The following is a 57,671-nucleotide window of genomic DNA, read 5'->3' as shown; positions in this document are numbered from 1 at the left end:
TCAATTCGCTCAGATCATTTTTCCCCCGTACATATTGCAATATTTTTTTTGCTTCTTCAAGATCCCTGATCAATTCCACGAACAACAGATCGTTTGATTCCTCATGGTTCTTTTTTATTATTATATGCAGGTCCGGAGGCAATTTTTTCTTAATATAGTCTTCGTCGATATCATACAGGTGCGCTCTTTCCATTCCACGGTACTCTTTAGCCCCTACTCTGAATAATCTTTTATATGGTTCTACCGTATCCATAGTACCAGACTTCCTAAGCACCAGGAATCCATTCACCTTTTCCGACATAGGCATGATCTCTTTACCTAAAGTTAGGGAATAAAGGGAATATGGTCACTTTTTCCGACACCCGGCATATGAAAATGAGGGCTCCGATCCAGTGATTATTTATCGGTGCCATGTCGCGAACGCTGACGCGGAATCACGGATAATCAACTTCAGTCGCTAAGCCTATTATACCTGTAATTGCTCGGACCGTTACCACGGGCGCTAAATCTGGATTGCACATACAAAGATGCTAATGGGCAGAAACAAACTATAACATGTGATACCTGGACGTCAGTACTTTTAAACGACTAATCTAGAAAATGACAGAGGTAAACGCCCGAGTAAGTGCGTATGGAAGTAATCGCTAAGCATATACTTACTGCCATACCTACATTCCCAACAAGCCGGATCAAAAAATTACTTCCGCAGAATTGGCCCCAGGTGCTTGTTGAAAAGGAGCTCGTCAATGAACCATAATTATCAATATTTAACTGCAGAGCTGTTGGGCAGCCCCATAACCCTGTAGTTTTGATTATCTCGATTAAAAATAAATTTTAATCAAAAATAGCCGGCCAGTATACCTTAATACCTTTAGTTGGCCGGGTGATTACAAGAATTGCTTCGCTCTTTGGTATTTTTCTTAATTCGGTCCTTTCGTATCCCTTTGCACAACCAGAATTTATCATTTCTAAAATAGGTAATGAATCCCCAAAGATGGCAAAACCATTTTATCTATCGTTCCTTACACGAAATATCCCAAAGCTAGAAGTACCAAACATACCCTTTATTACTAGCGTAACGTTGGCAAAGCGAGGTGTTTGAAGCGCAATGCTACCGAGCAAGGTATTATCCGCAGCATTACGAACTTGAAAGACATAAGAGGTATTAGCTGCCTTTGCCGGATAAAGTTTGAAATCGGTATGTTGTAGATAAGTTAGATTACTTACTTCATTTACCATTGGTGATGTAGATAAGGTAATATTTAATGGCTGACTATTCGGACTACAATTGATAATTCGGACGCCACAGGTACTATCCGTATGATAGGGAATATTGTCCTGCAACACGATTCCTGTAACATTGTTGGGAGCTTGCCCAGCCAGGAAAACGGAATAAACGCCCCTGTTTTCCGCATAAAACTTTGGTTGTTGAAAGTAAGGATGAGCAGAATCCCCAGCAGGCCACACATAAAGATCAGATTCCCCTGCTATTATACTTAACTGCGCATAATCATAAATAAAGATAGGCAATACAATATTTCCCACTCTAAATGAAACTGAACCTACTATAGCATTAGTAACTGTTAATGAGGCAACCGGCCGAACTGGAATTGCATCTTTTTTGCAGGAGAAAAAAAAGGTTGCAAGTGTAATGAATATACATCCAGATATAATCGAATGAATAAAATTTCTCATAACAAAATATTTTTATAACCGATTTTCTAATTGAAATCATATAAAAGCAGGCTATCCATGCTTCATTTTTTCCAAAGTCGCCCTAAACATATCTGCGCTTCTATCACCTAATAGTATGGCTTTTTCTTCCCAGATCATTGCTTCTTTTTTTCTTCCCACCTTGTACAATAAATTAGCATAAGTATCCAACCAAGATCCTCTTGGAGGGCAGCAGTTAATAACTGCTTTCATCCATTTTATATACCCATTCAACATGGCTTTGTCATTTACATGTAAAAATGCACTCCAAGCAGCATTATTAATAAGATATCCTTCTTTATCTAGTTCAGGCGGATATTTTTTTAACCTAGCCAAGTAAGATTCGCAATAAGCCTGGAAGTTCCAATGACGCATGTACCATTCAATCTTTGCAGTCAAAACATTTCTTTGCGCAATATCGGTGTTAAATTTATCACGGATAGCATTGTATAAACTTGTCCAGTCTGCCTCACTGCTATCTGTTTTAAAGCTACTACCGCTCAAATACATGCCTGCCATTGGAATAATGGGATTGGTATTTTGCTCAACTAAAAATGGTACTACCATTTCATAATTAATTGTTTTGTCTACGACAGTCTTTGCATACCCCTTTTGCTGCATTACACGATCTATCTGCTTACCATTTTTTAAAAAAAACTTAAATTCCCGCGAATTGCTTTTTAAGATTTTCCCGCTCCAGAATTGGATAATGTTTTTTGAATATAGTTGTGAAGCATCCAGCTTGCTTATATACTCACTAAAGAGTTGGGTCAAGGGCCGAACCAAAGCTGTATCAAATTCCCGTGCAACCTGTATCATATAAGCCATTCGGTCATAATGTACAATTCCCTTTCTGTATTGGGCCACCAAGCGGTCATACTCCGCATAAGGATTTTCATATACCCTGCCAGGTTGAATGACAGTCTTGGCGATTGACAAAAACTCAATCGCTATTTTGTACCCCATATCTTGTTGTAATAAGGTGCCCTTGGGTGACAAAAAAATAAAAGATGGGAAACCGCCTACTTTATATTGTTTACCAATATTAGCCGCGTCCTGATACCAGCGTTTTATCTGTTCATTGTCATTCTCCGTTTTATCCATCTGCACTTTTACGCTGATAAAATATCGGTTAAAAAATTCGCCAACAGAATCATTTACAAATACATTTTTATCCATATCCTTACAAGGCCCACACCAGGTGGCATAGCAATCAAGGAAAATATATTTGTTTTCTCTTTTTGCTTTTTCTTGCACATCCTGAAAACTCAACTCGTTGGCCCATTGTATTCCTTCTATCCTGGGTAAAGTCGAAAAATTGGGAACTTTTTCTGAATTAGAACTCACAGAGACAATATCTGGAAATCTATCTTGTTCCTGTGTCTTTCCCCAGAACGGTATAAGGGCTATTAAGCATAATATTCGATTCATACTTATCCTATTCTTATAATTGTTGATTAAATTATTAATGTCCCAATTTAATAACCTTCATTTTGCACTAGGTTAGGCGCCCGTTGCAAATCAATCGTTAATGGTAAAGGATACCATTGCTGGTACGATTGCCAAGGCGCCCCATTTGCCTTAAAGGGGGTAATGCCTTTCATCACCTCATCCACTTTACCTGTTCTTTTCAAATCAAGCCAGCGATGCCCATGTTCAGTAAACAACTCAACCTGCCGTTCGTGTAAAATAGCCGCCAGTAGCCCGTCTTTATCATTCACAGTAACCGGTTTTTCCGGCGAAAATGCACGTTTGCGTATGGAATTCAGGTCCTCTTTTGCCCCCATAAGATTTCCCTGCTGCGCCCTGGCTTCAGCCCTTATCAAATACTGTTCACCTAAACGAAGCATCATAAAATACTCTTTCATATTTGCCGGTCCGGTTGTTGCTGTAATGGAAGCATCCGGCAAATTGAGTTTATATTTATATGCATAAGCCACAGTATCATTCAAAGTAGGCGTCAATTTATAAATAGTCGTATTAATCCAGTTCCCATTTTTAGCCCGTAGGTCATCCGGCTCGAAACTATTTATTAGGGTATCACTTAAAAAAACCGGGTTAAAGAAAACGCTAGGCCCGGTTTGTGGGATAATAAAGAGTTGTGCATCTACTGTATTAAAATTAATTGCTGTAGGTTGCAACTGCCAGATGGCTTCGCGGCTGTTTTTCAGGAAAACACTATTTAAAGGAAGAAGCTCAAAAAAGGATTTATTATTGATCACACTCGTTGCCTTTTCCTCTGCTTTTCCCCATGCCTTGGTGTATAAATAAACTCTTGCGAGCAAAGCCGTAGCCGCCCATTTGGTAGGCCGAGTCCTTTCTTGGGAAGTACCCAATAGAGTTTCATTTAAATAGTCGGCACTTAACTTTTCTTCAGCCTGTTGCAGATCGGCAATGATCTGCTCATATACCTTTTCCCGTGAAGATCTGGCCAACTTTGTATTTATTTCGGGGTCGGTTGTTATAGGGAGGGGCACATCCCCAAAAAGGTTTACCAGGTAAAAATAATTGAGGGCGCGAAAAAACTGAGCCTCACCTAACAATTGCTGTTTTACCGCAGGTGTAAGGTGTTCACTACCGTATAATCCCTCAATAGCGGCATTGCATTTAAAAATGAAACTATAGAGAAATGGCCAATTTTCTGCTCCTGAAAAGGGCTTGTTAACTATTTGTGATAACTGATTTCTGTAATGGCCCAACTTCGTATAATCAGAAGTTACTCCATTGTATAAAGTTAACTCATCTGCATCCAAACCGGCTAAAACGTTAATACTTCCTGCCCCTTGAAATGTGAAGTTATTAGCTGTTGAGTATATACCGTTGAGCACTGAAATAGCCGTAGCATCTGATGAATATACAGTCACATCTGTTACGGAATCAGATGGAGGGTCCGATTCTACCAATTTTTTACAACCCATCATTAAACAGGTTGAAAAAAGCACAATCATCCAAGCCGTAATAAAGACAAGTCCTTCATTTTTCGAATTTATAGTAAGTAGCATAATAACAGGGATTTATTCAAAATGCTTACAAAAAATAGATGTTCAATAAAGGCATTACAATTCAATAGTAGCTCCTGCCGTTATTAATTGTAAAGGCGGCAAACCGGTTGCTCCCGATTCGGGATCAATGCCCTTATAACGTGTGATTACTCCTAAGTTTTGGGCGCGTAGATAGATTAATAAATTCTGTATATGCAATTTCCGCAACAAAGGATCAGGTAATTGCCATGACATTGATAGGTTTTTTAACCGTACGTAAGAAGCATCAAGTGTATACCAGGCATCACTGGCCGTGACAGAATTTGCAAGAATGCCGGTTGTAAAACCGGGAACCATAGCATCATCTCCGGGTTTCCGCCACCGGTTTAATACGGCTACCGGTTGATTGCCAGTTCCGTTACCAAATCTCCCGGGAGTTGTTACTCCGTTAGACCATTCAAAATCGCGGGTGCTCCGTTTGCGCACAACCTGAACTATAACCTCGAGTTGAAATTTTTTAAACGTAAAACTATTAACCAAACCGCCATACCAATTTGAAATAGCAGCAATAAAAATATTTCGATTAGGAATATCAATATTTGGATTGCCATTGGCATCCAACCCCAAATAATTGCCATTGGCTGGATTGATACCAGCATAATGATATACTTTTTTAACACCCAGTGGCTGACCTACGACAACGCCTTGTGTACCATCGGCATAGCTGGTGAATTCTATACCAGGAAATTTGATCAGTCTATTTCGTGGGATCGTAAGGTTGGCGCTGGTTACCCAGTTAAAATTCCTGGACCTTATATTAATTGTGTTTAAAGTAAATTCCCAACTGGTATTTTGAACAGTAGCTGGCAAATTTTTCACGATCGTTTGAAAGCCTGAATAAGACGGAATATTATAATCAATTAACTGATTGGAAGACCGATTCCTGGCATAGGTTATACCAATCAATATCCTGTCATGGAATACACCCAAGTCTACCCCACTTTGCCATTTCGCGGTGCGCTCCCATTGAAGGTACGGGTTGGGAATATTCCTGGCTTCAAGACTGATCCGGTTTTGATATAAAACAGTAGGATTATTTATACCGTAAATGCTTAAATAACTAAAATCGGGAATTTGATCATTTCCGGTGATTCCATAACTGGAACGCAATTTGGCAAAACTCAAGAAATTCAATTGTTTGCGGAGCCATTCTTCCTCACTTAAAATCCATCCCATTCCTAAACTGCCAAAGTTGTTAAACTTATTTTTATCACCAAATTTATTACTACCGTCACGACGAACGGTAAGGTTTAATAAGTATTTATCCTTCAAATTATAACTCAGCCGACCAAATAGGGCGTTGTAACGACTGATACCGGTTATAGATGAAACAATCGTATTAGAACGGGCAGCACTCATAGTCTTCATCAATATGTCTGCATCAAAACCAGTACTCAATATACCTAAAAAAGTAAAACTAGTCTTCTGAATGGTACTCCCCAACAGGGCATCGATTTTTCCCTTACCTATGTGGCCATTATACTGTAACATCGGCTCTGCGATCCAGGAACTCATATTTCTGTTGCCCATAGCGGTCGATCTTTGCGCAGTTGGCCTTACCTCTGGCGCAAAAGATTCCAATCTTTGTAACTGGTATATTAGGGATTGTAAGTTGGTATACCCTATGCTTGAGCGAAATTCGAGTCCATTTAGCAATCTATAACTTAGAATGAGATTGCTGACCAGATTTTTAGATACATTGCTGAATTCTGCAGATACGGTAGCAGCCAATGGATTAGTCCAAGTACTTTTACCGGAAGCGTCCGGCGCCCAGTTCAGCGTTCCATCTTGATTGTACAAAGCAGGGGCATTAGGTTCAAGTAACAAAGCCTTTTGCGTAAGATCAATCCCAGGCATTCGATTTTGGTCATACCGATAATTGCCTGATAATTGTATTTTTAACCGTTGATTAGCTGTTCCGCTTGTAAGATTAAAATTCATACTTCCAGCTTTATCATCAAAGTCACCAGGAAACACTGTGGTTTGTCTGTTATACGTAGCCCCCACAAGATATTGTACAGCTGTTGTACCACCGGAAATAGTAGCGTTTACATTGGTATACTTTGCTGTCCTTCCTATCAGTTCCTTTTGCCAGTCAGTAAAGCGTGTTGTATCCCAAACTTTCAAATCATTGGCTGTAAACGTAGGAGCTGTCCAAATGATTCCGTCATTGCGGTACGCTTCATAACGCATATCGAGGTACTGTCGGGTATTGAGCATGTCTACTTTTCGCATTACCTTTCCCCAACCTTGTTGTAGGTTCAGGTTTAATTTATTACGGCCTGCCTTTCCTTTCTTGGTAGTGATCAAAATGGCCCCGTTGGCAGCCCGGCTCCCATAAATAGCTGTAGCATCTGCATCCTTTAAGACATCAATAGATTCAATATCGGCCGGATTGATATAATTTAGTGGACTACCGCCTTGAAGAGCAGCTTCAAGAAGGCCGGCCCCCACCAGTTGAGTTGGATAGGGCACACCATCTACCACAACCAATGGATCCAATCCACTTTTAATACTGTTAATCCCCTGAATTCTTACACGTACACCACCACCATTCAAACCAGTTAACTGGGTTACCTCAATACCAGTCACTCTTCCCTGTAAGGCCAGCAAGGGATTTTGTACTGGCTGTTTTTCAATATCAGCCGCTTTTAATGTAGCGATATTACCTGTGGTAAAACGACGGGAAGTTTTACCATATGCAATGATAACAGCCTCGTCTAATTCCGTCTGTTTCTGACTGAGAGCAATCGTAAAAAACGTCTTTCCCTTTATGTGAAACGTCTGTGGGTCATGATCCACATATGAAATCTCCAATATCGCCTCTGGATCAATGTTAGATAAAGAAAATCTTCCCAAATTATCAGTAGTTGTTCCTACATTACTTCCCTTCACTTTTACATTGGCCCCAACCAATGGATTTCCTTGCGGATCAGTCACCTTTCCATTAACAGTAACCGGGTCACCCGTTTCAGGCTTGAAAGAAACTTCTACAATTTGCTCCTTCTTGCGAACCGATATGGCATTATTAACTATCTTATAAGTAAATGGCTGGCTCGCAAAACACATGTCCAACACCTGTATTATGGAAGCTTTAACCACTACAATATCAACCGGTTTGGATTTTTTTAATAAGCCATCTTCGTAGAAAAAAGAATAGCCTGTTTGCTTTTGTATTTCAGCAAAAACTTTTTCAAGCGAGGCGTTTTTAAGCGTTAATGTGAGGGTTTGCGACACTCCCCTGGCACTTAGTTGTAAGCAGGCAGCTAAAAGAATGATGGCAGTCAGTTTCATAACCATCGCTATTTTTTTGGTTAGCACCTGATGGGGTTTCATTGCTGCGAAAACGGCCAACCGGTGACAATAAGCAGTTATTTCCATAACTTTGGAGTAGTTTGGGTTTAACAATAAAGCAGTTTCTAAGCAGAGAAATTTGTTGATAGCCCGCCCGGATAAATTTCCGTTCGGGCGAGGGTTAACCCAAATGTCCGCCGTTCCAGGTCGCATCTGGAACGGTTTTTATTTTAGTTAACCGCCTAAAGTTTAATGGTCCACCGGATAAGTAATTATGTAGCTTGTAGATGTGCGTGATGGTTGTTACAGGAGTTGGCTTAATGGCAGGAAAAGGCGAATTCTTTTAGGAATATCTTTGGTAAGAAATGAAAGCCCTCTCTTCTTCACAAGGGCTTTCTAAGCCAACGCATTTGTGAAGTAAATGCCTTGTTTAAGGGTTCTTCATAAGTGCAACCTCTGCTCCCCAGTCCCCTAAAGGGGGAGCAACGCAATATTATTTTAGAGCCTATTATTAAGGCAAAACCATTATTTTCTTTCCCTCTATTTTAAAATGAACGCCTGCAAATTCAATCACACTCAACACCTCCGAGGCATTCAACCGGCGGGAGATCTCCCCGCTAAACGACTTTTCTGGCACATTTTTATCATATTCAATCTGAACATCGTACCACCGGGCTAAATTACGCATCACTGCTTTCAGATCGGCATGCACGAATTTAAACTTGCCATCTTTCCATGCCACCGCTTCGGCTACATCTGGATCTGTTTTTACCTTCAGGCCGCCACTTGTTAACAGTGACTGTTCGCCTGGTTGTAAAGTCACCGCTTGCTGCTGTTCATTTTCCACCCTCACCTTACCCTGCAGCAATGTTGTCTTCACCGCTGCCTCCTCTTCATATGCCATTATATTAAAGTGGGTCCCTAGCACCTGCACTTTCATTGCATTATTTACAACCACTTGAAAGGGAAGATCCTTATGCACTACTTCAAAATAGGCTTCGCCGGTTAATTGTACCACCCGTTCTTTGCCTGAAAACTCCACAGGGAACTTCAGGGAACTGGCTGCATTTAACCAAACCTTACTGCCATCTGGTAAAGTGAGTTGGTACTGCCCACCCCGGGGCGTACTGATGGTATTATAACGGGCGGCGCCTTCGGTTGCAGCTAACCCTTGGGCTTTATATTCTAATTGCCCGTCTTCTTTTTTGTTGATTGTTGTTTTGCCTTCCTCGGCAATTACGCCATTACTTTTATTATCTAATACTATAGTTGAGCCATCTGCCAGCGTTAGCACAGCCTTATTACCGCCAGGTGCAAGATCCTGGAATGTTTTCTTTGTAACTGTTTTTGTAACAGCAACGGGGTTGTTTTTTCGGCTATTGATAGCGAACATCCACACCATAGATACCACAGCTATTATCGCTGCTGCTGCCAGAATATATTTAAACCAGTATGTTTTACCCTGATACAATTCTACAACAGCCGGTTCATTTGTATGATGTTGCCGCTTAAAAGCGTACATCTCACGCACTGCCAGTTGCACCCCATTTTCACTGGTCAACTCATTGAACACCCGCCGGTTCTCGTCTGATTCATTCACCCAATCTATCAGGGTATTGCGTTCATTGTCAGTTAATTCACCCTGATTGTGTCTTTTGATCAATTTAGCTATATCATCTTCCCTATCGGTCATGAGTTGTTAATTTGTTATGTGTTGTTATAAGTAAAACCCGGAGTATTCACCAATCTAACCGAAAAATAAAAAAAATAATATAAGATTATCTAAGGTTACTTAATTCAAATCAACGGGTTTCTATCAAATCAAAAAATAAAATAGGTTAATTTTTTTGGAAAAAAAGAAGCCGGTAATTACCATCAAATACAAACCTTTAATTACAAATCAAATCAATGAGAAGTTTAGTCTCCTACCTCTTTCTGTTTGTGTGCACACTATCTATGTATGCTCAAACAAATATACAACCCATCAGCAAATCCCTGCCTACAACTCAAAGCAACCGATGGGATATCAATAAATACATGTGGACTTATGCCCATAACAATGTAAGTCAAAACAATAAAAACCTAATAGACTTTAAAATAATTGATTCCTGGCAACAAATGAGTCCCTATTTAGCAGTTAGTAATAATGGACGCTATTTTGCGTATGGCATTGAATGTGTTGCAGGAAGTCCCATGGGGCAAAAAAAACTTGACAGCCTCATTATACAAGCCACGAATGGCACCAAGTGGCGATACGCTTTTGTGAACTGGCAACCCGGCTTTTTTGCCGCCAATAACAATCAATATATTATGCAACGTAAAGATTCCCTGTGTCTCTTACAGTTAGGCACTAATAAATTTAAAACTATAATCAATGTCAAATCTCATATAGTAACCGGTCAACTGAATCAATGGATGGCCTATCAAACAGCCATAGACAATATGGTTGTATTGGTTAACCTGTTAACAGGAAAAACCAGGCAATTTCAGGACGTAAAATTGTATACTTTTGACAAAGCAAAAAAATGGCTTGTTTGCGAGACTTATGATTCTTCCAAACAATTGATCATATATAACTTGCAAACTGACAGAGAACAAAGATTTCTTGGTGTGAAATCTTATTTTTTTTCTCCCGGTGGTGACAAGCTCATTATAAATACCGGAACTGAGTTACAATATAATAATTTCACCGATCAAACTAGTAAAAATATTTACACCTTCCACGACCCTTCGGATGTAGTATCAAATCTCCAATTTGATCTAGCAGAAAAACAGGTGATCTTTATAGTAAATGAAATTTCAAATGGCAATATGTCAAAGTACATCTGGCACTACAAAGAGGGTAATTCGAAAGCTAGTATTAAAATTAATCAACAAAAAACCAGCCTGATACCAGGTACAACAATAGTTTCAGCTAGTTTTTCAGACAATGGCCTATATCTCAATCTCATACTCCAGCAACAACCGTTGATACTTCAACAACCAGCGCCAGACGCCGTTAATTTGGAAGTATGGGATCATAAAGACCTGCAACTACAGACGGCGCAGGAAAATGTATTAAAACAAAACAAAACTGTTAATGCCATTATTGACATAGAAGATGGTCAGGTAAAATGGCAAGGAAGTGAAGGTGAACAATTGTCACTGTTGCAAGGGGATTATGCCATTATTAAAAGAAACAATCTCCGAAATGTAGGTGATCGTTTCTGGGAAAACAGCAATGGAGATAACACAGGTACTACATGGCTGATTACATTAAAAGATGGAAAGCAGGTATTATTACCAGTTTATTTTAATTTTTATTGGTTTTCACCGGATGGCAATTACCTTATTTATTTTGATCCCAAACAAGAATATAATTATTTTAGTTATGAACTGAGCACCGGAAAAACCACCAATATTTCCGCTGGTATACCGGCAAAACTAAATGGACTACTTTTTAGGCTTTTACTTACAGATAAAGAAGACGAACGACCTTATGGGCCGGCTGCCTGGCTTGAAAACGATAAAGGACTGCTAGTGTATGACAACCGCGACATCTGGCAACTGGACATTACCGGGCAAAAAAAAGCGATCAATTTAACCAATGGCTATGGTCTTAAAAATGACATCATACTCAGAGTTTTCAATAGTGAAAGGAATGGTAATCCAGTTCCTGTTATAAATAGAAACAAATCTTTGTTATTGTTAGCATATCATGCCAATAATAAAACATATGGTCTCTACCGAACAAAAACGGGCTCGGCCAGCGAACCAAAATTACAATCAATGGGTGCATGGTTTATGAATATGAATGGATTCCGACAATTAAGTATACCTAATAACGGCCAGCCACCTGTAAAATCGTTGCAGGGTGACATCTGGATCGTACAACGGCAATCTATTACTGATGCCCCTAATTATTATGCAACGAAGGATTTTAAAATATTCAAAAAACTTACCAATTTGCAACCCCATCAGGGATACCGGTGGATATCACAAGAGCTGCATACGTTTCCTCATTTGAATGGGCAAACCGGTCATGGCATTCTATACAAACCGTCTGATTTTAATCCTTCAAAAAAATATCCAGTGCTGATCGTTTTTTATGGAGGTTTTTCAAATAACATGCATCTTTTTCCAATTCCAAACTATAATGTTTGTGCTATAACGCCGGGCACCTCCCCTGTCTGGTTTATAAACAATGATTATTTAGTTTTTACCCCTGACATGTATACCACGCCTTATAAAATTGGCCCTGAAGCTTACAATGTGATTGAAGGTGCAGCCAACTATCTAAAAAGTTTGCCGTATGTAGATGCCAGTGGATTGGGCTGCGCTTCCCATAGCTGGTCTGCCAAACTAGGCGCCTATATTTTTACCCATTCCAAATCTTTTGGTGCCATGGCCATTAGTGAAGGTTTTTTGTATGCCAACATTATCAACGTAGCCCTGTCTATTGGTGAAACAGGTAATAGCAAACTAGATGAGGTTGAGAATGGATTTCTCTTTGGCAATCTATGGAAAAATAAGGAAGAATGGCTGGAACAAACCACCGTACTTAATGTTAATAAGGCCAGTAGCCCCCTATTACTATTTTGCAACAAGAAAAGCTCTCAAGAATATCAGGACCAAACACAACAGCTTTTTACCGCCTTATGGCGGCTGGAAAAAAAAGTCTGGTGGCTTAAATACGACAAAGGAGGGCATGTCTTATATGACCAGGATGAGCAAAAAGATTATACCGTTCGCTATACCCAGTTTTTTGATCATTACTTAAAAAAGGCTCCCGCCCCGAGGTGGATGACGCAGGGCATTCCTGCCACTTTAAAAGGCATTGAAGCCAGGTATGAATTAGACCCCGAAGGCAGTTGCGGTAATGATTGTAAAATTTGTCAACAATGGAATGCGCAATACAAAAGAAATCCTGCAATGTTTCAGCTGCCGATTAGTGAATGGAGCCTGGACAATAAATGAATAAAACAAGTTCGCACTCTATCTTCCTTGGACCAGCAAAGAATCTGCTGGTCCAAGGAAGTACAATAAAGTTCTTGAATTATTTTATTATCCACTTCGTTCTTCTCTCTCCTACCCCAGCATAAAAGTCCCCCGATTCTGATACAAAGAAATACTACACCTCTTTAGCGGTTAGATTTCCCCTTTTTACGGGTTATATATTTAACTACGGCTTACTGTGATCCATCTTAATCTATTTGTACCTCATGATTACCTGATTTGTGCTCGAAACCCCGGTACTGTTTCCTGCATAGACTTTACGATTGCTTAAAAAAAGTTGGGATCATTGAAATCTTATCGACGATGTTTTTACACACCGGCAGGTACTTTATTTAATTGTAAGTAATCAGAAAAGTCATGCTCAATTTTTTGAAAAAAATATTCACCGAAATACTGCTTAATGACAGCTTCACAAAATATATTGTAGCCTTTCAGATCCCTACAGTTCTCTGCTTATGTTTTCAAAGCATTCAGGCTTATAAAATTGGGCTTCCTGAATTTAAGCGCATATCCATAGCCTGGCTGGCGAACATCCTTTACCTGACAGTAAACATCCTTTTCGTTTCTCCCCAAAGCAATAATTATTTTCTCTTTGTATTTGTTACAGTTCTTGACCTGTACAATATGTACCTGTTCCTTACGGCTACCTTACCGGCAGTATTAATTAATCTCTCAAAATCAGAGAAACCGTTCATTGATCTAAAATGGTTAAAGCGGTTCCCCTTCTCTGTGAAATTGATCAAGCGGTTGGCAACCCCAAAACAGATCATCTTCGCATTCATTATAGCTGGTATTGCACGCTGTATACCAGGCTCAGGGCACATAATTCCCAACATTCACCTAAGATACCTCCCGGCTGCCACCTTAAACTTTTTATCCCTTGCTGTATTAGCCATCTATTTCAAAAATGTAGCAGCTAATAAGTACCAGGGAACAGCGTTGATGACTGCAACTTTGTTTTACGGTGCCATTCAATTCCTTGGGATCGCCCAAAGAGATATGCTGACTGCTGAAAATAAAATATACCTCGACAATATTGGCTTTGCGTTTGGCCTCCTTGCTAAAATTGCCATTCTTATTTTCTTAGGCCTTTTTATTGTTAGTGGCATTCAAAGGATTGAACGGGACGAAAAGGATAAACTTTTGCAAAAAATGACCTTTGCAGCCAAGATCCTAAAGATCAAAGACACTTATATTTCTTCAAAGACCATCATTGAAGAAGAAGGTGACATCCTGAGGTCTGTGCTTAAGGAATGCCTGAAACTATTAAATGAACGGCTTGGTTACTATGCCGAATACAATGAGAAAAGCGATGAATTAACAGTTGTATATACTTCTCCCTTATATATAAATCTAAGAAAATTTAAATTCCCTGCCACGCAGGGTTTAACCGGCCTGGCTGTTAAAACAAAAGAGCCGCAGTTGGTTAACAGCAAGATTGAAAGGTCGTCCTACACCAGTTTTGGAAATATGGGACTTAATTCTAAAATAGATAAAGGGGTAAAATCGGCACTGGCCATCCCGGTCATCTTAGCTGACCATGTGGCTGGCGTATTCTTCGTAGAAAGCAAGAAAGAGAATTATTTTACTGAAATAGATGAAAATATCCTAAAGGCCCTGGTTTCCCAGGCCGAAATTGCCATTACTAATATCAGGCTTGTTAAAGAGCTGGAACTGGGGAAAATAGCGCTGGAATCATTACAGGAAATCGACCTCAATATAACCACACAAGGCAATGAGCTTGACCTATCCGACATTCTCGATTTTATAATAAAAAGATCCCTTAAAATGACAAGGGGCGAATCTGCCAACATCTGCCTTATTAACAACAATGACCAATTGGATGTTATCGTATCAACAAAACCGGAAAACATAGGCAGAACGGTAGACATTCACGATAGCCTGGTTGGTAAGGCATACATTAATAAAGAATGCGTGTACATGGCAAACCTTCACCAGGCAGACGAGGAAACTAAAAAACTGTTCAAGCCCTACCTCGATAAAGAAACCGTCTCTGAATTAGCGGTTCCCCTTATTGTTCAGAATACTGCCATTGGTGTTTTAAACCTGGAAAGCAGAATGGTTGATTGCTTTGCAAATGATATAGAAAATATAAAACGCTTTGGGGGACAGACAGCCATTGCTATACATATTTTCCGCCTGCTGCAAGACGTACGGCGGGCAAGAATGCATTTACAGGAACTGATCACTATTGAAGCCGATACCATCAATATGCACAAGGGCCTATCAGCCACCCTTGACAATATCCTTGAAGCCACAAAAAGATTGAACAAACAATACGCTGAAATTCTGCTTTTTAACAAGGACGGTCAGCTATTCGTAGAAAAAAGCACAACGGAAAAAGATCAAAATCAGCTCATCTCCCGCGACTCTATCTGCGGTTTGGCCATCGAACAAAGAAAAACCGTATACCTGCCTTTTATCGACAAAGACGATACCCTCAACGAGCCAATTGAGCCTTCTGTTTATCTATCTACCACTTCAGCCGAACGGCTAAAATATAACCGGCTCGGCAGAAAGGACACCAGGAGCGAATTGTGCATTCCATTAGTTGCAAAAAACAAAGTGATCGGTGTCTTTAACGTGGAAAGCACTAAATATAGAGATTTTCCAAAAGAAGAACGCTTTGTACTGGAAAACCTTGCGCTTGCTGCCTCTATAGCTATAGATAATACCAGGATGCTTGACGAAATAACCGTAAAGAACCAGGCGCTTGAAAAGAAGATCGACTATGACCGCATAGAGATCACCAAGGAGTTTGCCCGGCTGGTAAATCATCGTATTGGCAACTCAATAGGAACCATTCGGGTAACCCTTGAAGATTTCATGGACGGAGAATATGGAGACTTTAGCGAAGAAGCCAGAGCTGAGTTTTTGAAAATGCTACGTGCCGCTGAAACAGCCTTAGGCTCCGGATCCGAGATCCGTGCCAAGATCCCTTTAATGTTTGACACGCCAACTTCAGCAATCAGCTTTGCCCAACTGCAGCAAAACATTGAACAGGAAAGACAATTCAAAATATATTCCGACATTTCGATCGACATAAAGGGATTGAAAACTTTACCTCCTGTGCACGCCCACGCCCCGATCATTGACGAGATCGTTTTCGAACTCATCAATAACGCTATAAAAGCAATGAATGAACATGGCACTGTTATCATTCGCGGTTTTTTTGATGACACCTATGTCTCTATCTCGGTTACAGATAGCGGATGCGGCATTCAGCCTGATAATTCAGAAAAAATATTCAACCCCCTTTATTCTTTCTGGAAAAATGGACAAACAGGCGGCGGGTTTGGGCTTTTCGAGATCAGGCAACTTATTATTATCTATGGCGGTGACCTCAAAGTGGTCTCAAGCCCAAGCAGCGGTTCTACATTCACTTTAACATTACCCATCAAACGGCATAATACAAATTTGTAAATTATGGAAAACAATTTAACAAAAGTAAACACTCATGAAAACAAAAAGAAAGGCAAGGTCCTGGTTATTGAAGACAATCCTGACTGGATAGACTACCTTAAAAAACATCTAGAAAAAGCAGGTTTTTTTGTTTTAACTGCTTCTAATTTAACCATGGCCAAACAAATGATCACAAGCGACCGGTTTCATTTTATAACAATAGATATGCAGTTGGTAAAAGACACTGAGCGAAATAAATTCGAGGGGTGGGACATACTCGCAATAGTAAAATATTTGAACCTGGAAGATACCACTACACCCTGCATGGTAGTCACCGCACATCCCGAAGATTACATTGAACTGTCGCCGGTAAAGCAACTAAAAAGTATGTTTTTTATGTCTAAAAAGGCATTTGACAAGCGACAATTTGTAGAAACAATTGAGCGGGTAATCGCCACAAAAAACATCCAATTCAAAGACGATCAAAGAGGAGATTAATATGCCCCAAAAAATAACGATCTTAGTCATAGAAGATGATAAGGACTGGCTTGAAATACTTTGCAAGATACTCCACAAGCATCTTACAGTTAAAATTGAAGACTACAAATCATTTAGCGCAGCCGAGGAAAGGATCTGGCAGAAATCCGAAGATATAGATCTACTGGTAACGGACATCTTTCCCAGCAACGTTAGCAGGGAAAAGGTTGGAGAAAACCTCGCAAAATTCGTTGGGGATGCCAACATACCTGTCATCATTATTACTGGTGATTCAGAATATCCCCTGACTGCCTGGAAAGAGTTAAATGACCCCAAAATATTTCTAAAACATAATTTCAGCAAGGTAGCTTTCATAAATACGGTAAAGAGTATTTTAGGCAATAAATTGAAGCATTCCATGGATCACAATTCAACAGACCAGCCAAACAATCTTCAAAACGATAACGATTTTATTGGTTAGCTTATGAGTACAGACAAAACAGAATCGGCCATCACCCTTCATGGAAAAATAGTTGAGACAGGTCTATTGATTGGCTTGTGGGTTTCGGCATTCATCATGTTTATCACCCTCGGCATAGGATTATATAAAATAATTCATGGGCTGGTTGTAGAATTCATGCCATTGGAAACAAAAAAAGTTCTGATCAATGAATTGCTGGAAGGACTGGAGCTTATATTCGTTTCCCCACTGGCGTATTTGCTTGTATTATCATTGCTAAAATACAACAGTGCTGTAAAACCCCGTCTCAATCCTGACCTTAAAACAAAGTCGAAATACATTGGCAATGCCAAACTGGAAATAACAACAGTAAAATCTCTTAGCGTATCTCTCTTTATTTCCATTATCATCTTGCATACCATGGAAGATATTTTCACTGGCAAACTAACTTTAACCCTGATTACAATAATTGGCTTCCTTTTAGCCATTTTGATTTGTTGGTACTATTTATTAGACCGCCTTTCCGACGAGCTGGAAAAGAAAATTATTGAATTATAGCGCAATTACGGCCATGTAAAGGCACACTTCCTCATTAATAACAAGCATCCCCACTTGACCACCATCAACTTTTCAGCCTAAAATCCAATAAAAATATCGATCACATACCCCGTGACTACTTATGCCTTTTTCCTGGCTCCTTACGAGACACCACTCAACCATTATAAGACATTCCTTACTCATAATGTCGTATTGGTAATTCCTTATGGTTCGTACGTAACTAGCCTTTACCTCTAACAATTCCACACCTGCCTTATTATAAAAAGACCGCCTATCAAAGGCAGCAACTTTTTATCGAACAACACATTCCGCAATTGTTTCAGCGCTTTTAATTTGTTATTGTATACCGCGGCCGGGGTCATGCGAAGCAATCGGGCTATCTCCTGGGAATCGAGCCCGTCTATATAGAATAGCTTGAAGACTTTTTTTCGCACCGGGGGCAGCTCTTCAATTTCACGGTACACTTCCATCAAAAATTCACTGCGAACCATTTGGGCCAGCACATAATCATCTTTCTCATCGCTGAGAATACCCAACTCCTGTTCCGATGCCCGGTGCCGTTTTGAGGCATCCAAAAATTTTAAACATTTATTTCTAACAGTAATAAAAACGAATGCTTTGATATTCGGCATGGTCACAAAATCGGTATGGCGTCGCAACAAAATTTCCAGCGTTACCACGGCAATGTCTTCAGCCTCGGCCCTATTTTGCGTAAGGCGATACGCAAAATAGAACAGATGGGTGAAATACATGTCGTAGATCGTCTGAAGCGCTTTTTTATCCCCTTCATTGAATCGCTTAACCAACAACTCATCAGAAGTTTGCCCTGCTTTCAATATGTCAATGATTTATTTAAACAAAACAATTATTTTGTTTAAACATGCTACTAATGCTTAGCGTCCATGTATACACATGACTACAATATTGTTACAATCAGTTTCTTAATGAATAGATAAGGTGATTAGCACGGAGCATCGTTTAAAAGGAAAAACGGTTTGGCAGGATAGGTACCAGCAAGTTGGGAAAATTAATGTTGACCGCAAAGAGGTATTGATTAAATTGATATTGATCAAGCCATTCGTACGACTCAAAATTATGACGAGGGTCAGCTTTCGGTTTCTAAAACATTTACAATCCTGACCGCATATAAAAATGGCAGCCCCGTCAGGAACTGCCATTTTCAGGATCTTTATAATGTTATCTGCGTAGTGATGCCTCCACAATACTTATATATTCATCCATATCAATACCCAGGTCGCCAAAATAGCCTGCCACTGCCGCCACTTCTTCCTGGTTGATCTCGCCATCGCTTCCGATAAGGTTATTCGACACCAGTACCAGGAACTTTTTTTGTTCCCTGTTTAGCTTGTTGAGGTCGCTGATCATGGTTTCATAACCGGTTTCCTCCATATAGGAAATCGATGCTTCGGCCCGTACACCTAATTGGTTACTGTATTTACTCAGCAAGGCCGTCTCTGAACGCGAGCCTTCATCATCACCATAAGCGATCAGGGCCAACAGGTTGATCACTGACATCCGTTGATTTTGGGTAAGGTCGCTGAAAAGTCCGGCTGATGATTGTGGTTGGGGTTCTTCTTTTTTCTTGAATAAATTGAACATAGGGGTTTTTGTTTAACGTGTGATAAAAACGCACCCCTTTTCTCATTATTGTTGCAAACGGGAAAATTCTACCTTGTCAGTCTCGACTTCACATAATTAAACCCGTTATTATAGAACAGATCCTCCGTAAACTTATCTACATCTAACCGGGAGGCCCAGCTTTTTGAATCTTCCAGGTTTTTAAGGAAGAATCCGAAATTCCTGCGGATGTATGTTTTGAGCTCATCCATATCCTTCACCGTTGGCATATTGATGAAGGGGTTGATAAGTCCGTCGAAATCGGAGCCCATACAAATATGCTGTTGCGCTGTTTCCAAAGCAATACCCGCATCGATGCATACCTGCAGATAATGTTTGAGCTGTAACAGTACATGATCAAAGAAAAATTCATCGCGGGCAGGAATGGACCCATCGGCGCTTTCTTCCAGTTCGGCCATGGTCATACAGTCATCTTCATTCACTGCTTTACCAATGGCTACATCGGGAATTTCGAGGGCTGTCCATTCAGCGGCGGAAATAAATTCCTTGTCGACAATGAAGGTAGAATTTGGGTCACGGCCCGTGGGGTCGTCATCGTGTTTGCCCACATAGCCAATAATGCGGCGGTCGAGCGAGAGGCCGATCATGCCGCCATGTTGAACGATCCAGGCTATCTCTTCATCGAACAGGTTGATGCTGCTCATATTAAAGGCAGGCGCGCCCGGCCGGCTGGGCATATTTTTCACCTGCATTGATTTGGCCAGTTCTACATAAACCGCCTGTTTGTCGGGCATTTTGCGGGTAATGAAGTTGGCCCATTGGCGGAAAGGGATACCCGTAAAACCGGTATGCGTGCAAACGAGGGGTTGCACATTGTGGAAGCCGTTGGCATCGATGGCGGTGCGCAGATGGAGTCGCGATTGGTAGCTCATGTGTTTGGTATCAACACAAATGCCGCGATCGAATAGCCCCTGTATCACCGTACGCCCGTCATTGGTAAGCCCATTTCCGCGCGGAATAAAATGCTGGATGTTGGCCAACTGAATGGCAAACGCATGGTTAGCCAGGTTCGATGACTGCATATGAACGGGGTTCACCGAGATCACCGGCGCTTTGGCTAGCAGGACATCGAGGTTAGCCAGGATCTCAGCAGGCGAAAAGGGCTGGTTGGCAATATCAATGCCATTACTGGTATCAACCAGCGAATGACAGCCTTCAATCACAAAGAAGACATTCACTTTATTTTTAGGCAGGGGTTGAGCAAAACTTTCGCGCCGCAGGATATTAAAAGATTGCGGCGCATTGAGGTAATTATTGAGCGTTCTTCCCATTATAAAATCGGTAAAAGGCAGCAGTTTTCTATCGACCACGTTTTGCAACACGGTAGCCGAGAGTTTATGCTGACTGCCGCTGCGCAGCAACGTGCGCAACTTCAGTACCTCCTGCGCCAGGAAGCTTTCCATGGCATATAGTACACAGCCAACCACTACTTCTTCGGCAAACTCTGCCAGCTGGGTTTGGTGCATCTGCGACTCAATGATATTGGGCAGGTCGGTACATTGTTTGGGAATGCCGGCCACATCATTTCGGCTAACAGTAGTATCTATATTGGGATTATCGCTAAAAAGCTGCTTGAGGATGATATGGGCATGAAAGTCGAAGTATTTCATGCGCGGGGGTTTAGGGTATTGAAGCTACAGGAAGTGGAGAGGATAAAAAACGGGGAAAATACCGGTAATTACTGCTGAGTAAAAAAACGGGAAAAACACCGGTAGTTTGATTTTAGCGGGGTTTGTTGATTGTGGGCAGGATCTAACTGTACACCAGTTCCCGAAAATTTTCATCCTGCGCTTTATCTATTTCTGCGGCCATTTCGTTGACGAAATCCCGAACGCCATTGTGACTGAGATCAAAATCGAGCCGGCGGCCTTTGACGCCCTCGGCTGTAGTCATTAGCCTGAACCATTCTCTTATATGGGGGCGTGCTCTTACCGGCTCAACGAGGTTCGGTACAGAGAACACCTGGTATCTTTGTTTGGGATGGGTATCGGCATAGCGTTTGAATTCTTCAAAACACCAGTTTTTATCGTTACCCATATCCCGAAAGGTTTCCTGCTGGGCTATCAGTAAAAGTACGGTAGTACGTTCACAGTAATCATATACGGTCTCCATGATCTTTTCGCCATTAACGATGGAATCGGAGTCAAAAAAATAGTTGTTAAACCCAAGGTCATTCAAATATTTAACGATAACAACAGCGAGGTAATTATTCTCGCGCCATTCCCGCGGATGCGATTCCGGCGTTATGCCGAATGCCTCTTTGATCATGACCTTATAACTTGAATTGATGCCTGGCAAACCTCTTTTGGTATAAGAACAGAAATAATCGATCCGCTTTTCCAGCAATTGGATCCCTTTGTTCATTTTAGTTTGTAATGGCGTTGGCAACGACAAATGGTCCGATGCATAATACAATTCTTTGAATATATTATACCCATCATCATCGCGGTTCAGCTTAAATTCCTGCAAATGGTTCAATGCCAGCTTAACAAAATCATACTCATTATCATCGCTTTGAGCTTTAAGCTCCCGGTATTGCAAATGCACTTCTTTTAGCCTGGCATTAAAGCACAACAGTGCACCATCTGCATCGGGCACAGTTGGAGCAGGCGCATCTAACTTTATTGAGGTAATAAATTTTTTCAGGAATATTTCATTATTGATGTCCACGCCAATGCATTTATAATTGTTTACTTTTGATCAATTCCAATTCTTTCTTCCAGTGCTCCGCCTCCTGCTTCCATGTTTTGTCGAGCGTTCGCAAAGTACTTACCTCCGCTTCCTTTTGCTGCACCCTGTTCACGACCTTTATGTAATTAAGATCTTTTTGCAGCTCATCCAGTTCCTGCTGTTGTGCAGGTGTAAGTGCGCCCTTTTCTTTTTTCTCTTGTAATAGGTTGAGGCGCGACCGAAATTCTGCTTCCCGTGATGATAAAGCTGCATAATACAGATAGTGGGGATCGCGATCCTCGATCTCGAAGATCGCTTTGAAAAGTTCGGGGGTTGAATACCCGATAAAATTTTTTGTCGGCTGTTCCAGATAAAAGCCGGTATTGGTATGCCTGATAATATTGACTTCTTTTTCAAGGCAGCCGGCCACTATGAGCGGACTATGAGCCGTTATAATAAACTGTACATTGGGAAATTCGCGCCGCAGCAAGCCGATGATCTTTTGCTCCCAGCTGGGGTGCAGGTGTGCATCAATTTCATCAATAAGCACGATGGCCTTTTCATAAAGGGGATCACTGCTTTGGGGTCTTAACTCGCTCAGGAACCGGTATATCACCAGGCAAATAGAAAGAATGGATAATGTACCCTGGGAAATGCTCTGCAGGGGCACTTCCTGTTTATTTTCTTCTGATTGTACAAAGAACCTGAAATCGCCCGTGGCCGGCACCGTCTCTATGCGGCTGAACCTGAAAAAAGTATTGGCAGTTTCACCGCCTGTGTTTTTGCGTTGTGGCGTTCCGGCGGCAATGGACTTCAGGGGCCCGGGTTCAGCCAATTCAGAAATAACGCGTTGTATTAACGGGTATGGTTCTTTGCTAAAATCGCTGCGGTTGTTCTGGGCTACAATGAAGAGGCTTTTATTTATAATTGGTTCCAGTGAGCCGCCATACAGAAATTCAGTGGCGCCATCTTTTCGGAGGTCTTCAGAAGTCGTATTGGTATTGGCGATCACAGTGCCCGACCGTGTAATGAACCGGGAATCTGAAATAGCCAGTACCGGCACCCTTCCTATTCTGCTGGTTATATTGTCTTTGTTTGCCACAATGCGGCGTTGTTCCTGGTCAATGCTTTCAATACATTCATCGACCTGCTTATCGATGAACAGTGTGGTGCTTTCTGAATTCGCCGGATCAGCTCTCCTTTCGAACAACTCATCTAATTTCCTATTCAGTTCCCGAACCACCTCCGTTTGAACCGGATGATCGCTCAGCACATAGGCTTTCGCCAGGGTATCGGCCGGGGCGTTGGCGGGTATCCAATCCCGCATCTTATCCCTGTCGCCATATAACAATGCGATGATCAGCCGCAACAGGTGTGTTTTGCCATAACCGTTCTTTCCCAGCAAGATATTGACGCCCGGGGTCAGGTTCCACTCAAAGCTGCCAAAAAAAGGCAGGTTCTGAAATTTTACCCGGTCGAGCAGGATCTCTTTGGTAAGGTTTACCCGGTATTTATTGTCTTTGTCGAGCTCAACAAAACGATCGAGCGCAGCTTTTGATCCTGTTGGGTTGCCGCTGGCCTGCAGGATCTTTGCTTTGAGTTCATGATACTCGGGATGCGGAAAATAACCGGGGTCGGTAGCCTGTTTGCGGTCATCGAGTTCAATGGCCTTGTTGATATATTCCAGCGCCTTGGTAAAATCCTGGAATTTGAATTTATCATTCGCATGAATGAACAGATCGTGCGGTGAAAGATCAATGGGTAATAAAGAAGATCCGGTGTTAGTAGCCTTTATTGCAGCAGCGTCTTTTCCACGCAATTCCTCCAATGCAACCTGCCGGTTGATGAGCTCTGACTGAAGGCGGAACTCATCCTGAATGCGTTGCCGTTCAGCCTGCAGGCCTTCCGATTCCTGTTTCTCCATTTCGGCCAGAAGCGTATGATAAAAGTCGGATTGAAGTTGCCGGACTTTCCGGATAATGATATAAAAAAGTGTGATCATTACAATATAAACAGCAAAAGCCAGGATGAACGCCGGAGCCGTTGGGTGTAATAAAACGTAAACGGGCAACTCAGATATAGGCATGTTATGCCAATAAGAATCATTATTCGCCACCCTGTCTTTGACAGTATTATTCAGATAAAGGACAAATGTCGTACCACCACTTATCAGTAATGCCATAAACCAGTAGTGAAGGGAAGGCGCATGGCTGGTTTTGTTAACCCAATGCCGGTTAGCCCTCATGAGAACAGCTACTACGGCCAGGACTATCAAATAACTGAAACACAAAAAAACAAAGGGAACGTAATAGGGCTTATATAAAATCGCCCATTGACTGGCACCTGTAAAGACAATTAAAATAAGGAGCTGGTACAAGCCGATTGACAAATAGGGTGCTTTGTCTTTTTCAGGCAATCGCTCAATGATCTGCAGTTTGGCGCCTGACAGATAAAACAGGAAGTTCCTAAATTTCCGAACTAAAAAAGAATGCTTCATATTTATGGTCAACCGTTTTCGAAAAAATAAGATCGATCATTATTGCCAATAAAAAAAGGTATTTTCAACCTGATGGAATAAAATAGGTGTTTTAACGGTGGGTACTTAATAAGTAAACAAAAACAGCGGACGCCTACACTTTTTTATACGTCTCCATAAATTCCTTTTGCGCGATGCGGTATACCTCATCTTTGGCAAGCGGTATAACCAGGTAATCATTTAAACGCAGGGTTTGACTTTCGTGCCAGGGCGCTTCAATATATATTGGTTCGCCCGGCTTATCCAGCAAACGCTGTAAACCTTCCAGGCGAAACGCTCTTATACTTTCTTCAGTTATCTGAATTGCATATACCCTCGCTTTCTCATTAGGAATATAATAATCACCTGCCTGGTGAACATATCTGTCAAGAAATTTAGCAGCATTTACCACATATTCTTCCTTAACCCCGGTATCATTTGTTACCACGTAGTCGCCTTTGGAGGTAATACACTGCGTTTCTACCCCATCGCTTGTTCGCGAAACAATCCGTTCTCCCCCGTTTGAGATCCGGGCTTTTACACCCTTGATTTTTTGATGTAAAATGCCATATTCCTTTATTTGCTGAAGAAAAAAGAGTAACAGTTCCTGCTGCTTCAGGATCTGCGGATTGAATGTTTCTGTTAGATAGGCGCTCGTTTTGTTGAATAAGGCGTTTGCAATTTTCCGCTTAATGGAACCGGAAAAGAAGCACAATAAAAATCCTACTATTTTATTGATACTACTTCCTGCCTCCTGTATTTTCGGATAGCTTTCTTTAACTATCTTCTCTATGCGGGCCCTGATGAGGTTATTAGCTACATCCAGTTCGTTCGTAGTAAGTCCATCATATTTAGGTGTTTCAATTTTTTGGTCTTTGTCAACGCTGTTAAGCAATAACATATCCGGGATCAGCGGCATCTTCCATATTTCGGTTGTGCCCGCCTTTCCAAAATTTACATTATACCGCCACTTCTCGTATTGTTCGGTTGTTAAGCCGTTATTGGTGATCTGTTTAAACTTCACCAGGTCTTCCCCAAAGTAAAACCGCAAAAAAGCCTGGCAATTCTTTCTTCCTAGCTGATAGTCATGCTCCCTGAATTCCTTTTTAAAAAAGCCTGAGAATCCGCCTATGAGGCCACAGGCCAGAAAATAAAATTTTCGCTTGGTAGGATAGATCAGATACCGTTTGCTCTCCATTTCCAACCCACTAAGCAGGTCCTCCTGCCTGAACATGGACTGATTCCTGATGGCCTGAAAGATCTTTTTCGCCTGGTCGAGTAAGGTATATTCTCCGGGCTCTTCGTATGTAGCGCGTTTGGTGGCGTTTGTAACGGTTGGGAAGGGATCTATCAGGATCAGGTAATTTTCATCGTCCGACCGATCCTTATTTTTTTTGCATGCCAGCAATCGCATGGTAGTGCCAATAGGCTCATTATTGATGGTTCCGCCATCTACGGAATTAAAAATATAATTGTCTTTTTGCTGCAGATCGAGGTTAACATCAATATTGGAATTCTTCTTAAGCCTGGTTTTAAAGTCTTCAAAAAACTTTCGTTTCACCGTTATCTTTCTGTTCGCAAGTCCAAAAGGGAATGCGCCGGTGGCCTTTGCCGCTGCCGCTAAATGCGCTTTCGTCTCTTCTGTCAGTACTTCGGCCGGATAATCAATATCCAGATCCTGTGGATTGAATTGATAGTGGAGAAAGCCGCTGTGCATTTTCAGCACATTGCAGGTAGGATCATCCCCGTCGATGTTCGAAAAGCGAATATCAACGGGTACGCCTTCCAGGTTGGTCACCGAAAGAAGCATACTTACGTTCTGACTTACGTATTTCGGGGGTGCAAATTGTAATTTGGCAGGAACCGCGCCTTCCGAAATTTTATCAATAGGATCTGAATTCAATAACGACTTCATATTATTCAGGGAGGTCACCACATCGCCATTATTCATCAATTTTTGAAATGTTGATCCTTTATGGTCGTCAGCCATATTGATCCATACCTTATACAACTTGGTGGGCGAATCATCGGGCCCTGGCCTGTCATAATTTCCGGGAATTATGTCGTTATTTCTTTTAGTGTAATAAGAACCGTCATTGAACGAATAACCGAGGACAGCTGCGGTCATGCCGCCTGCGGAGGCGCCGCTTAGTACTTCAATGACCACATCGTGTAGAGGAACCAGTTTTTCTTCTTCGGTGAGCGGTTCGTTGCCGGCCTGCTTTTCCCTGATGGCGTCTTTCTTTTTCTGCCAACGCTTCAATGTTTCGATGAGGTAGTCAATTACGCCGGCAGTGTAGGCACCGGCAGAGACGGCACCCGCCATACAAATACCGAGTCTGATTGTCTTTGGGTTATTGGCAGACATCTGTTGTAGTTTTGGGTTAAACTACGACAGTTCCAGCCAATCAAAAACGGGAAAAACACCTGATTTGGTAATACAAGATTCCTTACGGCTTCCCGGGCGCACCCTTTGCATCAACCTCATGCCCGAACCAGATAACTGCATAATTTTTATAAATTCCTATACCCATGGCATTCCACGTTCTGGCGTACGCTCCTTTATTTAATAACGCTTCATTATGGAATTTACTTTCTTTCCATAAGGCCAGTGCTTTGGAGGCATCTATAAGTTCGGAATAGGTAGCAGCGATCTCAAACCCATTTCCCGTATATGAAGTAAGCTCCTTTGGCTTATTCCACATGCATAGTTTCTGCGCATGATCGGGTGTGTAGCAACAGGACGTCCATTTACCATTGGCCGACCAGCTGTGCATACTGCACCCTTCCTGGTCGGGGCGATTTGTTTCAAGGTCCTTTGCATGTATTTGCGCAACCGCTGTGAGGGAAACCGAAAGCGGGATAGCTGGCAAGCCGTTCTGTGCGCGGTAGGTAGTGATCAAATTGTACAGTTTCAGTTCTTCGGGGGTCAACTGAATTGCATCAGCGTTTTTCAACGGTTTACTTCCCATTAAAAAAGTTGCACTTAAAAGTAATAGGCAATAAAGCCAGGTTGTTTTCATTAGATTTAAACGGAAAAACAGAGGAATTATTGACTAAGGATCAAATAGATATTTATTTAGGATCATATACACTCTGCCTAAAATAAAGCTCAACAATCTTGTCCTCTAAATTTGGTCTATATACGGTAACAATATTTTTCAGATTAGATACTAATCCGGCCAAATTAGTTGAAGTATCTTGAGAGTAAAATAATATTGGAATTTGCTCCAAATGTTCCTCTGCCCTAATTTCCTGAATGTACTTGTCACCATTAAATGGTTGCATATGATAATCCATAATTACCGCATCCAAGTCATAATTTAACTGTTGAAAAATATTATCCCCATTCCTTGAAGTGATAATTTTCAAATCAATGCCATATTTTCTGGCAATTATTCTAACATTATCCTGAGCAGAATGCGCCCAGGTTTCCATATCATCAATCCAAAACAATTTGACAACTTTATTCATATTATTTAAGTTCAATTATAATAGTCACACCGCTTTCCTGTGAATTATTTATTACCGATATTTTACCCTTTATAGCATGAAGGATTTCTTTAACGTGATATAACCCTATCCCTGAACCGTCAGTTGTGGTAAACCCTAAATCAAATATTTTATTGAGATTATTTTCTTCGATACCATTTCCATTATCAATAAATTTTACCAACAAAGTATTTTTCTCAGACTCGCTTAACTCAATTTTTAAATTATTAGCTCTAGACTTTTTGGCATTATTGACAATGTTGTCAATTACGATATTTATTTCTATTGGTTTAACGACGCGAATAAATGGCATACTCGTATAATCCTCAAATGATATTTTTAATGTATTATCTGCAACGGTTGGTATTATATTTTGTATATACTCTCTGATATAGTCTATTAAATTAATTTCCAGGTCCTCAGTTTTTAATTTAAAATTTGCTTTAGTAGCAAATGCTGCAACATTTAATATTTTCTTTGTTTCAAATGATATGTTCTTTATTATTTCATTTAAATCTTCTTTACTAAGTGGGATGTCATTTTGGATCCTAAGAGAAATACCTTTTAAATAATTATTAATCGTCCCTGCATATATCCCGATATGATGAATTAGCGCAATCACCTCTTCATATTCCGCAGTATTAATAGACTTCAAAAAAAGATTTTCGCTTATTTTCTCCTTTAGCTTAGCCGTTGCTTCATTTGCTTTTTGATATTCAATTGCAGCTATTTTTTCCGCCTCTTCCTTTGCCAGTTTTAAATCTCTTACCCTAACAGTTGCATTTTGTACCTCCCTAATCAATCGATCATCTCCCTTTTCAGCAGCAAGATTGTTCAATTTGTCTATAATAGCATCAGCACTATTGATTTGACTAATTTCTATTAATTCAAAAAAATTTGAGGGAATCTCAAATTCTATCAAATCTTCTTTGCCAGTAAGCTTAGCTAGCAGATCAACAACTCTCCCATTAATATCATTAGAATTACCATCTTCAATGCTAACCCCCCATTGTTGAACATCAACAACGTATTTTTCGAGACGACGCAAAATCTCCCAAAAGAAATCAACTAATTGATAATATGTAGGTGTTTTAATGAGCCCATCCCCTCTTGTTGAAGTCTCCTTTAACTCTTCTGTGTTTGAAAATATTTCAATTTGCCCCATCAAATCTGTGGTCCCAAGATATCGCCTAAATCCTTGAGTTTTCCTGTAATCTATTTTCAACGGATCTTCCCCAGGTTCACCATAAGGATAAATTCTGAATCCATTTTTATATAAAAAAACGTGGCCATAATGATTTGAGGATATACCCATCCTTCGGGCAAAAACTTGCTTTGCGGAAAGATTTAAATAATAAAGTTTAATTTCGATATTAAGGAGAAAAGGGAAACTGTTCTTTTCTTTTATCTTATAAATAATAGTACCACCATCTGTTAGCTCTGTCCATAAATAATTTCCATCTTCAGAAATAGTAGCACTTATTTTTGTAGTTTTTAGACCAAGAGTTTCAAAAATAAAATTTCTAACCTCTCCATTTACCTTTTGATAGCCTTCAGAAAAAGACATATCTCCTTCTAATTCCTCCGGCACTTCAATAATAATTTTGAAATCCTCCTCAGCATTGCCAGCATTTGGGTTGATCAACTTTGCCAAAGAATCCTTTAGCTTCAAATACTTCTTTCGATCCCATTCACTTCGCAATTCTTCTATAACCAAAACTGTTCCGTGCTTCAAACCAAAATCGCTACGATTCTTTGTATCATGCAGAACATCAATATTCACAAATTCCTCCCTTAAATCACCTTCGAACTTTTCCCAATTAGTTAAAAGCACTTCAGTTTTAGACTTAATATCATTTTTGGTAGTCTCTAAATAAAGCTGCTTTCCAAGTTTATCACAAGAAAACCGACCTATTCCCTTAGCTCCAGCAAAAACACGATTGTTTAAATTTGACCTATAATCAAAATCATAGTCTTCTGTACCTTCTTTTTTAGCCGAATAGGCAACAAACAACCATTTATTTATAAGATCATCATAACTCATTCCCTTCCCATCATCTTTTATAATAATTTTACCGTTACCAGCTTGAATATTTTCAAACCGTATTGTTACTTGCCTCGCGTGTGCATCAAATGAATTCTTGACCAACTCAAATACAGCAATAAAATCATCCGTTATTAAATCTCGACCAAGGATATCCTTCAAAGCAGAACTTATTCTAAAATTCAAATTACCGCTCATTATGTATCTGAATTATTATCAAAATGATCTAAAAACTTAATTGAGTAAAATAAGGTTAATATTTAAACCCTAATATAAAGCAATCGTTTTAGAGCTCTCAAGATGAAATTGGGAAGATAAAATTAGCATAGGCGTGATTAACTATTTAGCCGATGAAAGATCGTTCATTATCCACCTAGGCAGGCACAAATTGTACTTCCTACATGAATACAAACCCTAAATCCACTTGAATCTAACCTCAAAAATGAAACAATTTTTAATTATGCTTTTAAGCATAAATAACCACTTTGAACACATTGGTATTTCTCTGATATTTGCATCACTTGAGCCACAAAAGGTTGACCACATTCCTTTGAAGGATATCCTTCTTAATGTGATGATGGGCTTTTTTATCTCACTCTCCCACCCTCACCCGCATCACCCACCGGGGGCTCCCATTTACTGCCGAAAACGTCAGAATGTAACTGGCCGGACCGGCACTCCACTTAATTACATCAACCTGCCCGGGATCGATGCGGTAATCCCGGAGATATATGTAAATACCATCCTTCAGCGCCGCAGCAAATGGCTCCAGTTCCTTTGTAGGAATGTTGTGATAATGCGCGGCAATGGCATGGGCCTGAACACCCTGCCTGTAAACAATGGTGGTATCGGTGAAGCGGAGACTATCCGGCTTTTCGGTTGCTTTTGTGCTATTTTCCCGATTGAAATAAACCTGTGAAGCCTTGCTTATAATGGCCTGCGGCTGTACGGTACTATTTGTGTCCTGCAATGCACCCGTTAAGCCATACCGGAATGCAAATTGTTTTGTTGCCTTTTGAAAGGCGTCCTGCTGATCGGCAACCTTCCGGTCAATAAATCCTAACTCATCCAGCACATTGTAACACCACACCGCTAACTGCAGTGAATCTAATGAGTCGTCATTCGGCAGTTGACCTTTGCATGCACCAGTAACGGCAGCAAGGAATTTCCTGTAATGAGGCAGTACCACCACATTCTCTACACCAAAATAACCAATGCTATCTATGACCGACAGGTCTATTTTCGCTTTTCCATCAAAACGCGTATGCCCCGTAGCTTTATATTTCGGGGTAAAATGATCGCCTATTGATCCGTAGAGGTCGCCGTTGGGAATGCTTCTGAAAAAGTCAATGCTGATGCAGGGTAGTTTTGCGGAAGTATCTTTTTCAATGGCAAATACCGCCAGCCGTTCCTGGGCCGATAGTGATATAAAGCAGCTGATCAAAGATATTAATAAGGAGGGCTTTTTCATATGCATGGGTTGAGGGGTGACGGCTATGGGACAAAGACTAACCGGAAATAGGATGGCTCGTCTACTATTTGCTTTTTATTAGTTCCAAACGAAAAATGAATTATTCCATAACCTGTATCATTATGGCACCACTCATAAGCATACTGTTTTCTATTAAATAAATCACCAACCCCAATTAACTTAGCCTGAACTAGATACAGTAGCTCCCTCTCTGTGGGCAACCTAAACCCGCGTATATTTTCAATTCCCTGAAATCTACTTTCATCATTGTAAACGGAGGAATATCCATTTTTACGATTCATTTTATTACAATAATAAAGAGCCTCGCCCAAAGAAAATTTGTTTCCCAGGCGCCATCTTTCTTTAGAACCATCGCTAAGTCCCATCACTTCATCAAATTCACTTCGCAATACACAACTATAAATATATTTTGGTGATGATAATTGATCAATAACTAACATGCCTGGATTCAGCTCTCCATAAAACTTCCTGGCCATGTCCATTCCCTTAAAGCTCATATCTTTCAGGAATTTGGGACGCTGACTGGCCTCATTGGCCAAAAAGAATTCAAGAATTGATTTATGCGCAAATTTCCAGTTTCCGGCCCCATCGCAGGTTAGCAATGACTGACCAGTGATCTCATCGGGCTTTAGCTGAATGTTAAATTGCGCGGCGATCTTCAGCGCTTCCTCCTTTGTTATAAACATCCGGCCTTCCTTCCGCCAATTGTAGTAAATGGCTATGGCAGTTCTATGCGACAGGTTCCGCAAATTCTTCATAAAACCTTTTCGATCTTCTGTCCCTTTCCTTTTCTCCGCTTCACGCAGCAACCATTTCGTAACCAATTTATCATAGATGCTGTACGTGCTCACTTCACTAACCTCATCTTCAGTTAAATAATCGATATAACTAAGCAGCATTGGCCTCATCACTAAGTTCTTCGACCGGGCAACAATTTCCCGGGCCCGTTTTTTCTTTTCCCGGTTTATAAATGGAATGATCCCAAACTTTTTATTAAGGTATTTTGCTACTTCCTTATCTTTAAAGGGAGAAATGTACAATTTGTTCAGCTGATAAAATCCTTTCTCATCGGGCCGTTTTATTTTCAGCTCATAAGGATCTTCTTCCTGCCCGGGAAAATACTGGGTGCGGCAGGTTATAAGCACTTCCCTGAAATTTAAGGTAAGGGCAATGATCTCATCGATCCGATTTTGAAACGCTATGGCATCGCTGATCTGTGGGTCCATTGAAATAATCCCCCGGTCCTCATCCAGCGCATCCAACAACAGGATCGTTCTTTTCGCATCTTCTGGTTTTATTGCTTTTACCTCGTTAATGGTATCGGGATTGGAGAACCGGAACAATTTCATCTCATATTCCCGGGGATAACTAAAGAACGAGTTGTATTCAAGATACAAATTGATCATAAACGTTGTTTTACCCATTCCTGAATCGGCCAGAATAAGATAAAACCGTTCTGAATCCGCCTTTTCATTGAATGCTATTTTCGTGAAAAAAGGGATCAGTTTATTTCGTGCAATATACTTGTGGGTAAAACCAGGTTCTTCCTGGCGGGCAGGGGAAGCATTTTGATACTGTGTTTGTATATAATACTTTTTTGCCTTTTGAATAGACAAATGATCAAATTGCGGCTTAATGTCTTCCAAAGCCGCCTTGCAATGCTTGTGATGCTTAAGTAAAGTATTGAATATTTTTACAACTACAGTTACAAGGAGAACAGTTACTATAACAGAAAATAAGGCGCTCCAATCATCATTACAACCCAGCCATTTGAAGAATTTGCCAAAAGGTTGCAACTTTAAAATTGCTTCAACAATTTTATCCATAAGCAGTTTCTTTCTAAGGTTTTGATCTATTCAGCGCGCCTCCCCCCTAACAATTCCAGGCCTGCTTTATCATGAACAAACTCCCTATCAGGGGCAACAATTTTTTATCGAACAACACATTCCGTAACTGTTTCAGGGCTTTTAACTTGTTATTGTATACTGCGGCCGGGGTCATGCGAAGCAAACGGGCGATTTCCTGCGAATCGAGCCCGTCTATATAGAATAGCTTGAATACTTTTTTTCGAACCGGGGGCAGCTCTTCAATTTCCCGGTATACTTCCATCAAAAATTCACTGCGCACCATTTGGGCCAGCACATAATCATCTTTTTCATCGCTAAGAATGCCCAGCTCCAGTTCAGAAGCCCTATGCCGTTTAGTGGCGTCGAGGTATTTTAAACACTTATTTCTAACAGTAATAAAAGCGAATGCCTTGATATTCGGCATGGTCAAAAAATCGGTATGGCGCCGCAATAGCACCTCCAACGTTACCACGGCAATGTCTTCCGCCTCGGCCCTGTTTTGCGTAAGCCGATACGCAAAATAGAAGAGATGGGTAAAATACATGTCATAGATCGTCTGAAGCGCCTTTTTATCCCCTGCATTGAATCGCTTAACCAACAACTCATCAGAAGTTTGCTCTGCTTTCAATATGTCAATGATTTATTTAAACAAAACAATGATTTTGTTTAAACATGCTACTAATGCTTTGCGTTCATGTATACATATGACAGCAATATCGTTACAACAAGTTTCTTAATGAATAGGTAAGGCCTTTTAGCACGGAGCATCGTTTAAAAGGAAAAACGGTTTGGCCGGATAGATACCAGCAAGTTGGGAAAATTAATGTTGATCGCAAAGGGGTATTGGGTTAAATTGATATAGATCAAGCCGTACGTACGCCATAAAATCATGACGGTGGTCAGGTTACGGTTGACAATGATATCTAATTATATGTTTTATCTACAACCAGGCTAACTATGACTGAATATTCTATTTCGTAATTCTACGATCCTCTCTCCGATCAGCTTCGACTCCTCGCTCATTAACGAAGCCCTGTCAATGCACCGTTGGAACCGGCGTAAGGCATAAGTGATCTTTTTCTTCGCCAGCACCAGGTCTTTCTTCTCATATGCCATCAGGGCCTCATAATATTCCAGTTCGGCTTCCGTATGATTGATGATAGGGACACTGTTATAATCTATTTCGAGCACTTCGGTATAATCTTTCATTTCACTCAGGATTGCACGGGCCTGGTAAATATGTTCTCCCTGTTTGTCAAAATCATACAACCGCAACCTGGAATCGCAATTAGAATTGCCGATACCGATCAGGCTTTTGATCACCAAATTCCGGATATCCGCAAACTGGCTGGGCAGCTGACCCAGCAGGTTTCCATAATCCTGAGCCGCCCCTTCTAGGTATTTGATCGATTTTTCCAGCATCCATTTGTCTTCCGTTTTCTTTCCCTGGTGATAGAACAGGGATTCATATCCAAGGCCCAACCCATGAAAAATGCGGGCATCCCAGATCTCAGCCACAGTAATGTCTTCTTCCAGCTTTTGCAACTTGTCAAATTGCAAACAACGCCGGTATAACCAGATGAGCACATAATACAATTCATTACGTAACAGCTCGATCTGCTTCCTTTTCTTGTTACTCCTTAGCTGGCTCAGCAGGGTGTCAGTCCGTTGCTCGAGCATGGCGATCAGCTTTACTTCTATTTCGGGATCGCCGGTGGCGGTGAAAACCTGCACCGACAACAGATCGATATAGATCGACATTAGCAACTCCCGAGTACGTTGCCTGATCTCCGTGCTTTGCCACCATAGAAAAAGGTCTTTTAAAAACCCGATGACCGGCTGAATATGAACGATCTTTTCCGAAATAATTTCACTGATGGCTTTCATGGCGGTGTAAAAAGCAGCCAGCTTCTTCCAGTCGTCCCGTTCGTATACAAAAAGCAGAAAAGGCAGGTGATGAAAATTCAATCGTACGATATCCCGGCCAGGCCTAACGGTTACCATTATTTTTTCAGCTTCTTCATTTGTAACCGCCTGTTTCAATAACATCAACTGCCCATGTTTCGAGATATTATATCTCAGGTAATCATTTTCCATTATACTGTCCTGCTCCAGCTGTATGGTCTCGAATTTTTTCAGCACATTTTTGGTGAAATTAACCACTTCCCTGCTGCCACCCAGTGCAATACCATCGATTGTCGTTTGGTAATTTTTGAAGATGGAACTTAATAAGTGGTTTTGAATATTGGAAGAAACCTTCCCGATCAGTTTGTCAAGCGCTTCCACAACCTGACGGTCTTCTTCGTTCACCGGTACCGAAGCATACTCTCCGCCCTTCATACGGTAAGTCATTAATAATTTCAGCATTTTTTCCGGCATTTCTTTTGAATCGGGATATTCTGCCACCAGCATGGTAAACAAAAATGCCTGCTGTATATTCCGGTGTACGCTGCGGCCACTTTTGAAATGTTCCCGGTAAGGCATTTCGTCGCCATACGTTTTATTAATGAGATGAAACAACAGAGCCGATTTAGTGGGAGTCGACGACAAATAATAAAAGACGGTATTCCGGTATTTTTCATGATCCAGGATCATCTTGTTGGCTGTGAGCACTTTTTCTATGGCGACAATATCTTTGTATGTGTTATATAAATACCGGTCGTACACATGCGTGCTCATGTTGCGGGTCTTTTCCCTCTGCAATTCCCTGAACTGTTCAAAGATTGTGGTCACAAAATTGCGGTCGTACGGCTGTGAAAACGCCTCATCTGAGTACAGATTGAATTCATCATCTTCGGTGGTAAAGCCATTTAAAAACACTTTCTTCTTAAAGAATTGCGCAAAGCTCAACTCCTTTACCTCGCGCCGCTGCAAGAACACCAAGAGCAGAAAACACAATTCAGGGTTGGTGTATGCAATTTCCTCCAGTTTTTTTCCGGTTTCTTTAAGTTGTAAAAATTCAAGGGCCAGCTTGTCTATATTCTGCGTAAGTTCATAAGCCCTTTTCATTTTCTGAATGAACAAATCGCGCACGATCGCCAGCTCATCTTTGTATTCTTCGAGCAGCACAATGGCTCCGGTGGCAGTGTTTGAAAAAAATGTATCATAGGCGATCCCTTCCATAGCCAGTTGCCGCACATTTTCTTCGGTAAATTGCAGGGTATCGAGGTAGGGAAAGAAAAAATGTACCAGGTCATATGCATCTATGGCAAAATAAAACTGGTACTTCCGGAAATACAGCTCAATATCCTCACTTACCGCTTCCAGCTCGTTGATATCCAAACCAAACAAATACTCCTTGTCTATTGGATGCATACTGGTATATTTAATCGATTGTAGATTCATATTACAAGGACTCCAATGACTCATTATAATAAGCCTTCATCAACCTGGCCGGGGTAGGATCATGCGTGGCAGGCGGCTGCACCTGCTGATTATCGCTGCTCCAGGCTTTGTTATATAATTTTCTCCTTACTTCTTCAATGGTCCGGTTGATAGTTATCACAGAGATCCGCAACCGTTGCGACAACAATTCCGGGTTGCGGATATGCTCTTTGCTCACCAGCTCATAAATAAGGAACTCGAGCCAGTTGGCCGTATCGCCCTGGTAACCGGCCATGAACTCGTCCCACATTTTGTCGCCTCGGATGTTTGAATAATAATTAGCATAGTATGGCTCCCGGTATTTATCCGTTTGCGGTGTACCGGTGGGTTCTTTAGTTTTCCACCGGGGGTTACTGTTAACGGTAAGGAGCTCGTCTATTTTAATAGTCACCGGCGTAAAGGTGGTAATCAATGAATCGTACAATGCATGCACGGTGATGAGGTCATTGAGGCTCTTTTCCCTGATGAGGTCTTTATGCTCGGGGACAACGGCCGCTTCTTTAATGGCCAGGTAGCCGGGGTAAAGTATGGGCACACCCCGAATGGGCTCTACCGTACCACTGTAACCGCTGAGACTGCCGCCAAGAATACAGATAGCCCGCCAATCGGGCAACGGCCCCTGCAGCCAGGCATGGTGGTGAAATAGAGGATGCATCACGTTATACCGGAAGTCGTTGGGCTCCTTCTTTGCCAGAACTGTTATATAGGCATATAAAAGATGCAACATAAACCCTTCCAGCTCGCCGTTACAGATCGATCGCTCCAGGCCTTCTTCAAGGGTGATATCTTTATTCTGCAAGCGTGTAAATAACAGGTCGGTATAAATATTCCGGGCATCACAGGGATCGAACCTCCTTTCTTTCTGCAGAAAGATGCGCAGGCTGCTGAAAACCGGTTTTTTATCGAGCACCAGGAAAAGCTGGGTATGAAAATTTTCCAGCAAATAAACCGGTATCTGCCTGGGTTCGGGGCCGGTAAATTCAAGCAGGTACAGGCCCGGCGATAATAAACCGTTAAAGACCATCCAGCCGTCCTCATCATTTACAATAGCGCCGGCCTCATTGGCAAGATCACAAATGACGATGCCCAAATGGTTCAACAACCGGAAATCTGTCATGGACGCTGCCTTTTCCTCATTTTTTAACTGTTCATACCGTTCGCGCGAATAGAACCGTACGAAGAGATAAATGGAGCTGTTTGTCGTCATAGGCTGTATAGGCCAGGTATGTAAGGTAGCAAGGTCAATGGCCGGTTTACGGTAATATTCCTGGCTGGAGGCATATACCTTTTCATCGAGCGGCACAGCGCTGTACATTGGCGGTGGCATCAATACCCCGGCTTCAGTTAGCGGTTCTTTACAGTGACTGAGCTTGTACCTGACATCATGGTTTAACAAGAAAACGGTATCCTCAATGCTGCCGTTAGTATCGAGCCTGATAGTATATAAGCCCTGCCCTAATGTTTTCTGCATCGGGTATTGGCTGCCTTCCAGCACAATATTGTTGTCGTTATCGAACAAGGTCATGCGTACCAGGTATTGAAACCTGCTATCGGCTTCGATCACAAACATATAGTGATCCCTGTTGTCAGAATTACCCATACAGACTTAAAAGTTTATGGCAATTGGATTTATTGGGAACCGGAAGCTCTCGATGTTTATCGGGTGCACCTCATGATTCAATTCATCTTTTAGCAGGTACTTTCCTTTTTTAAGATCAATGGTGATCTTCTTTCCGCCGGCATCTACAATTTTTTCGATAGTTTTTCCCAACCCGTCAACCAGCAAAACAGGGCCGGTACGGTGTGATTGAAACTGAATGGCGCAGGGCACCAGGCCCGGGTCCACTTTGGCAAAAATGCTTTCCGGTTCCGTTAAACCATTGTTTATCTCCGGCTTCTGGGATAATTTGTCTCTGTTGGCTGCCACAGGAACATACCGGTCGAGGTATTTTTTCAAATTAACCGAATCAATGATCCCATCCTCATTAGCGGCCCCACCACGTAACCCATTCATCAATACGTAGGTGAATGCACCCCGCTTGTCTCCATTCTCCGTATCAATCTCGTGCGCCAGGTTATTAAACTTCGTTGCATACCCCCAAAATACTTCCGCCTGATGAGGGCCCGAGCCGGCCATGGGTGTTTCTTCCGGAGGCCGGGGGTATACGTTTACTTTTATTTCGCGGCAGCAATCGAGCAAAATGATCACCTGCCTGAACAGTCCCAGCTTGATAAATGTATTATGGTAGTCCTTGGACGATAATGCATTGCCCCTCTTCTTTTCCGACCAATCGGCCAGGCACAATGCATTGTTCGTTGTATCATAATCTAACCCTATGCCGTGACCGGCAAAATAAAAATAGAGTCGCCGGTTAAGTGCTGGTTCCTCCTCTGCTTTCTTAAGCAATTTACCAAGGGCTTTTTCTATTACATCATAAACGGGGGTTAATGGGTCGCATTTGGAATATACAGATTCGAAATGCTTCTCAATGCCATTGGCATCATCATTGCCGCTGTCTTTAACAAACCATTCCTCAAAACCCTCTGCATCTTTGATAGCACCGTGCAGTTGTGGCAAATCGCTGTCTTCTCTGGTATAATCATTAATGCCAATGATCAGTGCATAATCCTTGTACATAACTAAAATTTTAAGGACAAGGTGGTAATGAATTGGTTAGTGGTCAGGGATCAACCGGCGTAAATCAGTGGCTGATCATGTATTTTATACTTTCAATGGTCAATTCGTTATCATCAAAATCACCGTGCTTCAGGGCGTTGGTTTGCAGGCCGGCCAGGGCGCCGGCTTCAGTGGCAGATAATACCAGCCGGTCGTTTTGCAACAGGAATTTTTCCGTTTCCTCGAGCCAGGTATCTTTATCATTACACGCTGGTGATTTACCCAGAAAATGATGTAAGCCGAGGATAGGTACGCCCGCCTTTTCACTGTCTTCGAGGATCCCTGAAACCAGGTACAGCAGCGAGCGGGTATATATGCCGGGCACCAGCACGTCGTTACATTCATTTTCATCGGTCATGGTAAAGCACCGGAAACGGGCAAACAGGTGGGGGTTAAGTACTACCTGCTCATAAAAAAAATTGAACCGGCAGGCTGGCGCCAGGAAGATGATGGTCTCAAATTTTAATGCGGGAAAACGCTGCCGGGCAGCCGCCAGCAGCTCACAGATGCAAATGGAACCGGCGCTATGCCCTACCAGGTGCACTTTTGTTTGCGGGAATGCTGTTATATGCCGCTCCAGCGATTCAAGGAAATAAGAACCGGCAAAAAGGTTGTCGCCCAACCGGCCCATATTATCCTGCCATAGGCTACGTGCTTTTGATTTCATGCCATCCCACACCCAGGCACCCACATTGGCTATATAGAAAGCCCGGAAGAGTTCTTCCACTATGGTTGGATAAAAGCCATGGCTGGTACCGCTGAGGAAACGTTTCGCCACTTTCATTACAACATCGGTTAGCCGTTTGATTACGAGGGCGGAAAGAAAGCCCCGGGAACGATCATTGGCAATTTCATTTTCCAATTCCGGCGGCGGTTCTTCCAGCAGCAGTTTAATAAAGTCGGGCTCCCTGGCCACAGCCATCTGCAACTCAGCCTCTACGAGGGCGGTCCTGCGCATTTCACTCTTGCCAAACCAGCCTGCTTCGGTGATGATATTCCCACCCCTGGCACTCCCTGATTGATTGGTGGCATACCTGTCAAATGGCCGTTCCTGTTGCAACTGTTCGTCAATTTCCTGGTCACTTAACCTGCCGGTTCCCCGGGCTTTGTTATCACTCCCTGTTATGCCTGTTTTAGGAGCCAGGTATTTAACCAGTACCCTGATCAACTTTTTGCAGAATGATTGATTGGCTGTTTGGGTGAGCTTAAAGGAGATCGTTTCTTTAATGCTGGTTTCCCAGATGAAGAATACCGGTATGCTTTCCGCCTGCTGTAAATGGGCGCCCATTTTTTCGGCAATGGCTTTACCGGCTGTTTCGTTCACCAACCCGCCGTGAAAATACAACGTAATGCTTTTGGGAGGCGACGACACAGGTGTACTGTCCTGCAATGCTGAAAAAAAATTATCAATATCGGCAGGAGAAGATTTTATGTCGCCGGATTTTATAAAAGTGCCATCCGGCCCAGCGGAAACATCAAAGCTATTCATATTGGCAGCAGTATAGCGTACTGAAATTGAATAGAAAATTACAAACACTAACAATAGCGGAAAAGGGTATTTTCACCTGAAATATGTTTGTGTTTGAAAACTGCGATATACTACAATTTCTTCGATGGCAGTTCTTAACTCCCGATTGATATTGATCAACAAATTTGCTTTCTATCCTATTGCTATCCGCGTTACATCTATGGGTCATACTTTCGCACTTCATGGCTTTCCCTCATATTCTTATTCATCGCATCGTATTTCCGACCGCCTACTTCCTATGCCCACCCACCGTCTTAATAGTAATATTATATGTACCATCTGCATTCGGCAACCTGAACGAAAAGGCCAGCCTGTATTCCTGCCCCGGTTCCGCAATATATGCCGCGGGTATGCGGTAATAACACCAGTAATCGGCCTGCACCCCACTGCCGATCTTCGCCGGATTGAACACCTTTCCATTTTCATCGACCCATGACTGATCTCTTCGAAGAATACGCCGTGTAAGGTTGGTGATATGGGTGCAGCCAATTTTGAGGCATCTATAGAGATTGCAGCTTTGTATTGACTGAAGGCATTCCCTGCGTATAGAAATATAAAAAGAAGGATTGTATACTTTTTCATAGTAAGCAGCTTATGATCAGGAACCCGCGCTCAGCAAACGGTTTTCTCCCCCTTTAGGGGGTTGGGGGGTCAACAATCCATTCGTGTATTCCCGTCGCGTATTCTACAGGTAATTGCACCTCCAGTTTCAGTGCGGAAGTGGCAACCGCTTCAAAAGTTACAGAGTTATATTTATCCTTTGCTATTTCATACTCAGTCGTGTTCTTTACCGGCAGCCATTGCCCGTCTTTCGTTTTATAATAGAGGGTCCATTTGGCGGGAATGCGGCAACCACCCCAGGGGCCATCATCGAACCAATACACTTTGCAGGCCGATATGGTATGTTCGCCGTCGAAATCATACTGCACCCATTCGGTGGTATTCTTCTTCGGCCACCAATGAAAATACGGCACCGTGTTGTCTTTTGAATCCACCGGTTCCAGCTGATCGTGCACAGCCATTATGCTTCTCGATCTGATGCTGGCCGTTACTTTGCTGGTATACGCGATCGTTGGGGCCGGCTGCGGCCGCGATGCTGATTGAGTATAAGGTATCCACACTTCCATTTCGCCGGGGCCGCGGTTGTCCCAGGCATAATAAGGGATGGCAGTCACCTGTTGCTGGCTGGTGATCAATTCAGTGCTGTTCAACTGTCTTTTTGTGCCACTGCCCGGCATCGTTATAGTATTGATACCATTGAGCAGGTTATTGGCATAACTAATTTTCATTGGCGCGCTTTTTTCTACCACAATATTCTGCACCAGGCTGTCTTTGTTATCCCAGCCTTCGAGGCAATACACAACAGGGCCATACTGAAGGACAAACCGGCCTTCATCGGCTTTCACCTGCTGATTCGCATATATATGTTGTGGTTGCATGGGCAGTTCCACGGCAATTTTGTCGCCTTTTTGCCAGCTGCGTTGCAGCACGGCATAGCCTTTTATCATTTTGAGCGGAACCGGTTTTCCATTGATGGCGATAGTCACTGCGTTGGGTTGTTCCCCCTCTGTATATAAATTTCCGGGAACCGGATTTCCTTCGGCCCAGCCGGGAATGCGGATGTGCAGGGCAAAGGTTGTTGGTTTGGCTACATTGACCTGGAGGTTGATCTGTCCTTCCCAGGGATAATTAGTGGTTTGGGTGAGCTGTACTTTTCCGGCGGACAGCGTAATGGTGCTGCTGTTGCTCATAAACAGGTTCACATACAGCTCATTCTTATTTTGCGCATACACATAACCTGGCACAGAAGGCAAAAAGCGCGTCATATTGCTGATGCAGCAGGCGCAGGAAAACCAGCCGCTGCGGTCATGCTGCCCCACAGAGGCGAGCGGGTTGGGATAAAAGAATTTTGTGCCGTTTAACGACATTCCCGACAGCAGCCCATTATACAAGGTACGTTCCAGCACATCGATGTATTTGGCATCGCCATGCAACAGGAACATGCGGTTGTTCCAGTATACATTGGCAATGGCGGCGCAGGTTTCGGCATAGGCGCTCATATTGGGCAGGTAAAAAGCGTCGCCAAACGCCTCGCCATTATTGGTAGCGCCAATACCGCCGGTAATGTACAGCTTCTTTGTAACCACATCCTGCCAAATGGCATCGATAGCCTTCAGGTAGGCGGTGTCGCCGGTTAGGGCGGCAATATCGGCCATGCCGCTATACATATACGCAGCACGCACTGCATGGCCCACCGCTTCGGTTTGATCAACCACTTTTTTATTGGCCTGGTTGTAGGCTTCGCCGTTGGGGCCGCGCACATCGAGAAAGAATTTGGCGAGATCGAGGTATTTTTGCTGTTTGGTAATGCGATAGAGCTTGGCCAAACCGATCTCCACGATCTGGTGACCGGGGTATATTTCCAGTTTGCCCCAGCCAAAATCTTTGCACAACAGATCGGCATTCTTCAGCGCGATGTTCAACAGGGTCTTTTTACCGGTGGCGTTGTAGTGCGCATAGGCGGCCTCGTACAGGTGGCCGGCATTATACAATTCATGGCTGAGAATGGAATCCTTTACCCAGCGTTTATCGCCGATCCACTCGTGCGGCTTTGCGGGCTTTATGGTGCGAAAAGTATACAGGTACCCATCGGGCTCCTGGGCTGCACCGATAATAGCGATCAATGAATCGAGGTATTTCTCCAGTTCTTTATTGGGCGCTACCTGCAAAGCATAAGAAGCGCCTTCTATCCATTTGTATACATCGGTATCGTCGAAAGTAAATTCTGAACACACTTTGTTCTCACGTTTACCCGCCGCCGCCAGGAAGTTGTCGATGCGGCCATGTTGCTTACACATTTCAAGAATATAAGGAATGGTCACCGTGGCGTTGATGTTCATTTTGGGTTGCCAGAAGTTGTCGGTGACGTGTACCTGGGTGAAGGAGACGGGTTGGATGGGATAGTCTTTGGTTTGGGCCAAACTACTTAATGGGACCAGCAGCAATAATAAGTTCTTTATGTTCATTTTGGACCATTGTTTTATTAAGGTAATTCACCAATATTACGATCAGGCGGGTCAACATTCAACAGATGCTTCACAAAAAAATCCCGCTTCTTTAACCGCCCATACGGCCCGCCATCGCTGTGCCCCATGCCGGGGATCACCAGCAGATCGAACACCTTGCCCGCTTTAATAAGTGCACCGGCAAAACGGAGTGTTGATTCGGGTGGAACATTGGTGTCGGCTTCTCCAACGATCAGCAATAACGCGCCCTGCAATTTGGCGGCATTGGTGATATTGCTTTGTTCGGCATAGTGCGGCCCAATGGGGTAACCCATCCATTGTTCATTCCACCATTGTTTGTCGATGCGGTTATCGTGACAGCCGCAGGCCGACACGGCCGCTTTATAAAACTCTGGATGGAACAACAAAGCGCCGGCGGAATTTTGTCCACCCGCAGAAGTGCCATATAAACCTACTCGTGAAGTGTCTACATAAGGATATCTTTCAGCCAGTGCCTTGATCCAGGCAATGCGGTCGGGCAGGCCGGCATCAGCGAGGTTCTTCCAGCATACATCATGAAACGCTTTGGAGCGATTGGCCGTGCCCATGCCATCACATTGCACCACCATAAAACCCAGGGCGGCCATGGATTGCATTTCGCCGTAGTTCATAAAACGCTTGGGTACAAACGCATCCTGCGGACCGGCATAAATATTCTCGATGACGGGATATTTTCTGGTGCTGTCGAAATGCGGTGGCCGGCAAACAATGCCCCAGATATCGGTTATGCCATCACGGCCTTTGGCCACAAACACTTCGGGCAGGCGGATGCCCAGGTTGAGATAAGCGCTTATATCGGCCCGTTCCAGCTCAGCGATCAGCTTGCCATCTGAAGTACGCCGCAATTCGGTAATGGCGGGAAAGTCGGGCCGCGAATAATTATCGATAAAGTATTGGCGGTCGGGTGCAAAGCTGCACAGGTGGCTGGCATTGGCCGGCGTGAGGGCAACAAGGTGTTTGCCATCGAACCCGATGCGGTAATAATGGATGTTGTAGGGATCTTCGCCGGGGTTCATACCACTGGCCTGGAACCAGATGGTGCGTTTGGTTTCATCGATGCTATCCACTTTACGCACCACCCAGCCACCAATGGTAATGGCGTTTTTGACGCCGCCATTTACGGCATCAACGAGGTAAAGATGATTATAACCATCTTTTTCGCTGCTCCAGATGACTTCATTGGTTTTGGCCGTGTACCAGGTAAAGATGCGGCTTTCATAGATAAATGTTTTCGTTTGTTCTTCTATGAGGTTACGGGTGGAACCGGTATTGGCATTCACCTCAATAATGCGGAAATGCTGGTGGCCGCGATCGGCCTTTTCGAAGGAAAAGAAGTTGTTATCGCTGGTGCGCCAGTGGATCCAGGGATAGTCGAGAAAATCGTACTGTTCCGTATTTACTTTCACCAGCTTTTTATCAGCAATATTTATTGTGAACATTTCATAGGCGGTGAAGGGATCGCCGGGTTGCGCATATTCATGCGATTGTAAAATGCCCCGAGAAGAAGAATCCACGGATGACAACACATAGTACACCGGCTTCTCCGCTACGGGAAAAATATGGAACACCACCAGGTGTTTGCTGTCGGGCGACCATTGAATTTGTCCGTACGGATGGGTGGTATCACCATTGAAAGAGAGTTGAATTGCTTCCACTCCCTGCGCCGGCCGCAGGAAGATATTACCGGCCTGTATGGAGGCGATCCATTGTTTATTGGGCGAGAGGCTGTCGGAAGCGGGTTGCCGTTCCCAGCGGCTTTTGATGCCACCGGAGATGAAGCCATTGTCTTTGGTGGTAACCAGCGTTGAAGTATCGGTAAGTTTTGTTTTCACTCCGGTGCGGGCATCTACCAACCAGTATTCAGCGGCATTACCGGGCAGGCTGTTTCGGTACCAGAAGCTTTTGTTATCAGGTTGCCAGTTTGCTTTAATATTACTTTTAAAGATGCAATGTTGAGCGAGCGAATCGAGACGGGTAGCTTCCTTGTAGGCGGCAAGCACTTCGGCACGCGCCGGTTGATAAGGCGGCAAAGATTGCCCCATTTGTGCACTGGCTGTATGAAAGCCCATTATTGCCAATAGCCAACCTATCGTGGATACCCGGTAAAGCAGCATTGCGTTAATTTTAAACTGGTGAAAGCTAAAATTAACGCAATGGCGGTGGGCGTTGTAGGCAACCGCTAACTGTTTGTTAACGGATATTGACGGGTTTGGGCATTATGGACATTTCGGCAATTGTTTCCAACCAGACAGAAGGAAGGGGGGATTCTATAAGAGCTACCCCTTTTTCTTTCTTTAGTAAAAGTCCTGCTGACGGAAATAGCGCTACTGCGAATGCCCCGGGCCTTTATCTTTTAGCTTATAATACCAGCGAACAGCCAGCATTGATGCCGTTGCTGAAATGATAAACAGCACAGCCGTACTTAAAAGGCCCTTCTTAATATCTAACGCTCCCGGATTCTGCTTCAGTACTACCGTATACTTAAATCCATATAATAATGAAGTGAACGCACATACAGCCAGGGTCTGCCAATAGCCTCTTCTGAAAATAAAAACCTTACTCTTCTTTTTCATCTTTGATTTTTTTGTTGTTTTGGTGCATCGCACCCACTGCTTTCTCTACTGAATGTTCATCCAACTTAACCTTTCCTTTAACTTTCGTGCCGGTCACGGTTACACCTGGCAATGTTTGAAATTCAGGCTGACCTGGAAATAGCAAATCAAATCCCAATCCACTTCCTAAGCCCAATGCATCCTGCGCCCGATCTACCAACTGCCCCACATTAGTTGCCGGATTTCTTCCCAAATATCGCATAAAAGCATTTGTATTTCCCCTATTCCACCAATGGCTCGTGACCGCTTTCGTGAGCTTACCTGCAACGACATTGGCTGCTCCGAAAGCAGCAACAGAAAAAATTGCAGTAGCCGTCGCTTTCTTAAAATCCAATTTGTTCCCGTCGATTTTGTCTTCTGCGAGTGATGCTCCAAATGATGTACCGGCAGTGGCAACAAGTCCGGCGCCTAAACCTCCTGTTGCTCCAACAATTGCGCCGGCAACAGCATTGACACCCGCTTTTGCCCAGGTTTTTTTATCTTTTAAAGCTTTAAATCCACCCTGTATAACCGACTTCGTCAAAGATGCGACCGCTCCAATAGCACCACCAATCAAGGCTCCTACGATTCCTATCTTGCCATCATGGTCGGTGTACAAAACAGGATTATTGTATGAGTAGTGGAAAGGGCTTAATCTTTCCTGGCCGCCTTCATCGGCCATCGGATCTACCTGTATAAACCTGCCTAATTGCGGATCATATGTTCTGGCATTGAAATCATAAAGATCAAGGCCCGATCCATTTGCAAATTCAGCATTTTGAATTTCGTTAGCAGCATATAAATGCCTGTTTACTAAGGTTGTGGGCGCCTTCGAACTTATGCCCGCCATCGTCAACCCAAACGGATAATAATGCGTTTCCTCAACTAAAGGCCCATGTATATGTTCAACTCTGATATCATCAAAATATACATTGCCCTTACTTTCGTTACTAACAAAAACGTAAAGATATCCATTCCTCGTCATTTCTATAGGGTTACCATTGTTGGCCTGTAGTAACTGTTTTTGCTGACCTGCGGTTATCTGGGGTACCGGCGTAACGCCACCGCTTACCATTTTAAATTGTTCTTCATCTAACAGCACCCAGCTTAAGTAAGCTTTAGGCGCTCCTGAAGCCGGACTTTGTGTTCCCAAAAAGTTCTCCATGCCCGGCTGCAAAGTATTATCAGTAACCTGTGATGCAACTGCCCCATGCGCCATACCTGTTATGCCAGGGGTTAATTGACCCAGTACATTGGTAATTATAGCAGCCAAACCAGGGTCGGTGGTATTATCCATGTTAACAGGCTGATACCAGGCAAAAGCTTTGGCAGTGATCTTATCACCGGCCATTACTTTTAATATTACACCCGGCCCTACTCTTCCTGCGGCGGTAGTTCCATTTACAAGACTTACTTTTTGATTATTGCCATCGCTATCAAAATCGCCGTATTTGTCAGCGGCAGTTGTATTTATCTTATCGCCAAACAGTTTTACTTCAGCATCCCTTTTGGCCAATTCCATACCTGCCTGGTAAACATCCGTTTTTTGTTCTTCGGTCAATACCATGCGTATATTCCCCAAATGGTCTTTCAGGAAGTAGTCATATTCCAAATGTGCAGCGGTATTATCTCCTGCAGCAATGTAACGTACTCTGCCTTCTTCGTGACCCAGGAACTGCAGTTTGTCGGTATACTCCAATGCTGATAACCCGGCATTATTATTATATGACCTGCTTTCATATACAAAACCATTCACATAATTAGTAGTAGTGGTTATATCACTTATGTAGGATTGGTTATTATAGGTAACTGTATTATTTCTTTCCACCACTACTTTTTGAAGCTTGTTACCAGCTGCATCGTACAGGTAAGTAATGGTGCCCTTACTGGCTAAACCATTATCCGTTTTTACCTCGATTGTTGCGGGCAGGTTCAGGTGATTGTAACTAATAGCGCCCCCGCTTGTTAAATTTTCATCGGCTGTACCAATTAATTTTTTATTTAAATCGGTAACCAGGTTGCCGTTTACGTCATAGCCATAGTCATTACCATTGGTGCTTTTATCGGCAAAATCACCAAGGCGGCAGCCAGTACTACCTGTTGGCGGAGTACCACCTGTTGCCAGATCAGTTACTGCACTTAGCTTATTGCTTTTGTTGGTTTTATAATAGCTATAATGCAAGTCATCGATCGGTGCACTACCGGTTACCGTTAATCCCCATTGCCGCATCCACAAAATATTACCATTGGCATCATATGCTAATGTGGGATCAATACCATCACCCATCATTACATTATAATTGACCTGGCTATTATTCCACTGGTGATCATCGGCATTTTGTTGAGTAAAATCACCTCTCAATAAGCGGTTAGCCGCATCATAGGTAAAATCATATTTCCTTCTGATGTCATCGCCATCGCTTTTCCATAGCACACCGGTAATGTTGCCATTATACTGGCTGGCCGCAAAATTTTGCCCTGCTTTATTAGTGGCTTTATCATACCCAAGTTCAAAACCAAACAAAATACCATCGTTTGTTTGACCTTCTATCCCCAGGTATTCGCGGTTAACGCCCAAAAGCCATCCACGAATATTATAATCATAAGTAAGCGCCTGAATAGCATCACTGGTATAATTGCCATTAACGTCTTTTTTCTTACCAATGTTCTTTATGTTTAATTGGCCCAGTTCATCGTATTGATTGTGGATGATTTCCAGTTCAGGTTTACTGATGGTTACCCCATTAATATTGCTATTAATGGTTTTCTTAACAGAAACAAGCCTGCCCTGTGCATCGTAGGAATTTTTATTAACTACAACGTGTGTTTGAGGGTTGCTACCGCTTACATATTCATGCTTTTGTACTTTAACGAGCGGTTGAGCGCTAAACGAATACTGAGTAGTGGTGATATCTGTTCCACCAGTTCTATTATTACTTTTTAACTGAACCACTCTTCCCTTCTCATCATATATAGATACTGAATACAGGTATTGGCCGGCTGTTCCCAAAACTTTTGTTTGCGTCCACGTTACCAGTCCCCGCGTTTGCAGGCTTTGCCCAACCCCATCTGCATAAGGGAAATTATTATTTGACGGAAGCAAATAATTGCTGCCTGTATACGTATTATCGATGGTTCCTGTGAGTGCGCTTTGAGAAGGAATGGTTGTATAAGTATCATATCCTGTTTTGGTAAGTATATCCAGTGTGCCATCAACCGGAACAGGATTATTATTTACAGCCATGTCATCCACTATTGTTGGAACACTTTGGGATACTATCTCAGCAGTAAAGACACCGCCGCCGGCTGTTTCAAAACCCTGGTCAAGCGTAATGCTTTGTAACGCCTGATAAGTACCGCTTGTATTAGGATCTTGTAATGTAAGATCAGCCACCAATCCGGATTGTAATCCATTGGTTTGAGTAGTAACATTCTGTTGCAAAAGATCTTTTGAACCTGTCCAGTTCATCATGGCAGTTATCACCTGCCTGTTTTGACCATCATATAAAGTCGCCAGCCACTGATCTTTTGAACGCATGTTTCCATCCTGGGTAAACACAACACGATCACGAATGTCGTATATCATATATGTTTCTGCAGCGCCTGGTATTTTTTTAAGGATCATCCGGTTACTTTGATCATATTCATACCTGAAACATAAATCATCAGCGATATCCTGTGTAATCGTCCAGTTATTGCTTATCAGTTCAACTGCCCGTGGTTGCAACACAAAACGGAGGTTGTTTAGGTTGTCATACACATAATAGGTGCATAACCATCCGGTATGATCTGTTGCGGGAGTTGCAGACAATTGCACTTTTTTCAAAATTAAATTCCCACCCCTATCCTTATATTCTACAACCTGTTTTCCCCGCTCATCACTGGTTACAAGCTTGTGTAATTGTCCGACAGGGTAAGCGCCAGCGCTTACCGGCAGGCTTCCGGCAGTTAACGAAATTCCCCACATTTGTACATTATCGGCTAATGTATTTGCGAATGACTGTTCAAATATGCCCCTGTTGTTTCCGGCCCAGCTTTGGCCTGCAGCATAGCTTGAAATTATCCTTTCAGCAGGAGATGCTTCATAATTCTTTTGTGCGTAATAATACTGCTCGCCCGAAAACTGTATGCTGTTAAAATTGGTTTGCTCAGGCAAAGCATTGGGTTTATATTCCCCATCTGCAGCGGAAGAAACATATGGAAGGTATTGGGCCACCTGCCGGCCGAACTCATCATAGCCTACAGGGACCACCATATCTTTTAACAGCGGTGTTGCCTGTTTGGCAACAGTTTGCACCAATCTTCCCAGCCCATCAAAATATTGTGTTGACTGTTTAATTTCAAAAGGATCGGTAAGCTGAGTTGCTGCAGCAGCATTGGCCACCCCAGCTTTTGTGATATCTCTTACACGGATATAGTTCATATTCGTTACCGTGCCTGCTCTCATGGTAATGGAGCTGATATTTGTGTATGCTACTTCATTACTGCTGCTGGTAACTTTACGCCGGTAAAATGTATTTACACCCACTGTACCAGGCGCAAAGTTTAAACTGGTAGCCCCGCTGATATCAGTCCAGGTAACGCCGCCATCAGTGCTTTTTTGCCACTGATAATTGAACGTTCCATTATTGCTGCCGCCCGAAGCCGGATTACCTGTAATTAGTCCGGGGTTTGTATTAGCGTCTATAGTAAGAATGGCCGGAGAAATGGCGCCTGGCAGCAATTCAGCATTAATACTAATGGCAAGAGCATTGGAGTATTGTATCTCGGAGCCGCAGCTTACCTTTCGCCTGAAAAAGGTATTATAACCAAGGTCAACCGGTGTATAGTTTTGTGCATTAGCCCCTGAAATGTCGTAATACGTAATGCCATCTGCGCTTTGCTGCCATTGATAGCTGTAACTGATGCAATTCCCACCGCCTGCGTTTGTTCCTGACAACTGGCCCGGCGAACCGCCATAAGCAAACGGCCCCGTATTGCCGCTGATCGTTCCGGCATTTAATACTACATAAACAGCAGCAACACTACTGTATGCCGTAACACCATTGCTGTTAACGATCACCCGGTAAAAGCCGGATGTTGTTACATTAACGGGTGTATAAGTTGTTGAGGTAACATTATTAATTGTGTTCCAGCCCATATTATCTGTCGAAAACTGCCATATATAGGTATAGGTCCCGCTTCCACCTGAAACTCCTGAAAGTGTTAACTGACCGGCTGTACCATTATAACTTATAGCAGTTTGAATAGCCGGGGTTAAGGAGCCTCCCAATAACTGGGGATACACATTAACTATTGCTGAAGAACTGGGTTGTGAAACGCCATTGCTCGTGACTATTACCCGGTAATACGTACTGGTTCCCAAATAGGGTGTATAGGTTGAGGCAGTAGCGTCGGCAATATTATTCCAGGTGCTGTTATCAGAAGAACTTTGCCATTGATAGGTATAGGTTCCATTACCGCCGCTAACATTCACACTGCTTAAGGTTGAAGGAACCGTATTATAATTTATATTTTGACTGGCCGGGCTAATATCGCCGCCCATCAACTGTGGATATACGTTTATTGTAGCGGGACCGGCATAAACCGTTTCAGACCCGCAGGTGATCTTTAATTGGTAATTGGTAGTGGTGGTTAAACTTCCTGGTGTATAGTTTGTCCCTGTAGCTCCTGGTATATCAATATACGAAGCGCCGCTTAAAACCTGCCACTGATAACTATAGCTGCTACACATACCACCGCTTTCTCCCGATTCAGTAATTTGCCCTGGCGAAGTATTATAATTAATATATGTAGAAGCAGGATTTATATTCCCCGCCGATAAATGCGCATGCACATTAACCGTAGCTATGGAAGAAAAGGCAGTGGCACCGGTGCCATTGCAGGTAACCTGCCGGCGAAAGTATCGCGTTTCGCTTAGTAAACCTGGCGAATAGGCTCTGCTGGTTGCTCCGGAAATAAGATAAAAATCGGTTCCATTGCTTGAGATCAGCCATTGATAACTGTATGAACTGCAACCGCCGCCTGCGGCATCGCCATCAAGTTGCGCAGAAGCGCTACCCGCATAAATATCCTGGGTAGCGGGGTAAAGCGTACCACCGCTTAATGGCGGAATAACCGAAACAGTGGCAGTACCTGTATAAGCTGTTAATCCGGAATTAATTACCCGCCGGCGATAATAGGTGGTTTGCGTAAGGCCCGAAGAAAAACCCAGGTTCTGGCTGGTAGCACCCGAAATATCCGTCCAATTACTGCCATCAATAGATTGCTGCCATTGATAGGAATAAGAAGAAGAACATCCACCGCCCGAAGCAGCGGAACAGGTAATTGTTGCCGGTGCATTGTTATAATTAACGGTTTGACTTGTATTGTCGATAGTACCTGCTACAAGTGTACTGGTTACAGTCACAGCCAGATTACCGTTGTAATTATTGGTATAATTATGTACGTCTATCGACTTGCCGTTCCCAGAGGTCCATTGAACCGAAATAGTGCACAATCCATTGCCACCTCTGCACGATCCATAGCCTACGATAGTGCCACCGTTCACACACCAGTAAATATTCTGTGTTGAAGAACAGTAGTCCATGAGTGTATAAGAATAAGTAGTACCCACATCTACACAACTTGCTCCCTGAATGGTTAGCTGTGCAAAAACTGCCTGCACAAACAATATTAACCCAATTGCCAATGCAGCAGCCTTCATTTTATTTCTCATATAATGTGATAGTAAGGTCGATTATTAATAAGGTTGACGGTGTGAAAAAATGCCGGTTGCAATTACTGCTTATAGTGATATTCATATGTTTTTATCACGTTACCATCCTGGTCTTTAATAAGCTTTAATCTTCCCATGCCGTCATATTCATAATAAGTGATCATACTTTGCGCAGAACAGGCGGAAGTTACTCCCACTAATGGTGCATAACTATAAGTTACCATTTGTGCATCTGCCGGGTATAATCGTAATTCATCAATTAACCCCGTTTGCTGAAGAGTTAAAGCTATTACCCCGCTTACCTTATGTTCAAAATAAGTCCAGTTACCTATCTTTTTTCCCTGCAGAACGGTTCCCTGCGTACCGGTTATACCGAAAGGGGTACTATTTGTTGTCCAATAGGAAACTATATATGTAGTGCCTGATGTAAGCCCGGTTTTACTGATTCCATTTGAAAGATCATAACAGTTTTTTCCTGTAATACCACCTGTATTGCGGGCATTATTACCAATGGTCCAGTTGCCGGCGCCATCTGCTTCAAACGAAGTATAGGCTATTGAGTTATAGTCGGCATTATTACATTGGGCAACAGGGTAAACCGATTGATAATCCCAGATGTACGATTGGTAAACATCATTTTCCTTTTGTTGCTGCAGAATATTTCCATAATTGTCAAACCGGTTGAATCGTACTTTTGTTTGCGCAGGATAGGTAGAGATTTGCAAATCAACTTTATCTGGCACCAGTAGTTTTGAATCGCCAAACCAGTCATTAAAATGTGATGAAGTGAAGGATTGTTGATCGCTGTTTAACTGTTCCTGGGTAGTAACAGGTTGTGAAATGATATTTCGATTAACCATTTTTTCATATACATTTCCCGGCGCAGATAAGTCATGCGCATATTGCATATTCGTTGTTAGGGCTTCCCCTTTGCTGCTGGAAGTTGCAGTGCTTGTTGGAAACAAATGGGCAGGGTCGGCATAAACAAAATTTTCAGTAGTAATGAACGGAGCCCCTTTGTCATCATAACTGGTGTTTGTAGTTGTTTGTAATAAATAAGCTCCTGTTTCTATGGTATACGATGAAACATATACCTCACCTGTTAATGTAGAAAGAGGCTGACACCTGTTGCCCTCTGCCTCTACGTATTTGCCTTTAATTTTAAGGGAATTCTGGCTGGCTATTCTGCTTAATACATAGTCATACTGTTTCACCGCTTTCAAAATATATCCACCCGATTGTGTTGATCTATAAACAGATTCTTTCTTCAATCGTCCGTTCCTCCAGCTATTTGAGATCATCCGCATGCCGGTTTTATCAATATCAGGTCCGGGAACACCTTCTACATCCTGGGTTACATCGTACTCATAAACAGATTTACCATTTGTTTTACCACCGGAAAAATCAAGCTGGTATTTTGTTACGGAAGTATATAATACCGGGCTGCCGGCTATCTGCGATGCAGGATAGAGGCTGGCTGCATGAAATTCTTTGGTGATATTTCCTATTATATAGCGGCAATGGTAACCGGCATTCGGACAATCCGCACGGGTGATTATATCTTCTTCATTCATAGAAAAGAAGGTATAAGGAATTGATAAAACCCCTATGCCATTTTCATTTTCTCCATATGTATAAGTATCCTGACTAATAAGGTCGCCTGTATTATCATAGTTTTTAATTGATTTTATTCGTAAGCCGCCGCCCAGGTTTGTTTGAATGGTGTTGGAAGTTACATCGTAGGTTACATCAAGAGAGGCGCTTACAGCCGAGGCTGTTGTAGTATATATTTCCACAAAAATTGAGTAAGTATGCCCTGGTATAAGTGATAAAGGAGTTATACCGCAACTGGCTGTTTGACTGGCATCGGTGTTTGAGGAAACATTCAATATAACCTGTCCTGTTGTAACGTCTGTGATTTTTCCTCTTGGTCTGTCTGTTACTCCGGAATAATTAAATTTTGAAAAAAAACAACTATACCTGAAGTTCGACCAGTTAGACTGTACGGTAAATGTGGTAGTAGCTGATTCATTCATTCCGCCATAAGCACCACACGAGGCTGTTTGGCTGCTTACAGATTGTTGATTCGTTGTATACTGGTGCGGTTCCAGTTCGAATTCAGTTTTACCGCCTGTAGGATACTGCAATGTTTTCAAGGTTGCAGCTTTCATGTATAACGGGTTAACGTCCCGGTTCGCGGTGCCTATATACCTGTAGGTGTCATTATAAATCCCACTTTTATTAGTCCATCCTTTAATTAGTTGCCTGGCCAGTAAGGATGTATTTGCCCATTGGCCATTATTAAAACCCCATACATCCTGGGCATATGTTTCCCTTGCCGCCATTTCGGTATTATCGTATTCCATGGTATACTTCTGCGGCTGATCACTGGCGTCTGTTGACAAAAATTCTACTGCATCGAGCCGCAACCTGTATTTAGCCTGCTGTTCCGCTGTAGCGAAATAATTATACGTAGTTCCCTGGCTGGAGGTAAAATAGGAATGGTCGAATTTTATTTTTCTGATTTGGGTTTGAACATTTTTATCATCGGCATAAACAGTAATTTCACTTATTCGCATTTCTGATGTTCTGTCGAGCCTGTCACATACATTTGTAAAAGTTATTTTACCGCCGCGCCATGTTATGCTTGATAAATACCAGGGGGTAAAAGAATTATGCTGATGCACCTCAGAAGCTTCATCTTCATCTATAAGACCGGGGTCATCCGGGTAATCATCATTGGGATTTACATCACACACAGCCTGCGTACCCAACCTGTACATGCCACTGGCTATTGCTTCAAAAGACAAATTGCCGCATGTAGGTTCATAATTAAAATCGATCGTCTCGCCCATAGCGGGAACGATAATTTGTGTCAAATGCCACACGTTGTAATAAGACAATGCCTGTTGATTATTCACAGAACCCGGATTGTATTGCTCGGGTCTTTCAAACAGGTACACGGTTCCTTTATCGTCGGTAATTTTAAAGCTTAATTGCCCGTTGTTATAATAGCGTTCAATTTTATTGGTAGTAACAGGGAACTGAAAAACAGAAGCATCCTGATTGAAAGTAAACTTCCCGTTTTGATCAGGCAGGCTGTATGAGAACTGATCCTGTAAAGCGTCTCTTTGCCCGTCTACCACATCGGTAATATATTGCCGGTAATTTTCAGGCTGCGCAGCTACAGTTGCGAAATCAGGAGCATATAACATCCCTGTAGAACCTTGTTCATCGGGAAGGCCCATTACATTTCTTGAAATGGTTCCCCCGCAATTCAATGCCCAGCCTAAACCTACACAGGAAGCCACCTCATCAACTCTTATACCACCGGCATGATAATCTATTGAAATGGGCACTTTTACTTTGCCGATGCTAATTTCATACAAGGGAACAGTGATGGAAGGGATACCTGTTGAATAATTCACCGGTATATTTCCAAACTTTCCCAAACTGGCGGCATCGGGCGATACCGTACCTACATTAATTAAATAAGGCTTTGTTTGCTGTGCTACACAAAAAGAGGCTGCCAAAAACAGACCTGCCAATAAAAAGTATTTCATATCAATCTGCTTCCTGATTTTTAACTTTCGCTGTAAACTTTTCTATTTTTTAATTTGCTTTTTCAAAACATCCAGTTGTTCCTGCTGGCTTTTTAATAGCGAAGCCTGTTGTTCTATTAAGTTTTGCTGGTTCTGCAGTGTTTTATTTTGCTCTATCACATATAGAGTAAGCTCCTCAATTTTCTTTAATAACGTAGCCTGATTGTCGCCTACATCCAGTCCGTTCTTTTCAACTTCAGCCGCAGATGGCACTTCGGGCAGGTGGTGGTGTTGCTGAATATAATTTTCAACTTCTGTGAGGGGCCGCAACTTGTATCCGGCATCAAAAACATAATCTGACCAACCGGTTAAAGTAACTCTTATCTTCCTGGTAACTATATTACCATTCACAGCCAGTTTTTCCTGAGGAGAGGTTGTTCCGATACCAATATTACCGTCATCTCTTACGGTGAACAGATCGGCAGC

At 42.5% G+C, this 57,671-nt stretch carries 33 protein-coding genes and 1 pseudogene (1 of these 34 running past the window's edge); 5 read left to right on the top strand and 29 right to left on the bottom strand.

All coding sequences use genetic code 11. The features are described 5' to 3' along the window. The 6 genes from A3860_RS31655 to A3860_RS31630 form a co-directional block, all read right to left on the bottom strand. Nucleotides 1–307: the 5' portion of a hypothetical protein gene (locus A3860_RS31655; RefSeq protein ID WP_143774358.1), read on the bottom strand. The gene continues 329 nt to the left of window position 1, outside the view; only the first 307 of its 636 coding nucleotides appear in the window; it begins with the start codon at nt 305–307; its stop codon lies beyond the left edge, outside the window. Nucleotides 308–1,008: 701 nt separating this feature from the next. Next, a complete protein-coding gene (locus A3860_RS31650; protein WP_081154341.1) occupies nt 1,009–1,695 on the bottom strand; it encodes a hypothetical protein in 687 nt (228 codons plus the stop codon). Between the two features lie 51 nt (nt 1,696–1,746). Further along, nucleotides 1,747–3,144, bottom strand: coding sequence for a thioredoxin family protein (locus A3860_RS31645; RefSeq protein ID WP_081154338.1), 1,398 nt, complete (start codon nt 3,142–3,144; stop codon nt 1,747–1,749). A gap of 47 nt (nt 3,145–3,191) precedes the next feature. Then, a complete protein-coding gene (locus A3860_RS31640; protein WP_081154335.1) occupies nt 3,192–4,715 on the bottom strand; it encodes a RagB/SusD family nutrient uptake outer membrane protein in 1,524 nt (507 codons plus the stop codon). 54 nt (nt 4,716–4,769) lie between these two features. After that, nucleotides 4,770–8,261, bottom strand: a complete 3,492-nt coding sequence (locus A3860_RS31635; protein WP_081154333.1) for a SusC/RagA family TonB-linked outer membrane protein — start codon at nt 8,259–8,261, stop codon at nt 4,770–4,772. A gap of 298 nt (nt 8,262–8,559) precedes the next feature. Beyond that, a complete protein-coding gene (locus A3860_RS31630; RefSeq protein ID WP_081154330.1) occupies nt 8,560–9,741 on the bottom strand; it encodes a FecR family protein in 1,182 nt (393 codons plus the stop codon). Between the two features lie 215 nt (nt 9,742–9,956). Between A3860_RS31630 and A3860_RS31625 the strand changes: the two genes are divergently transcribed. The 5 genes from A3860_RS31625 (at nt 9,957) to A3860_RS31605 (ending at nt 17,961) form a co-directional block, all read left to right on the top strand. Further along, nucleotides 9,957–13,004 (top strand): alpha/beta hydrolase family protein, encoded by a 3,048-nt coding sequence (locus A3860_RS31625; protein ID WP_143774357.1) that lies wholly within the window; start codon nt 9,957–9,959, stop codon nt 13,002–13,004. A gap of 396 nt (nt 13,005–13,400) precedes the next feature. Next, nucleotides 13,401–16,487, top strand: coding sequence for a sensor histidine kinase (locus A3860_RS31620; RefSeq protein ID WP_081154324.1), 3,087 nt, complete (start codon nt 13,401–13,403; stop codon nt 16,485–16,487). Nucleotides 16,488–16,490: 3 nt separating this feature from the next. After that, entirely contained in the window at nt 16,491–16,964 is a 474-nt protein-coding gene (locus A3860_RS31615; protein WP_081154321.1) for a response regulator, read from the top strand. Between the two features lies 1 nt (nt 16,965). After that, nucleotides 16,966–17,424: a response regulator gene (locus tag A3860_RS31610; protein ID WP_081154318.1), complete on the top strand. Its 459-nt coding sequence runs from the start codon at nt 16,966–16,968 to the stop codon at nt 17,422–17,424. A gap of 3 nt (nt 17,425–17,427) precedes the next feature. Further along, nucleotides 17,428–17,961: a hypothetical protein gene (locus A3860_RS31605; protein ID WP_081154315.1), complete on the top strand. Its 534-nt coding sequence runs from the start codon at nt 17,428–17,430 to the stop codon at nt 17,959–17,961. A gap of 233 nt (nt 17,962–18,194) precedes the next feature. Here the strand turns inward: A3860_RS31605 and A3860_RS31600 are convergent, their stop codons facing one another. From A3860_RS31600 to A3860_RS41335, 23 genes and pseudogenes are all read right to left on the bottom strand, one after another. Further along, nucleotides 18,195–18,797 carry an RNA polymerase sigma factor gene (locus A3860_RS31600; RefSeq protein ID WP_081154312.1) on the bottom strand — a complete coding sequence of 201 codons (603 nt, stop codon included), beginning with the start codon at nt 18,795–18,797 and terminating at the stop codon, nt 18,195–18,197. A 361-nt stretch (nt 18,798–19,158) separates the two neighbouring features. After that, a complete protein-coding gene (locus tag A3860_RS31595; protein WP_081154309.1) occupies nt 19,159–19,581 on the bottom strand; it encodes a hypothetical protein in 423 nt (140 codons plus the stop codon). A 68-nt stretch (nt 19,582–19,649) separates the two neighbouring features. Continuing rightward, nucleotides 19,650–21,230: an amidohydrolase family protein gene (locus A3860_RS31590; RefSeq protein WP_081154306.1), complete on the bottom strand. Its 1,581-nt coding sequence runs from the start codon at nt 21,228–21,230 to the stop codon at nt 19,650–19,652. 142 nt (nt 21,231–21,372) lie between these two features. Further along, a complete protein-coding gene (locus A3860_RS31585; RefSeq protein ID WP_081154303.1) occupies nt 21,373–22,290 on the bottom strand; it encodes a hypothetical protein in 918 nt (305 codons plus the stop codon). 10 nt (nt 22,291–22,300) lie between these two features. Further along, complete coding sequence (locus A3860_RS31580) at nt 22,301–24,787, bottom strand: AAA family ATPase (protein ID WP_081154300.1); 2,487 nt, start codon at nt 24,785–24,787, stop codon at nt 22,301–22,303. A 133-nt stretch (nt 24,788–24,920) separates the two neighbouring features. Beyond that, nucleotides 24,921–27,173, bottom strand: coding sequence for a patatin-like phospholipase family protein (locus tag A3860_RS31575; RefSeq protein WP_081154298.1), 2,253 nt, complete (start codon nt 27,171–27,173; stop codon nt 24,921–24,923). Nucleotides 27,174–27,255: 82 nt separating this feature from the next. Beyond that, nucleotides 27,256–27,777: a CAP domain-containing protein gene (locus A3860_RS31570; protein ID WP_216823554.1), complete on the bottom strand. Its 522-nt coding sequence runs from the start codon at nt 27,775–27,777 to the stop codon at nt 27,256–27,258. A 103-nt stretch (nt 27,778–27,880) separates the two neighbouring features. Continuing rightward, the gene (locus A3860_RS31565; protein ID WP_081154293.1) at nt 27,881–28,279 is read right to left on the bottom strand and encodes a response regulator; all 399 of its coding nucleotides are present in this window, start codon (nt 28,277–28,279) and stop codon (nt 27,881–27,883) included. Between the two features lies 1 nt (nt 28,280). Then, nucleotides 28,281–30,539 carry a sensor histidine kinase gene (locus A3860_RS31560; protein WP_081154290.1) on the bottom strand — a complete coding sequence of 753 codons (2,259 nt, stop codon included), beginning with the start codon at nt 30,537–30,539 and terminating at the stop codon, nt 28,281–28,283. Nucleotides 30,540–30,933: 394 nt separating this feature from the next. Next, the gene (locus A3860_RS31555) at nt 30,934–31,812 is read right to left on the bottom strand and encodes a hypothetical protein (protein WP_081154287.1); all 879 of its coding nucleotides are present in this window, start codon (nt 31,810–31,812) and stop codon (nt 30,934–30,936) included. Nucleotides 31,813–31,835: 23 nt separating this feature from the next. After that, entirely contained in the window at nt 31,836–33,659 is a 1,824-nt protein-coding gene (locus A3860_RS31550; RefSeq protein ID WP_081154284.1) for an NACHT domain-containing protein, read from the bottom strand. Between the two features lie 46 nt (nt 33,660–33,705). Further along, nucleotides 33,706–34,308: an RNA polymerase sigma factor gene (locus A3860_RS31545; RefSeq protein WP_081154282.1), complete on the bottom strand. Its 603-nt coding sequence runs from the start codon at nt 34,306–34,308 to the stop codon at nt 33,706–33,708. Between the two features lie 323 nt (nt 34,309–34,631). Beyond that, nucleotides 34,632–36,995: a hypothetical protein gene (locus A3860_RS31540; RefSeq protein WP_081154280.1), complete on the bottom strand. Its 2,364-nt coding sequence runs from the start codon at nt 36,993–36,995 to the stop codon at nt 34,632–34,634. Nucleotides 36,996–37,026: 31 nt separating this feature from the next. Next, nucleotides 37,027–38,664: a hypothetical protein gene (locus A3860_RS31535; RefSeq protein WP_081154278.1), complete on the bottom strand. Its 1,638-nt coding sequence runs from the start codon at nt 38,662–38,664 to the stop codon at nt 37,027–37,029. A gap of 6 nt (nt 38,665–38,670) precedes the next feature. After that, nucleotides 38,671–39,702, bottom strand: a complete 1,032-nt coding sequence (locus tag A3860_RS31530) for a caspase family protein (protein ID WP_081154276.1) — start codon at nt 39,700–39,702, stop codon at nt 38,671–38,673. A 64-nt stretch (nt 39,703–39,766) separates the two neighbouring features. Next, complete coding sequence (locus A3860_RS31525) at nt 39,767–41,230, bottom strand: hypothetical protein (protein WP_143774354.1); 1,464 nt, start codon at nt 41,228–41,230, stop codon at nt 39,767–39,769. A 268-nt stretch (nt 41,231–41,498) separates the two neighbouring features. After that, a complete protein-coding gene (locus A3860_RS31520; protein ID WP_081154270.1) occupies nt 41,499–41,681 on the bottom strand; it encodes a hypothetical protein in 183 nt (60 codons plus the stop codon). 223 nt (nt 41,682–41,904) lie between these two features. Then, nucleotides 41,905–44,295, bottom strand: a complete 2,391-nt coding sequence (locus A3860_RS31515) for a glycoside hydrolase family 127 protein (protein WP_143774353.1) — start codon at nt 44,293–44,295, stop codon at nt 41,905–41,907. Nucleotides 44,296–44,312: 17 nt separating this feature from the next. Beyond that, nucleotides 44,313–46,448 carry a S9 family peptidase gene (locus A3860_RS31510; RefSeq protein ID WP_081154265.1) on the bottom strand — a complete coding sequence of 712 codons (2,136 nt, stop codon included), beginning with the start codon at nt 46,446–46,448 and terminating at the stop codon, nt 44,313–44,315. Between the two features lie 210 nt (nt 46,449–46,658). Then, nucleotides 46,659–46,907 (bottom strand): hypothetical protein, encoded by a 249-nt coding sequence (locus A3860_RS31505; protein ID WP_081154262.1) that lies wholly within the window; start codon nt 46,905–46,907, stop codon nt 46,659–46,661. Continuing rightward, entirely contained in the window at nt 46,891–53,643 is a 6,753-nt protein-coding gene (locus A3860_RS31500) for a DUF6443 domain-containing protein (protein WP_081154259.1), read from the bottom strand. Before A3860_RS31500 ends, A3860_RS31505 begins: the two co-directional genes overlap by 17 nt. Before the next feature lie 62 nt (nt 53,644–53,705). Beyond that, nucleotides 53,706–57,206 (bottom strand): RHS repeat domain-containing protein, encoded by a 3,501-nt coding sequence (locus A3860_RS31495; RefSeq protein WP_081154256.1) that lies wholly within the window; start codon nt 57,204–57,206, stop codon nt 53,706–53,708. Between the two features lie 42 nt (nt 57,207–57,248). Further along, nucleotides 57,249–57,671, bottom strand: a pseudogene (locus A3860_RS41335) (hypothetical protein); the annotation flags it as partial.

The organism is Niastella vici (genome assembly GCF_002077945.1).
GTDB classification, from domain to species: domain Bacteria; phylum Bacteroidota; class Bacteroidia; order Chitinophagales; family Chitinophagaceae; genus Niastella; species Niastella vici.
This window is presented reverse-complemented; position numbering and strand designations above follow the sequence as displayed.

Bases quoted from the DNA above. Each gene is read 5' to 3' on its own strand.
- A3860_RS31650 (WP_081154341.1), bottom strand. From the start codon at position 1,695: ATGAGAAATTTTATTCATTCGATTATATCTGGATGTATATTCATTACA.
- A3860_RS31645 (WP_081154338.1), bottom strand. From the start codon at position 3,144: ATGAATCGAATATTATGCTTAATAGCCCTTATACCGTTCTGGGGAAAG.
- A3860_RS31640 (WP_081154335.1), bottom strand. From the start codon at position 4,715: ATGCTACTTACTATAAATTCGAAAAATGAAGGACTTGTCTTTATTACG.
- A3860_RS31635 (WP_081154333.1), bottom strand. From the start codon at position 8,261: ATGCGACCTGGAACGGCGGACATTTGGGTTAACCCTCGCCCGAACGGA.
- A3860_RS31630 (WP_081154330.1), bottom strand. From the start codon at position 9,741: ATGACCGATAGGGAAGATGATATAGCTAAATTGATCAAAAGACACAAT.
- A3860_RS31625 (WP_143774357.1), top strand. From the start codon at position 9,957: ATGAGAAGTTTAGTCTCCTACCTCTTTCTGTTTGTGTGCACACTATCT.
- A3860_RS31620 (WP_081154324.1), top strand. From the start codon at position 13,401: ATGCTCAATTTTTTGAAAAAAATATTCACCGAAATACTGCTTAATGAC.
- A3860_RS31615 (WP_081154321.1), top strand. From the start codon at position 16,491: ATGGAAAACAATTTAACAAAAGTAAACACTCATGAAAACAAAAAGAAA.
- A3860_RS31610 (WP_081154318.1), top strand. From the start codon at position 16,966: ATGCCCCAAAAAATAACGATCTTAGTCATAGAAGATGATAAGGACTGG.
- A3860_RS31605 (WP_081154315.1), top strand. From the start codon at position 17,428: ATGAGTACAGACAAAACAGAATCGGCCATCACCCTTCATGGAAAAATA.
- A3860_RS31595 (WP_081154309.1), bottom strand. From the start codon at position 19,581: ATGTTCAATTTATTCAAGAAAAAAGAAGAACCCCAACCACAATCATCA.
- A3860_RS31590 (WP_081154306.1), bottom strand. From the start codon at position 21,230: ATGAAATACTTCGACTTTCATGCCCATATCATCCTCAAGCAGCTTTTT.
- A3860_RS31580 (WP_081154300.1), bottom strand. From the start codon at position 24,787: ATGAAGCATTCTTTTTTAGTTCGGAAATTTAGGAACTTCCTGTTTTAT.
- A3860_RS31575 (WP_081154298.1), bottom strand. From the start codon at position 27,173: ATGTCTGCCAATAACCCAAAGACAATCAGACTCGGTATTTGTATGGCG.
- A3860_RS31570 (WP_216823554.1), bottom strand. From the start codon at position 27,777: ATGGGAAGTAAACCGTTGAAAAACGCTGATGCAATTCAGTTGACCCCC.
- A3860_RS31565 (WP_081154293.1), bottom strand. From the start codon at position 28,279: ATGAATAAAGTTGTCAAATTGTTTTGGATTGATGATATGGAAACCTGG.
- A3860_RS31560 (WP_081154290.1), bottom strand. From the start codon at position 30,539: ATGAGCGGTAATTTGAATTTTAGAATAAGTTCTGCTTTGAAGGATATC.
- A3860_RS31555 (WP_081154287.1), bottom strand. From the start codon at position 31,812: ATGAAAAAGCCCTCCTTATTAATATCTTTGATCAGCTGCTTTATATCA.
- A3860_RS31550 (WP_081154284.1), bottom strand. From the start codon at position 33,659: ATGGATAAAATTGTTGAAGCAATTTTAAAGTTGCAACCTTTTGGCAAA.
- A3860_RS31540 (WP_081154280.1), bottom strand. From the start codon at position 36,995: ATGCATCCAATAGACAAGGAGTATTTGTTTGGTTTGGATATCAACGAG.
- A3860_RS31535 (WP_081154278.1), bottom strand. From the start codon at position 38,664: ATGGGTAATTCTGACAACAGGGATCACTATATGTTTGTGATCGAAGCC.
- A3860_RS31530 (WP_081154276.1), bottom strand. From the start codon at position 39,702: ATGTACAAGGATTATGCACTGATCATTGGCATTAATGATTATACCAGA.
- A3860_RS31525 (WP_143774354.1), bottom strand. From the start codon at position 41,230: ATGAATAGCTTTGATGTTTCCGCTGGGCCGGATGGCACTTTTATAAAA.
- A3860_RS31515 (WP_143774353.1), bottom strand. From the start codon at position 44,295: ATGAACATAAAGAACTTATTATTGCTGCTGGTCCCATTAAGTAGTTTG.
- A3860_RS31510 (WP_081154265.1), bottom strand. From the start codon at position 46,448: ATGCTGCTTTACCGGGTATCCACGATAGGTTGGCTATTGGCAATAATG.
- A3860_RS31505 (WP_081154262.1), bottom strand. From the start codon at position 46,907: ATGAAAAAGAAGAGTAAGGTTTTTATTTTCAGAAGAGGCTATTGGCAG.
- A3860_RS31500 (WP_081154259.1), bottom strand. From the start codon at position 53,643: ATGAGAAATAAAATGAAGGCTGCTGCATTGGCAATTGGGTTAATATTG.
- A3860_RS31495 (WP_081154256.1), bottom strand. From the start codon at position 57,206: ATGAAATACTTTTTATTGGCAGGTCTGTTTTTGGCAGCCTCTTTTTGT.